Raw genomic sequence first — 57,019 nt, 5'->3', positions numbered from 1 at the left:
TCGAGTTTTCCCCCGGGGGCGACCACCCGCCCCTGGCCGAGTCCGCGACGCTTTTCCCCGAGCAAAACCTCATCCCCGCGGGGTGTGGAACGGATCAAATAACACACACAGACTTCTGGGAGTTCCATCTAATCAGGCTATCGTGCCGCACGCGGGCCGATCATTGCGTACCCTTGTTCGGGGACATCCGCAAAAGGAGCACTCATGCGAACCACCGCCAACGACCTGATCAGACTACGCCGCGACGCCACTCTCGAGCGCGCGGTGCTGATCGAGGCGCACGCACGCGCCGGCGAGGACCCGCACGACTTCATCCCCACCCTTCCCACCATCGATGAGCTGGTGGTCACCGAGCTGCGCAACTCCGAGATCGATGATCGCGGGCTGACCGCTCAGTACATTCTTGCGCGCATGGCCGGTTCCAGCTCACGCCCCGAGGCGGCGCTCCATGCCGCCGATGCCGATCGGGTGGAGCGGGAGATCCTGCGTGAGATCGGCCTGATCCACCCCGAGCTGGCCCGCACCGTGTGGAGCATGCTCGGCCGCCTCGAAGCCGCATGATGTTCCAGAGCCCACGCCGCGAGCCCCACACCCCCGGTATCAGCCCGGAGAACCGCGGGTTCCCGGCGGTGCGGCGCACCGCCGATGCTCAGCCTCAGCCCGTAGAATCAATTGTTATGTCGTGCGCCCTGTGGCACGCCTGAGACTGCCTATGACACGATTTCGCCCCCTGACGCGCACCCGCACCGCACTCATCGCCGCACTGACGGCCATGGGGTTGTTGAGCATGCCGCTGGCTGCCCAGGCCGTGAACATCCCCGCTCTCCAGCCCGCGACCGCCTCCGTGCGTCAGGAACCCACCGCGGCCCCCACCGAGGGTGCCGCGGTTTCGCTTGCTCAGTCCTCCCCGACGATCGCGCCGGATGGGTCGATCACCTTCACCACCACGATCACCAATTCCACCGGAACAGCGCTGGCCGCCGGAAAGGCGACGCTGAGCTCGGGCCCGCTTCCGCTGTCGACCCTTGAGCAGTTCACCGGCTGGTATGACCACTCCATCGATGTGCGTCTGCCCTATGCCCTGGCCTCCGTCTCGGTGCCCGCGCTGGCGCCGGGGGAGAGCTACACCACCGACCCGGTGACCCTCACCGCGGAGCAGATGGAACTACATTCCGTTTACGGAAACTATGCGGTTCGTGCCTATTTTGTGACCGGTCCCGAAATCTCCGAGGCTCGCACCAGCGTGCTGTTTGATCCCGGCACCGGTGCCACGACCGGCGGGATGGCCATCGCCGTGCCGATCACGGCGCCGCCCAGCAGTGCGGGCCTGATCCCGGTGGAATCGCTGACCGAGTGGACGGCCCCCGGTGGCATCCTCAGCCGCGAACTGGATGCCGTACTTGATCGCCCGGTTACCCTGGCAATCGACCCGATGATCCTCGCCTCGATCCGCAGCCTGGGCACCTCTGCCCCCGAATCTGCCACTAACTGGATCAACAGGTTACAGGCCGCGTCGAACCCGAGTTTTCTGCTGCAGTATGCCGACGCCGACGCCGCCCTTCAGGCCCAGGCCGGCGCCTCGACACTGCTGACACCCACCTCGCTGGCCTACGGGGTCCAGCCCGCGAATTTCCCGCCTCAGCACTCGAGTACGCAGGGTTCCAGCGCAACCCCCGAGGCTCCCGAGCTTCCGACGCTGGACCAGCTCACCGCGTGGCCGGCCACCGAACAGGGGATCGTCTGGCCCGGCTCGGACACGGTGAAGTCCTCGGATCTGAAGGTCATCGGTGCCTCGGGAAACCACACGACGCTGCTTGATGGCGCCGCCCTGGATCCCGAGAAGGATTCCACCCCCGGCGCCCACCGCACGGTGGATGGTACCGATGTTTTGGCCGCGGAGCCCACGCTGACCAAGCTGATCCAGGACTTGGTACACCCGGGGCTGGACGGTCAACCCGGTGCCGATTTAACGCACATTCGCGCCGCCTTTGCGGCGCTGGCAACCGAGCGCGGCGCCAACCAGCGCTCCTACCTGGTGACACTCCCGCGTGGATGGGCCGACACCGCCGTCAATCTCGACGCGGCCATTGCCCAGCTTTCGACCATCCCCGAAACCCACATCGTCTCACTGGATACCCTCCGAGCCCAGCCTGCGATTGAGGGAACCCTCGCCGAGCGCGAGGTCCCGAACGATCGGGTGAAGGCCGCGCGTCTGCTCCTGGAGCGCGAGCAGGACCTGAACAGATTCGCCGGTGCCCTCGAGGATCCGGCCCTGCTCACCGGTCGGGAACGGGCTCAGCTCCTCTCCCTGTTTGCCGTGGCCTGGCGCGACCAGGGCTCGGCCTGGAACGGCGCGGTTACCGAACACGATGAGCAAACCACGGCCACGCTGGGCGGCATTACCCTGGCGCCCACCACGCAATTCAACATGGTGAGCTGGCAGTCGAACCTGGGCTTCTCGGTGCGCAATGATCTGCCCTATGCGGTCAAGGTCACCCTGGATGTGGAGTCCGACAACCTGCGCCTGGCGATCGATTCCTCGGTCACCCGCGAGATTAAGCCGTTTGCCACCGAGAAGTTCACGGTGCCGGTCCGCGCCCGAATTGGTAACGGGCAGAGCACCCTCTCGCTGAGCCTGCATGCGCCCGATGGGACTCAGCTGGGCGCCGCCAGCTCGGTCCGGGTCAACGTGCGGGCCGACTGGGAAATCATCGGCTCGGTCGCGCTGGGCAGCCTGGTATTCCTGCTGCTGGCCGGGGGTCTCTTCCGCACCATTCGTAAGCGACGCCGGGGAGCGGTAGACCCGGTGACCACGGGTGAAACCAGCGATTCGGCCCCGGATTCGCAGGCAGACCCAGACGCTCAGGTCGCCTCGAACACCGACACCGCGCCAGACGCTGCGACACGTTCAGACACCCAGGTCGACCCGGATGCCGGCCCCGATTCACTCCCCGAAAAGGCCCCCACACATGGCTAAACCCGCTTCCATCGCGGGGATCGGTCGCGCAAGCGCCTTCCTCGCCTCCGGCACCATGGTGTCCCGTGTGCTGGGATTCATCAAGGCGATCCTGATTGCCCGCACCATCGGCCAGGTGGGTGTCAGCGGTGACGCCTTCGCGACCGCGAATATCCTGCCCAACACGATCTTCACGATCATCGCCGGCGGGGTGCTCTCGGCCATCCTGGTACCCCAGATTGTGAAGGCCACCGTACACGCCGACCGCGGCGCCGCCTACATCAATAAGCTGCTCACCATCACGCTCAGCGTCCTGGCCGCCACCACCCTGGTGGCGATGGCCGCGGCACCGCTGCTGATTAAAGTATGGGCACCCAATTATGGTCCCGATCAGGCGGCGCTGGCGACGGTGTTTGCGCTGTGGTGCCTGCCGCAGCTGTTCTTCTACGGGCTGTATTCGATGCTCGGCGAGATCCTCAACGCCCACAAGATTTTTGGGCCGTTCACCTGGTCTCCGGCGCTGAATAACGTGGTGGCGATCGCCGGACTGTTCGTGTTCATCGGGATGTTTGGTGCCGACTCCCAGGGGCTGCGCACGGCCTCCGAGTGGTCCCCGATGATGGTTGCCGTGCTCGCCGGGAGCGCAACCCTCGGTGTCGCGGCCCAGGCCCTGATCCTGTTCCGCTACTGGAAGGTGCTCGGTCTGCGCTTCCGCCCCGACTTCGCCTGGCGCGGGGTGGGACTGGCCGAGACCGGAAAGCTCGCCGGTTGGTCGTTTGCGATGATCCTGGTCACCACCGCGGCCGGTATCGTCCAGTCCAGTGTGGTCTCGGCGGCCTCGGGACCGAATAACCCGTCAATCTTCGCCCTGCAGAACGCCTGGCTGATCTTTATGCTGCCGCACTCGGTGCTGGCCGTCTCGCTGACCACCGCGTACTTCACCCGGATGGCCGAGCATGCGCGCGCCCTCGACTACGACAAGCTCAAACTCGACGTCTCCGCCGCGCTGCGTAACGTCAGCCTGATGATCGTGGCTTCGGCCGCCATTCTGTTCACCGTGGCCTTCCCGTTTGGATTCCTGTTCACAGGATCCCCGAGCCAGGCCATCGGCATCGGTTTTGTGATCATCGCGTTTGTGGTGGGACTCGTGCCGTTCTGCTTCCTGTTTGTGCTGCAGCGCACGTTCTACGCGCTGGGGGACACCCGGACCCCGTTCTTCTTCACGGTGTTCCAGGCCGTCCTGTTCAGCATTCTGGCGGCCGGATGTCTGCTGTTGGATAAGTCGGTGATCGGCTTTGGTGTCGCCCTGGCCACCAGTCTTGCCGGAACCGCCCAGGCGTTCGTGGCGTTCTTCCTGCTGCGTCGGCGCCTCCGGGGCCTGGACGTCCAGCAGATCGTCAACAGCATGGCGATCTTCACCTTCTCGGCGATCCCGGCAACCATCGTCGGTGTGGTGAGCATGCTCCTGATGGGCGGCCTGAACACCGGAGGATGGGCCTTTAGCAGCCCGGTCACCGCGATCATTTCGATGATCATCGCTAGCGGAGTCACCGGCGGGGTTTATCTGCTGTTCCTCTGGGTGCTGCGCGCCCGCGAGCTGGCCACAATCACGGCGCCGTTTGCCAAGATTATCGGCCGCCTGCGCCGGTCCTAGCCCGTTCTCACGCCGTTTTCTGGGCGTCCATCTCCCTCGGGAATGCATGCCACGTACAATGTGTTCTACCCTCCAACAGGACATTCTCAAGGGAGTCTAATTGCGTAACGTCATCATCATCGGATCCGGCCCGGCCGGCTACACCGCCGCCATCTATGCGGCGCGTGCGAACCTCAATCCGCTCCTGATCGCCTCGAGCGTTCAGGCCGGTGGCGAGCTCATGAACACCACCGAGGTCGAGAACTTCCCCGGGTTCCCGGAGGGTATCCAGGGTCCCGAGCTCATGGCCAAGATGCAGGAGCAGGCCGAGAAGTTTGGTACCGAGGTCCTGCTGGACGATGTCACCGAGCTGGACCTGTCCGGCGACATCAAGCGCGTGGTTACCGGCTACTCGGGCGAGTTTGAGGCCGAGTCGGTCATTTTCGCCACCGGTAGCGCCTACCGCAAGATCGGCCTGGCCGATGAGGAGCGCCTGTCCGGCCGCGGCATCTCCTGGTGCGCGACCTGCGACGGTTTCTTCTTCAAGGAAAAGACCATCGCCGTCGTGGGTGGTGGAGACTCCGCCATGGAGGAGGCCACCTTCCTGACCAAGTTCGCCAGCAAGGTCTACGTGATCCACCGTCGTGACACCCTGCGTGCCTCGAAGATCATGCAGGAGCGTGCCCACGCGAACGAGAAGATCGAGTTCATTTGGAACGCCGAGGTCACCGGCATCAGCGGCGAGAACGCCCTGAGTGGTGTCACCCTGACCGACACCGTCACGGGGGAGGAGCGCGAGCTCGCCCTGGACGGCCTGTTTGTCGCGATCGGTAACGACCCGCGCACCCACCTGGTGCACGGCAAGCTGGATCTGACCGAGGAGGGCACCATCGCCGTCTCGGGCCGTTCCTCCAAGACCAACGTCGCCGGCGTCTTTGCCGCGGGTGATGTGATTGACCCCACCTACCGTCAGGCGGCCACTGCGGCTGCTTCCGGTGTCGTGGCAGCCCTGGATGCCGAACACTATCTCGCAGCGCGGGAGAGCGGCGTACAGGACCCCGCAGGCATCGATCTCGCACCCGCTAACTAAGAACATAAGGAGTACATCATGAGTGCACGTGCAGTATCCGAAGCAACGTTCCAGGCCGAGGTCCTCGACTCCGAGAAGCCGGTTCTGGTTGATTTCTGGGCCGAGTGGTGTGGCCCGTGCCGCATGGTCTCGCCGATTCTCGACCAGATCGCAGCCGAGAACACCGACAAGCTCGACATCGTCAAGGTGAACGTGGACGAGAACCCGCAGCTGGCTGCGCAGTTCCAGATCACCTCGATCCCGGCGATGAAGGTCTTCAAGGCCGGTGAGGTGGCCAAGACCATCATCGGTGCCAAGCCCAAGGCCGCCCTCGAGGCAGACCTGGCCGCTTTCCTCTAGGTCAGCACCAACACAAAAACCCCGGTTCTTCCGGGGTTTTTGTGTTTAACTCGGTTCTGATTTGCCTACTTGGGGTCGATACTCTGACCGAGTTCGCCCAGGATTCGGTTCAAATCACCCACGGTGGCGAAGTCGATGGTGACCGAACCTTTTCGAGCCCCCAGGGTGACCTTCACGCGGGTGTTGAGGCGATCGGCAAGCGTTTCCGCTACCTCGTCCAGGTATCCGCGCTTATTGCCCGCCACGGGCTTGCTGGAGCGCGGGGGAGCGGACTTGGTGGCGGCGGACTCGGCCGCGCGCACCGACAGGTCCTCGTTAATGATCTTGTCCGCCAGGTGGTGCATCTTCTCCAGGTCGTTGACCGAGAGGATTGCTCGAGCATGACCGGCACTCAGCACGCCGGCGGCAACCTTCTTCTGCACCGAAGCGGGGAGCTTCAGCAGACGTAGGGTGTTGCTGATCTGCGGGCGGGATCTTCCGATCCGCTCGGCCAGCTGTTCCTGGGTGATCCCGAAATCGCTGAGGAGCTGCTGGTAGGCGGATGCCTCTTCCAGCGGGTTCAGCTGCGAGCGGTGCAGGTTCTCCAGCAGGGCATCGCGCAGCATGTCCTCATCGGCGGTCTCCTTGACCACCGCGGGGATGCGCTCGAGGCCCACCTCGCGGCTGGCACGCAGCCGGCGCTCACCCATGATCAGCTCGTATTTGCCGACCCGAGTGGGGTGGGTGCGCACCACGATGGGCTGGAGTACACCAACCTCACGAATGCTCACCACGAGCTCGGCCAGCGCCTCGGGCTCGAAGTAGGTGCGCGGCTGGACCGCGTTGGGGATGACGTCCGCCGGGTTGATGTCGATCAGTCTCGCGCCCGGAACGGACACCAGCTGAGGTTCCTCGGCGGTGTTCGCTGATTTAGCCGAGTTTTTTGCCGCCGCGGGCTGCTCGGAGGCGGGGAAGAAGACGTCGACCGGTCGGGAGGCCGCAGGATTATCGCTGGTGGGGATCAGGGCGCCGATTCCCCGGCCGAGGCCCGTGCGTTTTGTTGCCATGATTAGGCGTCCTTTCGGGTGGTCGACTGACGCTGTTCAAATTTGCGACCCCATACGGCGATCTCCGCCGCAGCCTCCAGGTAGGAGACGGCTCCGAGGGAGCTCGGGTCATAGCTGATGACCGTCTGCCCGAAGCTCGGGGCCTCGGAGATACGCACCGTACGTGGGATGACCGTGTGCAGCACCTGGTCGGGGAAGTGGGTGCGAACATCCTCGGCGACCTGGTTGGACAGGTTGGTGCGCCCGTCAAACATGGTCAGCAGGATGGTCGACAGTCGGAGACCCGGGTTGAGGTGTTCTCCGATGAGCTGAATGCTGCTCAGAAGCTGGCTCAGACCCTCGAGCGCGTAGTACTCACACTGAATCGGGATCAGTACCTCACGAGCCGCCACGAAGGCGTTGATCGTGAGGAGTCCCAGCGAGGGTGGGCAGTCGATGAAGACGTAGTGGTACTGCCCGGCGACCTCTTCCAGGAGGGAATCCACGGCGTCGCGCAGCAGGTGTTCACGACGATCCTGGGTGACCAGCTCGATTTCGGCGCCGGCCAAATGGATGGTCGAGGGCGCGCAGAACAGGTTTTTGGGGAATTCGGGGCTCGGCATCACCACGTCACTCAGGGAGAACCCGTCGATGAGAACGTCATAGATACTCGGCGTCTCCGCGGTGTGCTCGACACCCAGCGCGGTGGAGGCATTCCCCTGCGGGTCGAGATCGATAACTAGGACACGAGCGCCAGCCTTCGCGAGGGCCGCGGCCAGGTTGACGGTGGTTGTGGTTTTCCCCACGCCGCCCTTCTGGTTGCACACCGCAAGCACCCGAGTTTCGCGGGGGAGTGGCACGGGGAACTGGCCGATTACACGGCGACGCTTACTCAGGTCCGCAATCTCGCGCGCGAGAGGCGTTCCTGCGTCTGGGGTGGCGGTTTCGCCGGTGACCTCGCGGTCAGGCTGTGACTGTTTCACGTGAAACGGACTCCGATCTGTGTCTCCTTAACCGTATCGTGATCAGCAGACATTTGGGGTGTCGATTTCCGCGTGCCGAAGCACAATGACGACGCTCACGCTGTCCAAGACTCGGTGCCTCCACCCCGTCTCGGCACACCCCACGGCCGGAACGCTCCCACCACCCGCGCATCGGCCCGATGTCACCCAGTCAATGTTTCACGTGAAACGGACCCGGTTCCCGCCAACGTAAGCACTGCCCGGCTCCCGGCTCCCGGCTCCCGGCTCCCGGCTCCCGGCTCCCGGCTCCCGGCTCCCGGCTCCCGGCTGATCATCATCCGGACCAAGAGGACCACTTGTCAAAGGGCACCAATTGACCGCAGGCTCCTACACACCTGCCCCATCGGGGGACGCATACGCCCAGTCAGCTCATCGAATGACGCAGCAATAGGCGCTACGAATTCGGGTTGACTGTATTCCGGCAACGCATCGAGGTCATAATGTGGTGTGTTCCTCTGCCGCGGCAGTTCCAGCCGGCTCAGCAGTTCCAGTAGCTCCTGCGGTTCCACCAGCCTCAGCAGCATGGGCTAACCAATCTCAAGCACAGCACAACGATCACTTCATACCCACCGCCGAGCGCCAGTGCTTCATAATAGGACGCCCAAACACATGCGACATCACCGCCCTTGAGCATGCGTTTCACGTGAAACGCTCGACGTCCCTCGGCCCGCGCGACCGTAACTGCTCCGTCCGACTCTCACAGTCGAGCTTGACAGTTCACCATGGTGCGTCACGCCCCGCAAGCATTGGCTGCAAGACGGACGTGGAGCATGAGAGCGACAGCGCTTCCCCGCGCACTCCCACGTCAAGGCTGGTGCTTGGGACGCCAAGACCGAAGCATTGAGATTCGATCGTCCGGGGTACGCAGCACGCCCACGAGTGCATGTATAGACCCGGGTTCCGCTGCCTAAGTGAACCACCGACCGCTGACCTATCGTCGGCAGGCCACGACGGCCGAGCTTTCAGTAGGAGGCAAGACACAGAAAAGTATTCACGCAGGATTGTTTCACGTGAAACGCTCCCCTCATCCACGAGACGGAAGTGCCACGATCTGGCACCGCCAGAAGTCCCCATTTTTGCGCGGCCGCGGGGACAGCTTGCCAGCACTGAGTTCGCGTTCACGGCGACAGGATCTCGGGCGCGGGTTTGTCAAACACAGACACATGGGGGAGGGGGAGAGACGCCACAGCGGCCGTCGATCTATGGGCTGTGTGTTCAGGACCTGAGAGACGGAATTCCGGCGCAGAATTTTGCGAGATGCAGGGACGCGGCCTCAGTGCAGGTGAGTGACCGTGGGCAAGAATTCGAGTGTTCAGGACTGTGTAGGGGCAGAAAGAAGCACTAAACAGAGCAGCGACTTCAGCGCAACATCCGACATCTACAAGAGGGAGCGCAGTACACAGGAAGGCATGTTTGAGCATTGGTTCTGGGAATCCCAGGCACCAGATTGCCAGCCCGAATGGGACGCTATGTGCGCGCAAACACTGCAGAGTCGGAGAAGTAGCCCAAACTCAAAACCGCAATTGAACACGTCGTCAGGCCTACGACCCACGCCCGATTCGCAAAGACGGAATCAATGGAGTGCCTCTGGCCCACAACGAGTACACACAGAGCGAATCGCAAGACCTACTACGCCCATGGATGATGAGGAAGACTATGCGGTTGTGAGTCTGCGAATCTCGATCGACGCAGTGCAACACCCCGTGTATTCCAGTACCGAGAGCATCGTCTCGTGCCATCGACCGCTGTGGGAGCGCCGAAACTGGGCGGGGACAAAACAACGCGGTTCTCTCCTAGATTTGGCCACCCCAAGGTACCCTCGATTAACATCAATGGGTTCGCAACAGGGACCCCGCGGGCAGGCCAAACCGGAATAGGTCGCGTGATTTCGCGTGATTTCGCATATCAAGTGAAAGTCCGGGCAGCGGTGACGGTCCTCGCCCAGACCCGGATTTGTAGGTAGTTCCAAAGTGCGATTCACCGAGCAGCACGCCACACTGACGGGTGCGGAGAACTGTACCGTTTACAGGGCCGCTATGAATGCGGCTGGTGCCCCAAGGGAGCAGTATCTGGCGCGCACCACCAGTCGGGCAGCGCGGTGGCGGCGGCCGCAGGGGACGCGGGGCACGGGCAGTGAGAAGCGGGGCACGGGCAGTGAGAAGCGGGGAGCGGGGAGCGGGGAAGTCATCGTAGATCACCCGCGGGGGAGGGGATCGGAACGCGAAGCAGACGTTACGTAGATGGCACTCCAAGGTGAAGGTTGGAGCGTACAGGTCGAAAAGTGTGCCGCCTGAGAGGTCACGTTCGACGGCTGAGAAGGACGCATGTTTCACGTGAAACATCGAAGAGGAGCCACCTCGGACCCGTACACGACCCCACAAACGTGAACGCGATTCCACATCGACCCCGTCAGTAACGGCGCAGGAAGAGGTTCGGAAGGCACCGGCGGAACGTGACGAAGCACCCAACTTCGCCTGCCTGCACCCACGCACCCACGCACCAACGCACCCACCCACGCACCAACGCACCCACCCACGCACCAACGCACCCACCCACGCACGCACCCACGCACGCACGGACGGACGGACGGACGGACGGACGGACGGACGGAAGAGCATATTCGGCAGCGAACGATAGCGCACACCAAGCGCGAGCCAGGGTGGATAGAGACGGAAATGAATCGAGCGAGGTTCCACCCCCACGAGACAACGTGAGGTGAGTCTAGGTGAATTGAGTCGAGACACGGACGTGTGAATTGAGCACAAATGAGGACAGTGCCCACACGGGGAGTCTTCAACTGAGCACCGAAAGGCGTGCATCAAACTCGAACGAACTGCACTCACCCAAGGACATCATCACACCGCGCAAACACGAAAAGAAAAAATGCGCGCCGGACCGACGCCGTGAAGAAATTGAAGACGACTGGTCCGTGAAATGGGTAAAACGGGCGGCCAGGCGGCGCGACCTCAACAAACCTGGCCGATCGGTCAGTCAAAAAACTACCTGACCTGGCATTTAGATTGGCAGAATCGGAAAAACGATTCTTAGGAACGAGGAATGCGAAAACCCGGCCGGCAAAATGAGATTTCTCGGGAGAATCGATCTGGACACACCACTTTTTGACACAAATTGGATGAAAGAGGCCAAAACCGAGCTCGAGAGTGCCGTCCAGCGCGAGTCAACGAGTCTTACGAAAATACGAAAACGCCCCCATCAACAAATGTGATGAGGGCGATCGGAAATCGACGCGGACTAAAAACTAGGCGCGAACGAAACCTCGCACCACGCGGGTGACCTCGGAGGTGACACCTTCGCCCAGGACGTCCACCCGAATATCGGAAACCTTGAACCGACGGATCTCCTTCGCCGCGGCGGCAACTTCGGCTTCGGCGTTAATACCCTTCATCAACACCAGCTCGCCACCATCGCGGAGCAGGGGAGCGGTCAGCGGGAGCAGCTTGCGGAACGCACTAACGGCGCGAGCGGTGACCTGGTCGAGCGGCTCATCGAGCGAGACCTCTTCGGCACGAGCCCGAAGCACGGTGGTGTTCGTGAGTCCCAGTTCCTCAACCTGATTGTTGAGCCAGGCAACCCGGCGCTCCATCGGCTCGATCAAGACAAAGTTCACATCGGGGCGCGCGATGGCCAGGACGAGGCCGGGGAGACCAGCCCCGGTACCAATATCGCCGACGCGGCCCGGGCGCAGAAGCGGAGCAACCAGCGCCGAATTCAGGATGTGTCGGCTCCACAGGCGGGGAAGTTCGAGCGGGCCGATAAGCCCCAGCTCCTCCCCACGGCGAGCAAGGTTCTCGGTGAAGGCACGGGCTACGGTGAGCTGATCGCCCAGAATGACGGCGGCTTCGGCCGGCTCGGCCTCGAGGTTTTCGATGGTCATGATGTCCCTTTGATGGTTAAAAGGCCCCGTGTTTCACGTGAAACACGGGGCCCGAAAAGGTTGTGCGGACGGCCCCAAAAAGGTGCCGAAAACGCTAGGAGCGAGTGATGACCGTGTGCCGGTCGCGACCCTCGCCGGAGGAGTTGGAAACGAATCCCCGAGCGGCCACAAGGTCGTGAACAAGCTTGCGCTCATAGCTCGACATCGGGGGCAGCGCGGCGGAAGTTGCGCCGGCCTCAAGCTGCTCGGCGGCGCGATCCACCAGGCGAGAAAGCTCCGCCTCGCGAGCCGCGCGGGAACCACCGATATCCAGAATCAGACGGGAGAAGGCCCCGGTCTTACTCTGCACTGCCAAGCGAGTGAGTTCCTGAAGGGCATTGACGGTTTCGGTGTGAGACAGGACCGAAAGGTTGGAATCTGCCTCGTCGCTCTCGGTCACCGCGAGGTAGGCGCGGCCGTTGCGTACGTCGATATTAATGTCACCATCAACATCGGCGATATCGAGGAATTCTTCGATGTAATCAGCGGCAATTTCACCCTCCTCTTCGAGCTCGGCCAGGGTGGGTTCCTGATCACGAGCCTCGCGAGCGACGGGGGAGTGGGACAGTTCGGTCATCTCGGTCACTTCCTCGGAGTGTTGTTCGACGCGCCGGAGCCGTCGTCATTCTTCTTGGGCTGCTGTGCGGTACCACCCGGCTGCTGCGGGGTGCCGCCGGCCTTCTTGGCCCGGTTCTTTCCCATCGGCTGCTGACGCTGTACGGGCTTACGCTCCTCCACAACGATCGTGGCGGAATCGGACTTGGGCTCCAGCTTGCCCTTACGAGCCAGGCGAGCCTCGCGCTCACGCGCGGCCTCGGAGCCCGGCATCGGCATGTTGCGGATGATGATGAACTGCTGAACCATGGTCCAGATGTTCGTGGTCAGCCAGTAGAACATCACGCCCAGCGGGAAGGCGAAACCGGAGAACAGGAAGACGAACGGCAGGATGTAAAGCAGGATTCGCTGCTGCTTGAACATCGGGGAGGCCTTGGTCTCGTCCGACATGTTCTTCGAGACGATCTGCAGCTGGGTGATGAACTGCGATGCGGTCATGACCACAACCATGATCGCGGCGATAATCATCACCAGGACCTGGGGGCCTGCCGGGTCGTTCATGGCCGACTGGAAGCTCGAGTGCAGCGGTGCACCACCGAACAGACGGGCCTCACCAAACTCCTTGGCGAGGGTCGCGTTCAGCGGTCCCACACCGGCCTTGGAGTTCTGCGCACCATTCAGCACAGAGAACAGCGAGAAGAAGATCGGCATCTGCACAAGCAGCGGAAGGCAGGAACCCAGCGGGTTCGTTCCGGTGTTCTTGTACAGGGCCATGGTCTCGCGGCTCATCGCCTCACGAGAGAGCTGGTCGCGCTTGCCCTTGTACTTGTCCTGAATCTTCTTCAGCTGAGGAGCGACCTCCATCATCCGACGCTGATTCTTGATCTGCTTCACAAACAGCGGGATCAGGGCGGTACGGACCACGAGCACGAGGCCCACGATCGACAGTACCCACGTGATACCGGCGGCAGAGTCCATGCCGAAGAAGGTCAGCAGCCAGTGCCAGGAGACCAGCAGGAGCTCGACCACCCATTTCAGTGGCCACAGAATAGTTCCTAGGAAGTCCATCGCTTGGGTCAGCCCTTTCTCTGGGTCGAAGCTACGACAAAGCCGCGCGTCGTAGTGGTGTAGCGGAAATGTTTCTTCGGCGGGACATCATCGATGCCGCCGGCGGCCCAGGGGTTGCACCGCAGAATTCGAATACCCCCACGCAGGGACCCGAGAAGCAGGCCACGCTGCTGGATCGAGCCCAGGGTGTAGGCCGAGCACGAGGGGTAGTACCGGCAGACATCCCCATACAGAGGGGAGATCCACCGTCGGTAAAGCATCAGGATCGCCAAGCCGATATTGCGTGGGACCAGGAGGAGCGTGTCAAGCACAATCATTTCGGCGCGAGCCTGGATGAGGATGATTCGACATCGGAACGGAACGCATCAAACTCGGCGGTGGCCGCCGAGGGGAACGCCCGATAGACAATCTCGGCGCCGGGTGGAAAGCTCTCGCGGAGCTCAAAACTCGCGGCCTTGAGGCGCCGCCGCACCCGATTTCGGGTGACGGCGTTGCCCACGTTCTTTGCAACAATGAACCCGAATCGCGGAGGACCGCCATTCGGGTTCATGTGCATATATGCAACAGTCACCGCGCCAACGTTCCGACGTCCCCGACGCACCAGACGCTTGTAATCGGCGCCCGTGGTGATACGGAGTTCGGAGGCTAGCACGGTGATGTGCGTTTCGCTTGGGGCTTCGGCGCTATTAGGCCGAGAGCTCGGTGCGCCCCTTGCGGCGGCGCGCCGACAGGATTGCGCGACCCGCACGGGTGCGCATACGCAGACGGAAGCCGTGCACCTTGGCGCGACGACGGTTGTTCGGCTGGAAAGTTCTCTTGCTCATAATCACTCACTCTTGGGTAGGACATTCACTGCCCGGTTCGTAAAGGCAGAGAAAAACTGGGTGCCCGAAGGCTACGTCAACCAATTAAAACTACGGCCTAACACGCGCGGGGTCAAACCGAAGTTGCTCAAAACATCAATTATCCACAGATACACAGCTTCGCGCCAGACTAACGCGGGGGTGATTTTTCCGCTAGATTTGGCCGATCGGTGCATAAGCGGTTAGCGTGAGTGAGTCAGTTATCCCCAGATACGGGGGCCTGAATCCCGGTAGATACGCCACTTCGACGCTTTCCGTGGATAAGCCTGTGAATAACTTTTGGGGAGATATGTCCAATCAGCTCGACGAGACCCAGCAATCCTGGCAGCTTGTGCTCGACGCAATGTCGCAGGATTCCCGCGTCACTCCGCCGCTGCACGGCTTCCTCAACCTGGTGATTCCCAAGGGTGTCATGGCCGGAACCTTCTATCTGGAGGTCCCCAACGAGTTCACCGCCGGGCAGCTCAACACCCGGATGAAGGCGCCGCTGATCCAGGCGCTCGGTCAGACCGAACAGACTCACGGTGCCAAAACCTTCGCGGTGGTGGTCAATCCCGAGATGATCGATGACGAACCCGAGGTGGAACTGCCGGCCACCGATCCCGAAGCCGGGATCTACACTCCGGAGACTGCGGCGCCGATCGCGAGTCCGGTGGGGGAGCAGATTCACCCCGCCCGACAGAACGACACCCGGCTGAACCCCAAGTACTCGTTTGACAACTTCGTGATCGGGCAGTCCAACCGCTTTGCCCACGCGGCAACGGTGGCCGTGGCCGAGGCACCGGCCAAGGCGTACAACCCGCTGTTTGTCTACGGGGAATCCGGTCTGGGTAAGACCCACCTGATGCACGCGATCGGGCACTATGCGATGAGCCTGTACCCGGGCATCCGTGTCCGCTATGTCTCCAGCGAAGAATTCACCAACGACTTCATCAACTCGATCGCCAACAACCGCGGCTCCGCCTTCCAGGCGCGCTACCGTGATATCGACATCCTGATGATCGACGATATTCAGTTCCTGCAGGGCAAGGCGGAAACGCAGGAGGCGTTCTTCCACACCTTCAACACCCTGCACGATCACAACAAGCAGGTGGTGATCACCTCCGATCTGCCGCCCAAGGCTCTCACCGGCTTCGAGGATCGGATGCGCTCGCGCTTCGAGTGGGGTCTGATCACCGACGTTCAGGCACCCGACCTGGAAACGCGAATCGCGATTCTGCGGAAGAAGGCACTCAGCGAGAAGCTCCTGATCCCGGATGAGGTGCTGGAGTTCATCGCGTCCAAGGTCTCCTCGAACATTCGCGAGCTGGAGGGCACCCTGATTCGGGTGACCGCGTTCGCGAGCCTGAACCGCACCCCGGTGGATATGAACCTGGTGCAGACGGTGCTGAAGGATGTCATCACCCTCGACGAGGACAACGTGATCTCCCCGGTGGACATCATCAACACCACCGCCGCGTACTTCAAGCTGAGCGTCGACGACCTGTACGGCTCCAGCCGGTCGCAAGCCATCGCCACCTCACGCCAGATCGCCATGTATCTGTGCCGCGAGCTCACCAACCTCTCGCTCCCCAAGATCGGCCAGCTCTTCGGCGGACGGGATCACACCACCGTGATGTACGCGAATAAGAAGATCGGAGACCTGATGCAGGAGCGTCGTTCGATCTATAACCAGGTCACGGAGCTCACCAGCAGAATCAAGCAGGGACACCGTTTTAACGGCTAAATCCATTTTTTGACCCTCGAAACGGATCCCAACCGGATCCGTTTCGAGGGTTTTTGCGAAAAAACAGCCTCTGAGAACGTTTTTAAGCGCACCCAAAACATTGCGCTTGGACGATCTTCGAGGCTGTTTTGCGATGTGACGCGCCCAAAATGCGCCCGCACGAGGCGTCCGGTTAAGAATTTTTTGTCCCCGGAGAGGGGCGCTCTCGCGCCACTTATCCACAGATTTCGGGGGATCGTCCCCAAGTGCACAATGTGGATAACTGTGTGGAAACCTGTGGACAGATTCGGGGAAACCTGTTCACTTAACGAGGCGCCTTGTGAAAAATCCCTTAAATCACGCGGTTGGCGATCACGGGTCTCACAGCGAATCACACAAACCGCACACAGGCTCGGCGCCCCGCTTCGCCAACGGATTCCCGGGATTAACAGACTTATCCACAGTTTCCACAACGGTTAACACGATTAAAGATTCTTAAATGAAATTACTGGCCCAACAACCTTTGCGGCTTGGCCGGGCTCAAATCGACCGCGTCTCACCACGGGTAGCTACCCGTGAAACACAAAAACTCAGCAAGCACGGCTAACATGGTGTTTCCAGAGCTTCTAAACGACAGGGGAACTCAAAGTGCGATTTAGCGTCAATCGCGATGTCTTCAGCGAAGCCGTCTCATTCGCGGTGAAACTGCTCCCGCAGCGCACCACGCTGCCGATCCTGAGCGGTGTGCTGATTGAAACCAACGACACCGGGCTTACTCTCTCGAGTTTTGACTACGAGGTATCCGCGCAGACGAAGATCGTTGCCGAAATCGAAGAATCAGGGTCGATTCTTGTTTCCGGTCGTCTGCTCGCGGATATCGCCAGCCGTTTGCCCAACGCTCCGGTGCAGTTTGCCACCGAGGACAACCGCATTCTGGTGACCTGTGGCTCGGCCAGCTTCACGCTGCTCTCGATGCCGGTGGAGGAATACCCCAGCATTCCCGAAATCTCGGGTCAGTCGGGGCTCGTACCCGCCGATGAGTTCTCGGCTGCCGTGGCACAGGTTGCCGTGGCCGCTTCGCGAGACGATGTCACCCCGGTCATCACCGGCGTGCAGCTCGAGGTTGCCGAAAACCACCTCGGCCTCGTGGCCACCGATCGCTACCGCGTTGCGGTCCGTGAAATCGACTGGGATTCCGGTGAAATCGGTGGTGGCGAACCCATCACCGCCCTGGTTCCCGCGCGAACCCTCCAGGAGGTCGGAAAGACCTTCGGTCACTCGGGAAACATCTCGGTGGCGTTCACCAGCAAGGACGACCGCGAGCTGATCGCGTTCTCCGCGGACAACAAGACCGTGACCTCGCTGCTGATCAAGGGCACCTTCCCCCCGGTGCGTCGCCTCTTCCCCGAGACCACCGAGAACTACGCGGTGATCAACACCGGAGAACTCATCGAAGCCGTCCGACGTGTGTCGCTGGTTCTGGAGCGCGAAGCGGCGCTGCGGTTCACGTTCACGATCGACGGTCTCGTGATGGAGGCAGTAGGTTCCGAGCAGGCACAGGCATCCGAGAAGATCGATGCGCTGCTGACCGGCGAGGACATCGTGCTGTCGCTGAAGCCCGCGTTCCTGATCGACGGCTTGAACGCCGTTCGGAGCGAATTTGTTCGGTTCTCGTTCACCAAGTCCGAGAACACGAACAAGCCGGGACCGATGCTCATCACCGCGCAGTCCTCCAAGGACCAGCCCGGTGCTGACAGCTACAAGTACCTGCTGCAGCCCAACCTGCTGCTGCGCTAACCCGAGTCCTCCCCCGAGACTCACAGATGGAAGAAGAAGAAATGCACATTGGACTGATCGGCCTGGGCAAAATGGGTGGCAACATGCGCACCCGCCTGCGTGCTGGAGGCATCGAGGTAACCGGTTACGACCGCAATCCCGAGGTTTCCGACGCTGCTTCGGTGGCCGAGATGGTCGCGGCTCTGCCCGCCCCTCGCACCGTGTGGGTCATGGTTCCCGCCGGCAAGATCACCGACTCGGTCATCACCGAGCTGGGTGGCCTGCTCGAGCCCGGTGACCTGGTCATCGATGGTGGTAACAGCCGCTTCTCCGATGACTTCGAGCACGCCAAGGAGCTCGGCGAAAAGGGCATCGACTACGTGGACGCCGGTGTTTCCGGTGGAGTCTGGGGTGTCGAGAACGGTTATGGACTGATGGTTGGTGGATCCGCTGAGCAGGTTGCTCGCGTGATGCCGGTCTTCGACGCTCTGCGTCCCGAGGGTCCCCGCGAAGAGGGCTTCGTGCACGTGGGCGAAATCGGTGCCGGTCACTACGCCAAGATGGTTCACAACGGTATCGAGTACGCCATGATGCAGGCATTCGCCGAGGGTTTCGAGCTGCTTGAGGCTCGCAAGGACCTGATCAAGGACGTTCCCGGAACCTTCGAGGCATGGCAGCGCGGCACCGTTGTGCGCTCGTGGCTGCTGGACCTGCTGGTTCTGGCACTCAAGGAAGACCCGACCCTGGCCGAGATCGAGGGCTATGTGGAGGACTCCGGCGAGGGCCGTTGGACCATCGAAGAGGCCATCAACAACGCCGTCGCCGTGCCGACCATTGCCGCCTCGATCTTCGCGCGCTTCGTGTCGCGTCAGGATGACTCCCCCGCGATGAAGGCCGTCGCCGCACTGCGCAACCAGTTCGGTGGACACTCGGTCAAGTCCGCGGAGTAATAACCCGCGGCACGACTCGTGCCGCCACGCCACTAACGGGGTGATGACATGATCGTGACGCATCTGAATCTCGCGGATTTTCGTAATTACGCGAGTGCGGATGTCGCCGTGAGCCCGGGTGCGAACCTGTTTGTGGGCAAGAATGGCCAGGGTAAAACCAATTTGGTTGAGGCTCTGGGCTATCTGTCCACACTCGGTTCGCACCGGGTCTCCGGGGACGCGCCGATGATCCGTGCGGGTCAAAATTCGGCGGTTATCCGCGCAAAACTGCACCACAATGGCCGTGATCTGTTGGCCGAAGTACAGATCAACCGGGGCGCCTCCAATCGGGCGCAGATCAACCGCGGCCAGATTAAGCCGCGTGAGTTGCCGCGCTACTTCTCGAGTGTGCTGTTCGCCCCCGAAGACCTCGGCATTATCCGGGGCGATCCTTCCGCGCGGCGCCGCTTCCTGGATCAGCTGCTCGTGCTGCGCACCCCGCGGCTGGCCGGAGTGCTGGCCGACTACGAGCGGGTGCTGCGTCAGCGCAATACGCTGCTGAAATCCGCACGTGCCACCGGCGTCAAGGAGTCCCAGCTGACCACCCTGGAAATCTGGGATGACAAGCTGGTTGCGCTGGGTAGCGAGATTATTGCCGAGCGGCTCGCGCTGATTTCGGACCTGCAAGTGCCCATTCGCACCGCGTACTCCGAGGTTGTGGGCGCCGATCACCGGCCCGGCCTGGTGCCCGTGCTGTCGATTCTGGGCAACGATACCGAGACCGATGATCCCGAAAACGTGGTCTGGGATCCCTCCGGCGGCGCCGACCGCGGGCAGATTATCGCGACCTTCCGGGCCGCCCTGGTCGAAAAACGGCGCTCTGAGCTTGATCGTGGCGTGACCCTGGTCGGTGCACACCGCGATGATGTGCGCTTTGATCTCAACGGTCTGCCGGTGAAGGGCTATGCGAGCCACGGCGAATCCTGGTCGTTTGCGCTGGCGCTGAAGATCGCCTCGGCCGAGATTCTGCGTCGGGATTCGCTGCTGGGAGACCCGGTGCTGATCCTCGACGACGTGTTTGCCGAGCTGGATCAGCGGCGCCGCGCCCGCCTGGCGACCATCATCTCGCGCTATGAGCAGGTGTTTATTACCGCCGCGGTCCTCGAGGATATCCCCGAGGAGCTCACCGCTCACATCGTGCATATCCGCTCGGGCACGGTGGTGGATCCGGAGGTGATCGATGCCTTCGCCGAAGGATAATCGCCCGGCCGAGGCGATGGCGGTGTACGAACACTTCAAGTTTTTGTTCACCGGAACCCGGCCCAGATCGCGCAAAAAGCGCCAGGATCCGCGGGATTCCGGGCAAAGCTTGCCGTTTAGCCCGGGGCGGGAGCCGCGCGGCCTCGGCGACGTGATGAGTGCGCTGACGGTTCAGCTGGGATGGGACTCGAACCTGTCCCAGGCCGAGCTGATGGCGAACTGGATCGCGCTGGCGGGGGAGGAGACCGCCAAGCACTCGAGCCCGATCGCCGTGGAGAACGGCACGCTCAGCGTGCAGTGTGAGTCCACGGCCTGGGCCACCCAGCTGCGTTTGATGCGGTTGGAGATCCTCAAGCAGATTGCCCTGCGCTATCCCGAGGCGGGCATCGAGGGCATCCGCTTTGTCGGACCGAACGTCCCTTCCTTCAAACGTGGTCCACGATCCGTTCAGGGCCGTGGTGTGCGCGACACCTACGGGTAACCCAACAAAAGTGGTCGACCAGCCAAAAAACCCGCCGTAGAAGCCAAAATAGCCGCCCAAATGCGGCAATTCTTGGTAGACTGGGAAGGTCGAATTCACGACGGTTTGGAGCCCAATTTCATATGTCATCAGAACCGAATATGTCGGCACAGTCAGGCGACTACGGCGCAAGTCAGATTCAGGTTCTTGAGGGTCTCGAGGCGGTCCGCAAGCGGCCCGGTATGTACATCGGATCCACAGGACCTCGCGGTCTGCACCACCTCGTCTACGAGATTGTTGACAACTCGGTAGATGAGGCATTGGCCGGCTACTGCGACAACATCATCGTTACCATCCTCGAGGACGGCGCCGTGCGCGTTGTCGACAACGGCCGCGGAATCCCGGTGGATATCCACCCGGTAGAGGGCAAGTCCACCGTCGAGGTGGTGCTCACCATCCTGCACGCCGGTGGTAAGTTCGGCGGCGGCGGATACGCCGTTTCCGGTGGTCTGCACGGTGTGGGTAGCTCGGTTGTGAACGCGCTCTCGACCCGACTGGACGTCGAGGTGAAGCGTCAGGGCAATGCCTACCGCGCGACCTTCCACAACGGTGTCGCCGATGCGCCGCTGTCCAAGGATGAGGCCACCGACGAGACCGGAACCACCATCACGTTCTGGCCCAACGCCGAGATCTTCGAAACCGTCGAGTTCGACTACGACACCCTGCGTACCCGCTTCCAGCAGATGGCGTTCCTGAACAAGGGACTGCGCATCGAGCTCATCGATGAGCGTGTGGACGAGATCGAGGAGCCCGCCGAGGGCGAAGAGGCCACCGTTCCCACCAAGAAGCACAACGTGTTCCACTACGAGCGTGGCCTGGTGGACTACGTGGAGCACCTCAACCGTGCCAAGCGCTCCGAACTGGTCAACGACGAGATCATCTCGTTTGAGCAGGAGGACACCGAGCGCAAGATCGCGCTGGAAATCGCGATGCAGTGGACCACCTCGTACTCCGAGAGCGTCCACACCTACGCCAACACCATCAACACCCATGAGGGTGGAACCCACGAGGAGGGCTTCCGCGCCGCGCTGACCACCCTGGTCAACCGCTACGCCCGCGAGAAGAACATCCTCAAGGACAAGGACGACAACCTCTCCGGTGACGACGTGCGTGAGGGCTTGACCGCCGTCATCTCGATCAAGCTGGGTGAGCCGCAGTTCGAGGGCCAGACCAAAACCAAGCTGGGTAACACCGAGGCCAAGGCCTTCGTGCAGAAGGTTGTGGGCGATCAGCTCTCCGACTGGTTCGAGCGCAACCCGATCATCGCCAAGGCGATCATTACCAAGGCGCTGTCCGCAGCAACCGCACGTCTGGCAGCCCGAAAGGCCCGCGAAACCGCGCGCCGTAAGGGTCTGCTCGAGGGTGGCGGAATGCCCGGAAAGCTCAAGGACTGCCAGTCCAAGGACCCCTCGGTCTCCGAGATCTTCATCGTCGAGGGTGACTCCGCCGGCGGTAGCGCCGTGCAGGGTCGTAACCCCGAGACCCAGGCGATCCTCCCGCTGCGTGGCAAGATCCTGAACGTGGAAAAGGCCCGCCTGGACCGCGCCCTGGGTAACGCCGAGGTGCAGGCCATGATCACCGCATTCGGTGCGGGCATCGGCGAGGACTTCAACCCCGAGAAGGCTCGATACCACAAGATCGTGCTGATGGCCGATGCCGATGTGGACGGCCAGCACATCACCACCCTGCTGCTGACCCTGCTGTTCCGATACATGCGTCCGCTGATCGACCAGGGCTACGTATACCTGGCGATGCCCCCGCTGTACCGCCTGAAGTGGTCAAACTCCGCCCACGAGTACGTCTTCTCGGATGAGGAGCGCGACGACCTGCTGGCCAAGGGTGTGGCCGCCGGAAAGCGGATCCCCAAGGACAACGGCATCCAGCGCTATAAGGGTCTGGGTGAGATGGACTACCGCGAGCTGTGGGAAACCACGATGGCACCCGAGACCCGCACCCTGCGTCAGGTCACCATGGATGACGGCGCCGCCGCGGATGAGATCTTCTCGACCCTGATGGGGGAGGACGTCGAGGCTCGACGCACCTTCATCCAGCAGAACGCCAAGGACGTGCGCTTCCTTGACATCTAGCGTGAGTGCGGCCCAGCCGCAGCCCGATTTTCACTTCCGGAACCCGGCCGGTTCCCGCGCCGAGAGGTAACGAAGGACAAAATGAGCGACGAAACTAACTCCGAAGAAAACGCCGAGCAGATCGACCACGGCGTGCACGGCAAGATCGACCAGGTTGATCTGCGCCTGGAGATGCAGCGCAGCTACCTCGACTACGCGATGAGCGTGATCGTGGGTCGTGCGCTGCCCGAGGTGCGTGACGGCCTGAAGCCCGTGCACCGCCGCGTGATCTACGCGATGTATGACGGTGGTTACCGCCCCGAGAAGGCGTTCTCCAAGTGCGCCCGCGTGGTCGGCGACGTGATGGGGCAGTTCCACCCGCACGGTGACTCGGCGATCTACGACGCCCTGGTTCGTCTGGTGCAGCCCTGGTCGCTGCGCTACCCGCTGGCCCTCGGCCAGGGAAACTTCGGTTCCCCCGGTAACGACGGCGCCGCGGCCCCGCGATACACCGAAACCAAGATGGCCCCGCTTGCCATGGAGATGGTCCGCGACATCGACGAGGACACCGTCGACTTCCAGGACAACTACGACGGTCGCACCCAGGAGCCCGCGGTTCTGCCGGCCCGATTCCCGAACCTGCTGGTCAACGGCTCGGTCGGTATCGCCGTGGGTATGGCCACCAACATCCCCCCGCACAACCTGCGTGAGGTGGCCGCCGGTGCCCTGTGGCACCTGGCGAACCCCGAGGCGCCGCGTGAAGAGGTCCTCGAGGCGCTGATGGAGCGCATCAAGGGACCGGACTTCCCGACCGGTGCGCAGATCCTCGGTGTCAACGGCATCAAGGACGCCTACCGCACCGGCCGTGGCTCGATCACGATGCGCGCGGTTGTCAACGTCGAGGAGATTCAGGGTCGTACCTGCCTCGTGGTTACCGAGCTGCCCTATCAGGTCAACCCGGATAACCTGGCCATCCGCATCGCCGACCTGGTCAAGGACGGCAAGCTCGCGGGCATCGCCGACATTCGCGATGAGACCTCGGGTCGTACCGGTCAGCGTCTGGTCATCGTGCTCAAGCGCGATGCCGTGGCCAAGGTCGTGCTGAACAACCTGTACAAGCACACCCAGCTGCAGGAAAACTTCGGCGCCAACATGCTGGCGATCGTGGACGGCGTGCCGCGCACCCTGTCTCTGGACGGCTTCATCACCGCCTGGACCACGCACCAGGTCGACGTGATCGTGCGCCGCACCCAGTTCCGTCTGCGCAAGGCCGAGGCCGACGCGCACATCCAGCGTGGTTACCTGGCCGCCCTGGACGCCCTGGACGAGGTGATCGCGCTGATTCGTCGCTCCCCGGATGTGGACAAGGCCCGCACCGGCCTGATGGAGCTGCTGAAGGTTGACCAGCTGCAGGCCGACGCGATCCTGGCGATGCAGCTGCGTCGTCTGGCCGCCCTGGAGCGCCAGAAGATCATCGACCGGGCCGCCGAGCTCGAGCGTGAGATCGCCGAATACAAGGCGATCCTGGACAGCCCGGTGCGTCAGCGCGAGATCGTCAGCGAGGAGCTGACCGAGATCGTGGACCGCTACGGCGATGACCGTCGCACCGAGATCATGTACGGCTTCGACGGCGATATGAACATCGAGGACCTGATCCCCGAGGAGGAGATGGTCCTGACCGTCACCCGCGGCGGATACATCAAGCGCACCCGCAGCGACAACTACCGCTCGCAGCACCGCGGCGGCAAGGGCGTTAAGGGTGCCCAGCTGCGCGCCGATGACGTGGTGGAGCACTTCTTTGTGACCACCACCCACCACTGGCTGCTGTTCTTCACCAACACCGGACGCGTGTACCGCGCCAAGGCCTATGAGGTCATCGAGGCCGGTCGTGACGCCAAGGGTCAGCACGTGGCCAACCTGCTCGCGCTGCAGCCGGGGGAGGAGATCGCTCAGATCCTCGATATCCCCGACTATGCTGCCGCCGAGTTCCTGGTGCTGGCTACCCGTGGCGGATTGGTCAAGAAGACCTCGCTGTCCGAATACGACACCAACCGCACCGGCGGTATCATCGCGATCAACCTGCGCGAGGGCGACGAACTGGTTTCGGCGATGCTCGTGGAACAGGACAGCGACCTGATGCTGGTGTCCCGCCAGGGAATGTCTATTAGATTCACAGCGGATAATGAGGCGCTGCGTCCGATGGGTCGATCGACCTCGGGTGTGACCGGCATGAAGTTCCGCGGAGACGACAACCTGCTCTCGGCCTCGGTGCTTCCGCCGGCCGGCGAAGAGGGCTTTGTTTTCGTGGTGACCGAGGGCGGTTTCGCCAAGCGCACCGACGTGGAACAGTACCGTGTTCAGGGCCGTGGCGGCCTGGGAATCAAGGTTGCCAAGCTCAGCGAGGACCGCGGCGAACTCGCCGGTGCCCTGGTGGTCGGTCACGAGGACGAGGTTCTCGTGGTCCTGGCCAGCGGCAAGGTGGTAAGGTCTGCCGTGGCCGAAGTTCCGGCCAAGGGTCGCGACACCATGGGTGTTGTCTTCGCCCGGTTCGCAGATAATGACCGTATTATTGCGCTTGCGCGTAATAGCGACCGCAATCTTGACGGACAAAACGGGGAAGACGAGACCGACGCACCGACGGTAACGGAATCGTCCGAGAAGGAAGAATAAGCATGAGTACTAGCGTTGCCGAAAAGCTCGCAAAGAAATCGAATAAGCGTCAGAACACCAAGCAGGTGCGACTGAAGCTGGTCTACATCGACTTCTGGTCGGCCCTGAAGCTCTCCTTCCTGGCGGCCGTGGCGATTGCCATCATCACCGTCGTCTTCTTCTTCCTGGTGTACACGGTGCTCCAGCAGACCGGCGTCTTTGAACAGATCAACAACCTGTTCAAGACCGTCGCGGGTAAGGAAGCGCAGGACGGCAACGACCTGACCTCGATCTTGGACCTGGGCCGGATCATGGGCTTCGCCGCAGTGCTGGCGATCCTGAACCTCGTGGTGGTGACCGCGCTGGGAGCCATCTCGGCCGCGCTGTACAACCTCGCCGTGAAGGTCACCGGCGGTGTGCTGGTGGGCTTCACCAACAACTAGTCATTTCCTCGGTGTCGCTGCCTCGTCAGGAGGCAGTGACACCGGTGTTTAACCGGGCAATCTCACCCGCGTCAAGGCCCGGAATTGCGCGGAACACGCCGCCCGGCGGGCTCGATTTGAGAATTCATTCATACCTCCGGTATTCTGATTGATGTCCACAGGGGGCTATAGCTCAGGCGGTTAGAGCGCTTCGCTGATAACGAAGAGGTCCCAGGTTCAAGTCCTGGTAGCCCCACTCTGAGGAAGTTCCACTTCCTTCGAAAATTGGGGCCTTAGCTCAATTGGTAGAGCGCCTGCTTTGCAAGCAGGAGGTCAGGAGTTCGATTCTCCTAGGCTCCACAGGACAAAAACCGCCTCGTCGAAAGACGGGGCGGTTTTGTTTTGCCCGGAAACTGCGACGAACGTGCATCCGGTTTACTGTTGCCCGCCACCACACGGCTGTAGTTTGGGGGAATGGATATCCGCGTCGCCGCGTACGGCATCATCACCGATGGCTCACAGATTTTGCTTGCGCACTGGAACGAGCGGGGGCATTCGGGCTGGACGCTGCCCGGGGGCGGCATCGACCCGGGGGAGGACCCTGCGGACGCCGTGATCCGGGAGATTTTCGAGGAGACCGGGTTTCACGCCGAGGTGACCGGACTGATCGGCATCGACTCGCTGGTCACGCCCACCCATCGTCGTCTGGATCCCAGCAAGCGGGTGCCGCTGCACAACCTGCGCATCGTCTATCGGGCAAAGATCACCGGCGGAGAGCTGCGCTACGAGGAGAACGGGTCCACCGACTGGGCGGCCTGGCATGAACTCGCCGAGGTAGAGAACCTGGGCACGGTGAGCCTGGTTCCCGCCGCTCTGGCGCTCTGGCGGGCGCAGGAGGCCGGATAAGACCCGTGGTGTGGTCCTTGTCCGCGGCGGCGGATCCGGCCACATAAACGAACGAGGGGCCCCGAGCGTTGTGCTCGGGGCCCCTCGGCGTCTCGGGGACGATTTAGCTGTCGGACTGTGCCGGCTCGTCTTCGGAGACCCAGAGCTCATCGTCGGCCCGGAAGGTCTGCCACAGTGCATAGGCCACACCGGCGGCGGCGAGAACGCCGGCACCGATCGCCAGCACGCTGCCCACGCCGCGCTTCTTCTTCTGCGGGGCGGCAACAACCAGGGCACGCTTGGCGGCGGCCTTGGGGTTGACGCGGGCGAGGGCGCTCTGCACGCGCTTATCGCGTGCCACATCACCGATGGACAGCACCGTACCCACGGCGGCACCGAGGGCGGGGACTACCTTGTGATCGATGCCGTGCTTGGCGGCATCCACCACATCACGGGTGATCGAGACGCCGCGGTCAACCACCGGCTGAACGTGGCTCTCATAGGACTGAACCACCGAGGGCACAACCTGCTCGCGCCCATAATTGCCGACCTGACGGCCGGCCTCACGTGCTACCCCGTTTGCGTGCTCCAGCAGTTCCTGCTGGGCGGCCCAGAGGGCACTGGCATCTCCCTTGAGGCGCTTGATTTCTTTCTTGCGCTGACGCGACAGATTCACTCTGGACCTCCATTGCTCGTTTTGGACGTGTCGGTTAACCATCTTGCCACCGAATCCTTGGAACGGGACGGTGATTGACAAAACAAGTATGCGAGAATTGACCCATGTCAAAGCACACCGCTGTCGCAACCATCCACACCAACTACGGTGACATCATCGTGAACCTCTACGGCAACCACGCGCCGAAGACGGTAAACAACTTCGTAGGTCTCGCCACCGGCGAGCAGGAGTGGGCCGATGAGCGCACCGGTGAAAAGCGCAACACCCCCCTCTACAAGGGCACCGTTTTCCACCGCATCATCCCCGGCTTCATGATCCAGGGCGGCGACCCGCTCGGTAACGGAACCGGCGGCCCCGGCTACAAGTTCGACGACGAGATCGTTGATGACCTGACCTTCGACTCGCCCTACATCCTGGCCATGGCCAACGCGGGCAAGATCGGTGGCCGTGGCACCAACGGTTCGCAGTTCTTCATCACCGTCGCCCCCACCACCTGGCTGCACGGCAAGCACACCATCTTCGGCGCCGTCGAGGATGAGGCCAGCCGCGCAATCGTCGACAAGCTGGCAGCGGTTCCGACCGACGCCCGTGACCGTCCGATCGATGACGTGGTCATCGAGGGCATCGACATCGCCGCAGTCTAGTCTGCGCGCCCGGGTCACAATATGAGTTCAAATTTTGGGGCCCGGGCCAGCGATGTCTGCTATCGCCACCCCGACCGGCAGAGCTTTGTGCTCTGCCAGCGCTGCGGCCGCACGATCTGTGGAGAATGCCAGACGCCGGCCGCGGTGGGTGTGATCTGCCCCGAGTGTCTGCGCGAGCAGCGCGGGGCCATGTCCACCGCCCAGAAGCGCGCCTCACGCTGGGGTGCCCGCGGGGGAGTCGCCCCGCGCTTTGCCAGCGTCACCAACGTGATCATTGCGGTCACCGTGGTCGCCTTCATCCTGCAGTGGATCATCCCCGGTTTCACCGAGACCTTCTACTACGCCCCCCTCTTCTCCGAACCGCAGCTGTTTGAGCCGTGGCGGATGCTGACGGCGGTGTTCCTGCACTCCACCGCGTTCATCCTGCACATCCTGCTGAACATGTACACGCTGTGGATCTTCGGCCGGGCCCTCGAGCAGCAGCTGGGCCGCGGAAGATTCCTCACCCTGTACCTGATGGCCGGGTTTGCCGGTTCGCTCGGTGTGATGTTCCTCGCTCCGATCAACCAGGCGGTGGTGGGGGCCTCCGGCGCGATCTTCGGTCTGATGGGCGCCTTCATGGTCATTCAGCGGCGCCTCGGCAACGAGATGCGCAGCCTGTTGGTCCTGGTGGGACTCAACCTGGTGATCGGGTTCATCCCCGGGGCCGGGATTTCCTGGCAGGCTCACCTGGGTGGCCTGATCGGCGGCGCCATCTTCGGCTGGATCTGCTACGAGTGCCGCGGCCAGGGCAAGAACCGAAGGTTCTGGCTTCTGGTGGGGGCGCTGGGAGCGGTCATGATCCTGCTTGCGCTATTCCGCCTGTTTGTGCCCACCTACGCCTAGCGTTCGGGAACGCAAAAACGCCGGTCCGGCATCCTCACGGGGATGCCGGACCGGCGTTTTGTCTGAGCATTGTGGGCGTGTGGTGGGTTATCCACGTGCTTGTCCACACGGATTCACAGGGTTACCCACAGAGTTATCCACAGCCTGGGGATAGTTACATCGGTGTAATTGTCCACACTGTGGAGGACCCTGTGGATGGAATTACCAGCGTGTAATTATCGCCACTGGGTGGTCATCAGGAACCCGATGAACGCGATTCCGAAGCCCACCAGAATGTTCCACGAACCCAGTGCGGGGACCGGGAGCACACCCTGGCTCACATAGAAGACGATGATCCAGACGAGTCCGAGGAGCATGAAGCCGAACATCACCGGCTTGAACCAGACCGCGTTGGGTACCGGCTCGCCGCTGGTTTCGGTGCCCTGCGCGGGCTGAGTTTTCTTGGATTTTGCACGTGCCATGTCCCCGATTGTAGCCGAGCCACGACAACCATCGCAGGCTCTGCGACGAATGCCAGCCGAAACTTCACCCTCTGCGGATAGAATTACGCCCATGTCTTCCGATTCCGACGGCTCGATTCCGCCCACCCGCGCTGCGCGTCGCGCCGCCGAACGGGCCGCCGAACAATCGGCCGAGCGTGATGCGCTTGCGGCCCGCCAGCCCGCCGTGCCTTCCGCGACGCCCCCCGAAGAGCCCGAGATTTCAGAGATTCCGGAGGAGGGCGATTCCTCCACCACGGACTCGCCCGCCCAAACGCGGCGCTCATCCGATCCCGAGCCCGCGGTGCTCCGGGGTACCGGCCCGGAGGCGCCTCCGGGAGTTCCCGCGGCCGCCGAGGTCGCTCCGGCTGAAAACCCGGCGGTGCCCGAGGAATCGGCACCCACGATCGAGACCCTGTTCGGCCTGAATGAGCCGGCCACCGCGCCGCAGCCGATTCCGGCACCGGATGAATCCGGGCGTCTTCCCGAACCCCACACCGTGGCCATGGCCGCGGCACCCGCCACTTCGGCTTCGACTGGCACCGGCAAGCGTCGGCGCAAGCGTCCGTTTGAGGGGTTCAGCGTGATCGGGGCGTTCGGCGAGATTCTGCTGACCGCCGGCGTACTGATGCTGCTCTATCTGGTGTGGCAGCTCTGGTACAACGACATGGTCGAGCGCGGTCAGCAGGACGGCGCCGCGGCCTCGCTCTCGCAGCAGTGGGATAAGGACGCCAAGAACAACCCCGCGCCCGCCTTCGACGGTGCGGCGCCGGTGATCCCCACCCCGGTAGACGGCGAGACCTTCGCCAGCCTGCGCATTCCGCGTTTTGGCGAGTCTTACGGTGCCCCGCTGGCCGGCGGCGTCTCCAAGGCCAAGACCCTGGATAAGGCGGGTATCGGTCACTACTCCGACACTCAGCTGCCGGGTCAGCCCGGAAACTTTGCGCTGGCCGGTCACCGCAATACCCACGGTGCCCCGCTCAACCAGGTTGCCAACCTTCGTGTGGGCGACGCGATCGTCATCGAGACGCCCGAGGGCTGGTTCACCTACCGGTACCGCAACTCCGAGTATGTACCGCCCACCGCGGTGGACGTGCTCAACGCGGTGCCGCGCGAGGACTCGGTAGCCGCGACCCAGTCGGTGATCACCCTGACCAGCTGTAATCCGATCATGTCGACGGCCGAGCGAATCATCGCGTACGGACTGTTTGAATCCTTTACCCCGCGCGCCGATGGGGCGCCCAAATCGCTGAACCCCGTGGAGGGCTAACATGTACGCAGCACTCTGGCGCATCCTGCCCGGCCCGGTCTGGCTCCGGCTGATCCTCCTCCTGATTCTGATCGGCGCCGCCGTCTACGCGCTGATTACCTGGGGCTTTCCCTGGGTCCAGTCGATCGTGGATAATCAAGAAGTCACCATTGAACAGTAAGTGAAGGCCATGACCCGCGTTTTAGTCATCGATAACTACGACAGCTTTGTGTACACCCTCAATGGCTACCTGCAGCAGCTGGGGGCCGAGACCGAGGTTGTTCGCAACGATGCGTTTGACGCGTCCGAGGCCGACCGGCTGGTGAACGAGTACGACGCTATTCTGGTTTCTCCCGGCCCGGGAACCCCCGGAGACGCCGGAGTGTCCATCGCGATGGTTCGGGCCGCTCACGCCCACCAGGTGCCGCTGATCGGGGTGTGCCTGGGACACCAGGCCATCGCCGAGGCCTTTGGGGCCACGGTGACCGTGGCCGAGGAACTCATGCACGGCAAGACCTCGGCCGTGACCCACGATGAGAGCATCTTCTATCGCGGCGTCCCGCAGCCCTTTACCGCGACCCGCTACCACTCCCTCGCGGTGGTGGATGACACGGTTCCCGATGAGCTCGTGGTGACCTCGCGCACCGCCGGTGGGGTCATCATGGGACTGCGCCACGCAACCTCCCCGATCTTCGGTGTGCAGTTCCACCCGGAGAGCGTGCTCACCGAAGGTGGTTACCAGATGATCGCCAACTGGCTCGAGGTGGCCGGCCTGGCCGAGGCGCCCGAGCGCGCGCGCACCCTGAGCCCGCTCCTGGCGACCACGCCCAGCGGCCGCTAACCCGGACCAGACAACACAGCCTCCCGCACACTCGGTGTGCGGGAGGCTGATTTTTGTGGAGGCGACTAGCCGCCGGCCGGCGGGGTAGAGGGATCGGTGCTCGGCGGCGCCGTGGTTCCGGTGCAGTACCCCAGCTGAACCTCGGTGCCCTGCGGTGCCGAGCCGGGGGCCACGGACTGCGAGTTGACGATCGAATCCTGCTGGGCGGGGCAGGTGGGATCCGGGCGCGGAACCACGCTCAGTCCCAGCGCCTCGAGCATCGAGGTGGCAACATCCAGCTTGTTTCCGCGGACATCGCTCACCTGAACGGTGCCGTCGGAGACGGTCAGATCGATGCGCGAACCCGGGGAGACCGCGGCGCCCGCGGCCGGGGTGCTGGAGATGACGGTGTCCTTGGCCACCGTGGGGGAGCTCTGAGAGTTGATCGTGCCCACCTCCAGGCCCGCCTCGGCAAGCTTTGTTGTGGCATCGGCCTGGCTGAGGTTCTGCACCTCGGGAACCGCCACCGTCTTGGCACCCAGCGAGACATACACCTTCACCACACTGCCGGGGGCAACCTCGCTGCCGGCCTCGGGATCCGTGCGAATCACGATTCCGACGGCGACGGTGTCGCTGTTTTCCTCGAAGACGCTGTCCACCAGGTTGAGGCCGTGCAGGGTGTCCACGGCGTTCTGCTGGCTCATCGATGCCAGATCGGGGAGGGTCTGCTTATTGTTTGTGTCCGCGGTGTTAGAGAGCGAGAGCACCCACACCAGGATCGCGATCAGGATGACCGCCACCACCGCGGCACCGGCCCAGATCCATACCACCGGGGGGCGACGCTGGGTCTTGGTCTGTACCGAGGCGTCGGTGAGCTGGCGCAGCGCCTGCTCGGCGTTGGAGGTTGTGGTCCCCATCGTGCCAAACAGCATGGTTGCAGACTCGGGTTCGGGACGCGTGGCGGGGGTCTGGCCCCGACCGGCAGCCAGGAGCTCCTCGCGGAACTCTGAGGCCGACTGGTAGCGGTCATCGCGGTTCTTGCTGAGCGCGCGGGCGACCACCATATCCAGGGCCGTCGAGACGCCGGGGTTGAGTTCGGAGGGGCGCATCGGCGCCTCGCTCACGTGCTGATAGGCCACCGCCACCGCGGTTTCCCCGCGGAAGGGCGCGCGGCCGGTGAGCATCTCAAACAGCACCACGCCGGTCGAGTACAGGTCGGTGCGAGCATCCACGGTCTCGCCCTTGGCCTGCTCCGGGGAGAAGTAGGATGCGGTGCCGAGAATGGCGGTGGTCTGCGCGACGGTAGCCGAGGTATCAGAGACGGCCCGGGCGATACCAAAGTCCATGACCTTCACCGCGTCATCGGCACCCAGCATGATGTTTCCGGGCTTGATGTCGCGGTGAACCACGCCGGCCCGGTGCGAGTACTCCAGGGCGGTCAGGATCTTACTGGCGATGTGCACCGCACGCTCGGGCGAGAGCGCACCGTGATCGGCGATCACCTGGCGCAGCGTGCGGCCGGGGACGTACTCCATCACGATAAAGGGCTGCAGGATGCGGTGGCCCGAGGCATCGATGCTCTCGTCCTCGCCGGCATCGTAGACACGAACGATCGTGGGGTCGGCCATCCGCGAGGCGGCCTGGGCTTCCTGGCGGAACCGCAGCCTAAACGCCGGGTCGCTGGCCAGGTCGGCCTTGAGGATCTTGAGCGCGACCGTACGGCCGAGCTTGGTGTCGGTTGCCTGGTAAACGTCGGCCATGCCGCCGCGTCCAATCAGCGCTCCGACGATATATCGGTCGGCTAACCGACGCTCTTGCTCAGCCACCACATTCTCCAGATTCCCCGTGCGACACTATCGCTTCTATCATGGCACGGCCCCCGACGTTTACGCCGAGGGCCGTGCTGTTGGCGGCGATTTACGCCACCCGTTGGTACTAGTTGCCGCCCGTGGTGGCAGTCGGCGTGCTGGACGGCACGCTCACCTGAACGATCGGCACCGAGGTGGTGGGCGACGCGGGCGACTCGTTGTTCTCCCCGCACAGGGCCACATACGAGATCGTTGCCGGTCCGGGGAACCCACCCAGGGTGATCTCCACCGAGGTCTGATCGCGCGGCACGGTACCCGAGCCCCCCAGCGAGGCACCGTTCACGGTGATCCGGTATCCCTCGATCTGCAGACCGGCCGGGCACTGGTTGTAGCGCGCCCAGGTCACGGTGGCCTTGGAGTTTTCCACGCAGCCGTTGGGGCCACAGGCCACGGCGGGGGCGCTACCCGGGGCGGGGATCGTGGCCTGCGGGCCATAGACGGTCACCACGATGTCGCTACCCACCGGAACGTTGCCGCTCTTGGAGAGTTTGATCACGGTGTTGACCTGGGCCGCCGAGGTGGCCGCGTTGCCGGTGGCGAGCGTGGGCTTCAGGCCCAGTCCCGACAGGGCGCTGACTACGTCATCGCCGTTCTTTCCCACGTACGCGTTGGGGTCCACCAGAACCGTGGTTTCGGTGGGCGAGGGCGTCGTGGAGGGGGTGTCCGAGGGCTCGGAGCTCACGGTGTCGGAGGGCGAGTTGGTCGCCTGGTTTCCGCCGTCCCCGGGCTTGACCAGCGCAAAGATCGTGAAGCCCAGCACGATGGCCAGGATGGTGATCAGTGCGATCAGCGGCCAGGTCCACGGGCTACGCTTCTTCTTTTCCTCCTCCACGGTGCCCTCGACGGCACCCGCCTCGGGCTCCAGTCCAAACAGCTGCTGGCGCTGGGTGGCCGAGGTGTTGAGCAGGGTCGTGGCGGCCTCGGAGGAACCGATCAGCTGGGTCGCCCCGGTGATCGCCACACCATCGGCGATCGAGGGCACCGCGGCGGTGGCCGCGGCCACGTCTCCGCGGCGCAGCGCCTGGGCGGCACGCGCCACGTGCACCGAGGATGCGGGACGGTCGGCCGGGTTCTTCGCGAGCATCGAGAAGACAAGGTTACGCACCGGCTCGGCCACGGTTGCCGGCAGCTCCGGCGGGGCCTCGTTGATCTGTGCCATCGCGATGGCCACCTGGGACTCACCGGTGAACGGACGCTTGCCCGCGAGTGCCTCATAGGCGACGATGCCCAGCGAGTAGATGTCGGTGGAGGGCGATGCCGGGTGACCGGACGCCTGCTCCGGGGAGAGATACTGCACGGTCCCCATGACCTGACCGGTGGCCGTCAGCGGCACCTGGTCGGCGATCCGGGCGATGCCGAAGTCGGTGATCTTGACCCGGTGATCCGGGGTGATCAGCAGGTTGCCGGGCTTGATATCGCGGTGCACCAGGCCGGCCGAGTGGGCCGCCTGGAGGGCCAGGGCGGTCTGCGCGACGATGTCGAGCACACGATCCGAGGGGAGCACACGCTCGCGCTCGAGCACCGTGGAGAGCGCCTCGCCGGGCACCAGCTCCATGACGAGGAACGCGCTGCCCTCCTCCTCGCCGTAGTCATAGACGTTGGCGATGCCCTCATGGTTCACCAGGGCCGCGTGGCGTGCCTCGGAGCGGAACCGCTCGAGGAAGCTCGGGTCGCCGAGGTACTCGTCCTTGAGGATCTTGATCGCGACGGTACGTCCGATCACCGAGTCGGTCGCCTGCCAGACCTCGCCCATACCGCCGATAGCGATCCGCGAAACCAGCTCGTAGCGTCCCCCGAAGGTCAGTCCTGCCGTGGGTCTCATTTATTCAGCACCGCCTCTATAACTTTCTTTGCAATCGGAGAAGAAACAATATTTCCCGAGGAATGGTGTCCCAGGTCACCGTCGTTTTCCACCACGACCGCTACCGCAACTTCGGGGTTCTGCGCGGGCGCAAACCCGGTAAACCAGAGCGTATACGGATCATCGACACCGTTTTGAGCGGTGCCCGTTTTTCCGGCCACGTCGACCCCCTCTATTCTTGCATTATTGGACTGCCCGGTAGCGACCGCGGCGATCATCATTTTGGTCAGTTCCGAGGCCTGATCCGGGGTGACCACGGTCCGCAGTTTCTCGGGGTCGAATGATTTGACCACGTCGAGGTTGGGGGCGATCACCCGATTGACCAGATTGGGCTTCATCATGACGCCCCCGTTACCGATTCCCGCCGAAACCATCGCCATCTGCATCGGCGAGGCGCGTACATCCCACTGCCCGAAGGCCGAGAGCGCGGTGCTGGGCACATCGCCCCCCTTGGGGTAGACGCTCGGCTCGACCCGCAGCGGGACATCCAGCGGGGTGTTGAACCCAAACTTCTCGGCCTGCTCGCGGATCTTATCGGCGCCCAGGCGGATTCCCAGTTCGGCCATCGGCACGTTACAGCTCTGCCTAATCGCCTCGGCCAGCGTTACCGTTTCGCCCGGGCCGCAGGCCTCACGGGTGAAGTTGTACACCTTGGTGCTGGTGCCGGGCAGCTCGATGAACTGCGGGTTGGGGAACTCGCTCTCGGCGGTGTACTCGCCCGAGGCCAGGGCGGCCGCGGCCACGATGACCTTGAAGCTCGATCCGGGCGGGTTCAGGTTTCCACCGATCGCGCGGTTGATCAGCGGATCGAGCGGATTGGCCAGCAGATCCTTATAGAGCGCGGATACGGCATCGGAGTTGTGTGAGGCCATCCCGTTGGGATCGAAGGTGGGGTTGGTCACCATCGCCAGGATCTTGCCGGTCTTGGGCTCGATGGCCACCACGGCGCCGCGACGATTGCCGAGGGCCTCGGAGGCCGCCTGCTGCACCTTGGACTGGATCGAGAGCTCGACCCGGGCGCCGCGGGCGGGCTGGCCGTTAACGATCCGGGCCAGATCCGTGAGGAACTGATCGCTCGAGGTTCCGGTGAGGTAGTCGTTCATCGCCTGCTCGATACCGGTGGCGCCCTGAATCGGGTTGAAGTACCCGGTTACGCCCGCATAGAGCGGGCCCTGCGGATACTCGCGCTGGTAGCGGAACTCGTCGTTGGAGGGCACCGACTGGGCGATGATCGTGCCGTCGGCGAGCACGATCGGTCCGCGCTCCACCTGGTAACTGTCATAGCGGGTTCGCGTGTTGCGGGGGTCCTTGCCCAGCGCGTCACTCTGCACACCCTGAATCACGGTGGAGGAGACAAACAGTGCCGCAAACATCAGCACCACAACGGCGCCGACCCGGCGGAGTTCCTTATGCACGGGGCGCCTCCTCGAGTTCGGGCTTGGCGCCGTCGCTGAGCTTGAGTAGCAGTGCCACGATGATCCAGTTGGCCACCAGGGCCGAACCGCCGGCCGCCAGGAACGGCGTCGCCAAACCGGTCAGCGGAATCACCCGGGTCACCCCGCCCACCATGATGAACACCTGCAGGGCGATCGTAAACGCCAGGCCGATGGCCAGCAGCTTGCCAAAGTCATCACGCGTGCTGAACCCGATTCGCAGGCCGCGGGCGACCAGGATCAGGAACAGCGCGAGGATCGCAAACAGTCCGGCGAGTCCCAGCTCCTCACCGAGACTGGTCACGATGAAGTCGCTCTCGGCCAGCGGGGTGAGGTTCGGTCGTCCCTGGCCCAGCCCGGTTCCGGTGAAACCACCGTGGGCGAGACCGAAGATGCCCTGCACCAGCTGCCAGCTGCCGCCGACCTTGTCGTAGTTTGCCTGTGAGAACGGATCCAGCCAGGCATCAAAACGGCCACTCACATAGGAGAGTCGCTGGCTGGCAAAGTAGGCGCCGCCGAGGAACAGGCCCATGCCCAGCAGGACCCAGCTGAGGCGCCCGGTGGCCACGTAGATCATGATCGTGAACATGCCGAAGTACAGCAGGGCGGTACCCATATCGTGCTGGAACACGATGATGCCCATCGACATCAGCCAGACCACAAAGATGGGTCCGAGATCGCGCAGTCGGGGGAACCGGATGCCCAGGAACTTCTTGCCCACCAGGGCCAGGGTGTCGCGGGTGCGCACCAGATAGCCGGCAAAGAAGATGGCCAGGAAGATCTTGGCGATCTCACCGGGCTGGAAGTTCACCACGTTTCCGATGCCGATCCACACCGTCGCGCCACCCACGGTTCGGCCCAGGCCGGGAACCAGGGGGAGCAGTAGCAGGATGAAGGCGCCGAGACCAAACAGGTAGGTGTAGCGGAAGAGCACGCGGTGGTTACGGATCAGCAGGATCACCAGGATCGCCGCGATGATCGCGATCGAGCTCCACACGATCTGCCGGGTCGATGCGGCCGACCAGCCCGAGACGTTGCGCGCCAGATCGATCCGGTAGATCATCGCCAGGCCCAGCCCGTTGAGCACGGTGGCCACCGGCAGGATGATCGGGTCGGCATCCCGCGCGACAAAGCGCAGGCAGATGTGCAGCCCAAACACCAGCGAGGCCAGGGCGCCACACAGCGCCAAAATCTCGGGTTCGATCTGCCCCAGGGCGCCCAGCTGGACACTCATCAGGGCGCCGGCGTTGACCACGCAGGCAAAAATCAGCAGGGCGAGCTCGCGGTTGCGGTGGGTCTTGGGCATCCGCAGCTTCCGCATCGTGCGGATCACGCCGGTATCGGCCTGCAGGGCGTCGGCGCCGGAAGCGGGCGCACGGGTGTTCAGCGCTTCGGTGCTCACTGGTCGCCCTCCTTGCTGAGCTGACGGAGTCGGTTCACGATCGCGTCGGCATCATCGAGGGAGTCGGCCGGGACGTTCTGTCGGACCAGATTACGGTCGTACTCCGGGAGCTTGCTGAGCTTGATGTCGGTATCGCGATACTCGTGGGAGAGCGAGATGAACCCGAGATCCTGCGGCACACCCTGATAGATCGTGACCGTGCTGCGATCCGGGCTCTGGCCCACAAAGTAGCGCGACTGGGTCCAGGAGTAGCCGATGACCGCGGCCAGCAGCAGCGCCAGCAGCACAACCATGGCCCCCACACCCCAGGTGAGGCGGCGGCGCCGGATACGACGCGCATCCTCCTCGAGGAGCTCGCCATAAAACTCGTCGGATTCCACGCCGGCCGGAACCGGGGGCAGCTGCGCGGCCGCGGTGGCGCGGGTGCCCGGCAGTCGCAGGGCCGGCAGGATGCTGGTGCGGCGCGGCGCCGAGATTTCGAAGGCCAGGGGCTTGGCGGCGGAACCGACGGTCTGGACATCGTTCGCGACGCTCTCGGTGCCCACATCGTAGATCACCACGGTGACGTTATCCGGGGCGCCGCGGTCCAGGGTGTAGCGCACCAGGCGGTCGGCAACCTCGGCGGGGGTGAGGTCGGCCATCAGGGTCGCGCGCAGGAGCTCGGAATCCACCACACCCGAGAGGCCGTCGGAGCACAGCAGCCAGCGGTCCCCGGGCCGGGTTCCCAGCACCAGGGTGTCGACCTCGGGGGACTGATCCACGTCGCCCAGAACACGCATCAGCACCGAGCGGCGCGGGTGTACCAGCGCCTCCTCCTCGGTGATCCGGCCGGCATCCACCAGGCGCTGGACGAAGGTGTGGTCGGTGGTGATCTGGCTGAGCTCGCCATCGCGCAACAGGTAAATGCGGGAGTCGCCGATATGAGCGATCGCAACCTCGTCGCCCACCCGCACCAGGGCATCCACGGTGGTGCCCATGCCGGTGAGTTCGGGGTGTTCAAACACGGCCTCGGTCAGCTGGCCGTTGGCCGCGATGATCGCCGTTTGCAGGGCCGCGGCGGCATCCTGTGCGGTCGGATAATCGATATCCGCCTCGATGATGCGGCGCAGGGCCACGGCGCTGGCCACATCGCCGCCCGCGTGCCCGCCCATGCCGTCGGCGACAACAAAGAGTGAGTTTCCGGCGTATCCGGAATCCTGATTGTTGCTGCGCACCCGCCCCACGTGGGAGAGTGCCGCGCTAGTGCCGCCGACGGTCATTCGATCACCGCAGCTCGAAGGTGGTTGCCCCCACCTTGATGACGTCGCCCAGGTGGATCGGGGTGGGCGCCGAAATGCGCTTGCCATCCAGGAAGGTGCCGTTGGTGGAGTCGAGGTCCTGGAGCATCCAGTCCTCGCCCCAGAGCAGCAGGCGCGCGTGGTGGGTCGAGGTGTAGTCGTCCTTGAGGATCACGTTGGAATCCGAGGAGCGGCCGATGCTGATCGGACCGGTGCCGAGCGGACGGTCCTGGCCGGCGCGCGGTCCCGAGAGAATCACCAGGCGATCACAGGTGTGGGTGTTGGCGCGGGTTCGGTTGGTGGCCGAGGGCACCGGTGCCGCCGGTCGGGGCGCCGGGGTCGGTGCCGGCGGAACGGCGATCGGCGCGGGGGCGGGTGTGGGCGCGGGGGCCGCGGCGGCCACCCGGGGTTTCACCTTGCGGGTCGATCGACCAAACAGGTCGGCCCGCAGCGAATACACGACGCCAAAAACAAAGAGCCAGAGCAGGATCAGGAATCCGAGCCGAAGCACGAGGAGGGTGAGATCACTCATACGGGGTTCCCCCAGAATCCGTCGTTGTTTTTCTCGGCCGGTTTGGGTGCCGACTGAGCCAGCAGTCGGTAGGTGATCTGGGTGCGGCCGATCTGGATGACCGAACCATCCTCGAGTAGGGCCTGGGTGACGCGCTGGCCGTTGAGCTCGGAGCCGTTGGTGGATCCCAGGTCATGAACCTGGGCGCGCTTGCCATCCCAGAGAATTTCCACGTGTTTGCGGGAGGTTCCGGGGTCGGCAATGGTGATATCGGCGTCGGATCCGCGTCCGATCACGGTGCGGGCCCGGGCGAGGGGATAGCGCTGTCCGGCGATATCCAGCGCGGGCAGCCACACCACATCGGTCTGCGGATCCTCGGTGTCCACCCGCATGATGCCCTCGCTGAGACCCGGGTCCGGGCGCAGCGTGACGCTCACGGCCCCGGCAAAGGTGTAGCCCTGGGCTCGGCCATACTTCTTGACGATGGCCACCAGCTCGTCCACCAGGGCGCCGCCCATCTTCGACATGCGTTCGAAGTCGGTGGGGGAGAGGTGCACGGCGAAGGTGTTGGCTGCCAGGATGCGATCTCGGCTCACCACGGCGGCCGTGGTGTCGAGTTCCCGCTTCAGCGCCGAGGAGATTTCCACCGGCTGCAATCCCGAGCGGAAGGTCTTCGCGAACGCACCATTAACGGCGCGCTCGAGACCCTTCTCGAAACTGTCCAGAATGCCCACAGATCTCCCCGGGGTGTTGGTTGAGGTGCCGATCGGCTAGGCCCATGTTAGTCGGCGAGGCTGAACCTGGCATCTCAGAACGCGCGCTCGGTCCTGGAATTTGTCCAAATCTTTTTCCGATCCCGGGGGTTCCCGGGTGGGACCCACCCCCAAAAACTCCGGGTGATTCCGGGGCGACACGCCCATCGGGGCCGAAGAATGCCCCTCGATTAGGGAACCAAATGAGGGCTGTGATAATCTCATGAAGTCCGCACGGAAGTGAGGAACGAATACACGAAAGTGTGTCAATTGCGCGAGTGGCGGAATGGCAGACGCGCTGGCTTCAGGTGCCAGTGCCCGTAAGGGCGTGGGGGTTCAAGTCCCCCCTCGCGCACAATTGATCGAAAGGCTCCCCAGCTGGGGAGCCTTTCGTCGTTTCCGGATACCCTGTGCGCGATACCGTGTGCCCGATACCCTGTGCCCGTCCACCCCGCTCGGACCTCGCGATCGCGGCCCACATCGCCGTCACATAACTAACGTCAAAAATCTTTTGTCAGGATTTCCCCGCTGCGGCGTTAAGTAGGTAGATGCGGGTCTGTGGACCTGAAGGTTTTGCCAGGGGGCGAAACCGGCGGACAGGGGAATCAACGGTGGCAGAGAGCGTGGGATCGATCCTCGGGGTCGGGATGCCCGAAACCGGTGTGCCAGGGGTGACGCGGCGCCTGAACGGTGCCGGCGTTCGTCACGCCCTGTTCACGATGCTGAGCAGCCGGCTGGGATCCACCGTCATCCTGCTGGGAATCGCCGCGCTTTCGGTGGCCACCGCGCACCTCGGCGCCCGGGCCCGCGACATCGGCATCACCGAGGCGTTTTTTGCCGGTGCCTACGGAGACATCCCGAACTACATCATGACCCTGCTGCTCACCCTGGGATACGCCAGCGCGTTCCTGGCTCGGAGCGAGGATGCCGACGGCGGCCTCAAGCTGTACGCGGCCCTGCGTCACGGGAGCTATCGCCGCTGGAGCATGGCGATCCTGGTGCGCGAGATCCCGCATGCCGCCGCGTTCACGATCGGCGTGGGGGTCGTGCTGGTCACCGGTTCGGCGATGCTGGATCATCAGGTGCCCATGTTTGTGGCCGAATCGGCGGTCTTCCACCTGGGCCTACTGGGCCTCTTCGCCTCGCTGCTGGTCTTTTGCACGCTGGCCACGCTGCTGGTCTGGTCCACGCGCAGGGTAGTCCTGGCCTGGAGCATCACGATGCTGGTGGCTGCCGTGGTTGGCTACATCATCCCCGCCGGCATCGGCTGGCTCAACATCGTGGCCCCCTACAGCGCACTGCATGACGGTGCCGCTGTGGGTGCCCCGATCTTTGCTCCGGCCGGCGCCCTGGTCGCCGCGAGCCTCTTCGCCGCCGCGGCCCTGTGGCGCTCCTCCGCCAAGAATGCCGACGGTCTGCTCTAGTGTTTGCGCCGAGCTCGGTCCCCGCACGGCGTCCGGGGACATCGACCCGTCCCGTGATCGCCGTCTCCGAGATGAGCAAGCGGGTGCGCGGAACCACCCTGTATCGCGGGGTGAGTTTTGAGATTCCCGAGGGATCCTTCACCGTGATCACCGGATCGCACTGCACCGGAAAAACGATGCTGCTGCGCATGCTTTCGGGATTCACCACCCCCGACAGCGGAAGCGTGAGCATCGACCCGGCCTACCTCTCCTACGGACGAACCTTCCCCGAACGCTTTGGGATCACCATCGACCGCCCGCGCTTCATCACCCGGCGGACCGGACTGGGAAACCTGCGCACGCTCGCGGCGATCAACGCGGTGGTGAGCGAGGAGCACCTGGCGACCACGATGCGCCGGGTGGGGCTGGATCCGGAGGATCCGCGGCGGGTGCGCGACTTCACCCCCGCCATGATCCAGCAGCTCGCCCTGGCACAGGCGCTGATGGAGGATCCCCGGGTGCTGATCCTGGACGAGCCCTTCGCCGAGCTGAACCCCGAGAACCGGGAGGGTGTGGTGCGGATCCTGCGCGACCTGCACGCGGCGGGGGTCACGATCGTGGTGGCCACCCAGTCCCTGATCCACGTGCAGGAGCTGGTGACCCAGCACCTCATCATCCGCGACGAAACAGTCGAGACTTATTAACCGTTCAAAGATTTTTTCGGGTTGAATGTCAGGAATCCTCCACTGCGTCGATAGACAGGGTGGGAGGCAACAACGCAAGTAAGAAAACTGAGTGGATGACTAGGCAGCAAACGGCGGTGTTCGAGCACGTGTTCCATGCGAACTACGTTCTTGTTCGGCGCTATGCGGAGCGACGCGTGCCAAGCGCGGCGCTCGCCGAAGACATCGCGGCCGAGACGTTTACGGCCGCCTGGGTCCGGTATCAACAGGGAGACTCGATCGAGTTGCCCTGGCTGTACCGGGTCGCATCCAACAAGATCAACGACCACTTCCGATCCGCCGAACGCAAACGAGCAGTCGAAGAGACCCTCGAGCGCGTGCTGTCGGAGCAGGAGGAGGGCGCGGACACGCTGGAGAAGATCGCACTCGGTCGCTCGCTGTTGAAGCTCACGGACAGGGAACGGGAAGCAATCCTGCTGACCTACTGGGAGGGCCTTGGGGCCGCAGAAGTTGCGGTGGCTCTCTCCTGTTCCGTGGCGTCGGCCTGGGCGATTCTCAGCCGGGCACGGAAGAAACTCCGTGCCCTTTTGGGAGAGCCGTTTGTTGCTGGACTGACCGATGGGGGACGCAAATGAATACGGGGAATGACTCGCTCGCGAGGCTCATGTCCGGCATTGACCCGGCCATGACCCCTCCAGACTCCGCACTCGGCGAACGCGAACTCGCGCTCCTCGAGCGTGTTCAGAGCACGAGCGTACACATTCACAACCAGGCGGGTCTTCGACCCCGGGGCACCGATAACGGACGCGCTGCACGCATTCGCCGGTTCCGAGTGCCCTCGTTCGCGGTTGTTGCGTCCCTCATCGCCATCCTGGTCGTGGCGGCCACCTCGATGTCGCTCTGGCCGGGGGAGACCCCGCTGGCCCGGGCGGTCACCCCCAAGCCCCTGGTAGCGGTGCCGATCGGTGATCAGCAACCCGGGTCCCTGCTTCAATCGATGAGTGAATCGCTGGGTGCGAGCAACCAGCCAGCCGCATCACGCGTGCGTTTCCAGAACTGGGCGTTGGCGTTCACCCCCGACGATCCACCGCAGTCGATCATGCCGCAGCGCTTTGACATCACGACCCTGCCCGATGGGTCCACGGTTGCCGAGCGTCGGGCGGCCGGCAATTTTGATCCCGCCGGTCATCAGCTTTCCGGCTTTGACTATCCGTCCCCGGGAACCCTCCTGGATCGACAGACCTACCAGCCCGGCCAGTATGGCTACCTCTTCAGTAGCCCCGATGGGGTCACCGACTGGGGAACCTACCTGCGAACCGGCGGGGGCCTGGGCGCACATCCGAGCACCGGGGACTATTTCACCGCGGTCAAGAACCTCCTGGTTGAGCGATCCCTCAGTTCCACCCAGCATGCGGAAATGCTGGCGTTCCTCTCCACCCAGCCGGATATTCGGATCGACGGAACCGTCACCGACCGGCTCGGCCGCACCGGCATCAGCGTGAGCACCGACTCCCGCGATCCCGGCCGCACCCGCGATGTTTTGGTAGTGACCCCCTCACACGGCGTGATCGCCTACGAGCACGTGTATACGGGCACCGACCGATCTGATCTCCAGGCACCCGCAGTAATCGACTACGACGCCTGGTTCTAGAAAGGGAAACACCACATGAAACTGAGCGCCCGCGTCCTCCCCGCCGCCGCACTCCTGGCCGTCTTGCTGATGGGTGGCGCCACCGCCGCCCAGGCCACCACCCAGTCCGATCAGGTCCAGAACCGGGTCAACCAGGTTTTGGTTGAGTTCCCCGGTGGGGTGCAGACCGGACCGGGTGAGGTCACCTGGAACGGCGGCGAGACCATTTTGAACATCGTGTTAGAGGGCGGATTGTCCACCTTTGCCGTGGGGAACTGTGCCACGGGCAGCATGTGCGCCTACACGTCCACGGGCGGGGCCGGATCCAAGATCTCCTTCACCAGCTGCACCGCCGCGAACTCGGTGGCCCCGCTGGGATCCTCGGTCCGTTCGGTCGCCAACGCCCGTTCGTCGGGAACCGCGTTTGGATATAACGGATCCTCCCCGGTCCTGGTCATTCCCGCCGGCTCGCAGGTGAACACCAGCGCCAACATCACCCGGGTCGGCTGCTAGCTAGCCCGTTCCCCCTCCGCCTCACCGGGTGGAGGGGGATTTTTTTCTGGGTCGGGAGGCCCCCTTTCGGGGGATGTTACCGCCTAGACACCGGGCATTCATTCGGGACCCCTAGCGTCGCAGGCAGCCCTCACGCCGCGGGTGATCTCGCGGGCGTGCACACCTCACCGTCTAGGACATCCGTGATTCCCCTTCGTTCCACCCCCGCACGCCTCGTGCTTGGCGCGGGAGTATTTGCCCTGACCCTCGCGGTCGCCGCCGGTGCCGCCGCCGAGTCCGGCGCACATCTGAGTTCCAAGCAGCCCTATCAAGAGCCCGACGCGGCCACCGTGGCCGGGTACACCCACGCCCCGGCCGGCTATACCCCGCTGCTCACCGAGTCCGTGGCTCGCCACGGATCGCGTGGCCTGTCCGAGTACAAGTACGACGCGCTGCTGACCCGACTCTCGGAGACCGCGCTCGCCGAAAACGGGTTTCTGAGTCCCGAGATCGGCCAGCGGTTCCTGGCGGATCTGCGGGGGATCACCGCCGCCAACGTGCAGAACGGCTACGGCCAGCTGACCGGTCAGGGTGCCGCCCAGCACCGGGGACTCGGGGAGCGGGCGGTCGCCCGAAACGCGGCCCTGTTTGCCCGGGCCGAAAAGGACGGCGACCGGATCATCGCCGAAACTTCGGGGGAAGCCCGCGCCACCGAGTCGGGCACCAACTTTCTGGCGGGGGTGACGAAGGCCGGTGCCGGCGTGCTGACCCGGGGGATCACCCCGGAACCGCGCCCCGATCTGCTCTACTTCCATAAGTCGCAAAACCCCGACGGCACCACCAAGCCCGCCGGCTCGCCCGAGCTTGCGCGCGCCCAGGCCTATGAGGCCTATGTGGCCGCGCAGACGGCCCCGGGCGGGACCATTTCCGCGGCCCTCGACTACATCAACGCTCTGCCGCGTTCGGTAAGCGCCGCCGACGACGTGCTCTCGGGCATCTTCACTCCGGACTTCATCGCCAAGATCGGGACTCCTGGTCACGTCTGGTACAACACCGTGGACGGCACCAAGAAGGGTGCGGTCAGCTGCGCACCCGGCGCCGATCCGGCCCAGGATAAGTCGGCCTGCGGGAGCCCCAAGAAGGTCATCGCGACCCCGGTGGATGCGGCCATGACGCTCTACAACCTCTACATCATCGGTGCGGATATGACCGCCGAGAATACCGGCGATCACACCTTCGATTTCGGTTCCTACCTCAACGGGCGTGATGCCGACCTGGAGTGGTTTGCCTCGCTGCTGGACGCCGAGGACTTCTACGAAAAGGGTCCGGGGCTTTCGGGGCACGACGACACCTATCGGGTGGCTCAGCCGCTGCTGGATGACTTCTTCACAACCATCGATGACCGCGTGGCCGGGGACAACGTGGCCGCAACCTTCCGCTTCGCCCATGCCGAGACGATCATCCCGTTTGCCGCCCTGCTCAAGCTCCCGGGATCCACTCGGCAGGCCCCGGATAACGCGCACCCGCAGTCGCTGAACGACGTGTTTGACTACACCAACAACCCGTGGCGCGGGGAATCCGTGACCCCGATGGCCGCCAACGTGCAGTGGGACGTATCCGGACGGATTGGCACCGATCCGTCCACCGGCCGCGCGTTTACCCCGCTGGTGCGGATGCTCTATAACGAGCGGGAGATCGGCTTCACCGACGCGTGTGTTCCGGTGGCCGCGGGCTCGACCTGGTACAAGTCCTCGGAGCTCAAGCACTGCCTGAACGGGGCCGAGCGGATCGAGGACCCGCGGATCGCCGCCGCGCCGGTGGACCCGACCGCGAGCCCGTCCCCGACCGCGAGCCCGGATCCGACCGCGAGCCCGTCCCCGACCGCATCTCCGGCACCGACCAGCGCGTCGCCGACCGACGCTGCGTCCACCGGTCCGTCCTCCGCGAAGCCTTCGGCCCGCCCGGCGGCCGCGGGTGCGCTGGTGTCCACCGGTCTCGAGGCCGAGAACCTGATGCCGCTCGCCCTCCTGGCCAGCAGCGCCCTGCTCCTCGGCGCGCTCGCCGTGGGATGGTTTGTCCTGCGTCGTCGTCGCCTCGAGGAATCCGAAACCGAACTCTAGCTCCACCCACGGCAACGGCCCCGACCGGGATCTCTCCCGGCCGGGGCCGTTTCGCGTGAGGCTAGTCGCGATCCAGGATCGCCCGCACCCGCGGAATCACCTCGGTCCCATACAGCTCGATGCTCGAGAGCAGCTGCTCATGCGGCATGGTTCCGGTGGCGTACTTGAGGTCGAACCGGTCGGTTCCCAGCAGCTTCACGGTCCGGGCGATCTTGGTGGCCACGGTGTCCGGGGAACCCACGTATAGTGAGCCGTGCTCGATCTCGTCCACGTACTCCTGCTCGGTCATCGCCGGCCAGCCGCGCTCGGCACCGATGCGGTTGCGCATCACCAGCTGGTGCGGCCACAGCTCCTCGCGGGCCTGGGCGTCGGTCGCGGCGATGTGTCCGGGGGAGTGCACACCGAGCGGCATGCCGGTGGACCCGACCTGCTCCTGCGCGCGGCGGTAGAGGTCCACATAGGGCACAAAGCGTGCGGGGTCGCCGCCGATGATCGCCAGGGTCATCGGGATGCCGTACTCGACCGAGCGCACCACGGATTCGGGTGAGCCGCCCACGCCGATCCAGGCGGTCACCGCGCCCTTCTCGGTGCGCGGGTACACACGCTGGTCCTTCAGCGGCGGGCGAATGGTGCCCGACCAGGTCACTGGTCCCTCGCTGCGCAGGGTGGCAAACAGGTCCAGCTTCTCGCTGAAGAGGGTCTCGTAGTCGGCGAGGTCGTAGCCGAACAGCGGGAAGGACTCGGTGAACGAACCGCGGCCGAGGATGACCTCGGCGCGCCCGTTGGAGAGGGCGTCGAGGGTTGCGAAGCGCTCATAGACGCGGATCGGGTCGTCGCTGCTGAGCACGGTCACGGCGGTGCCGAGCTTGATCCGCGAGGTCTGACCGGCCAGCGAGGCGAGGATCATGTCGGGGGCGCTGACCGAGAAGTCGTCGCGGTGGTGCTCACCGATGCCAAAGAAGTCCACGCCCACCTTGTCGGCCAGGACACCCTGGGCGACCACGTTGCGGATAACCTCGGCGTCGCTCAGCCGGGTGCCGGTGGCGTCGACGGTGGCATCGCCGAAGGTGTCGAGTCCAAGCTCGAGGGGTGTGGTCATGATGGCTCTCCTAGGGTCGACCGATTTCGATGCATTTGCATACAATAACCGGATCCGGACGAATCTATTCCCACCACACCGAATCGGTTATCCGACCGGCACCACCGGCTCAACCGATTTCAGGGCCGCCAGGCGTGCGCGATCGACGTGCACCCCGCGTGGCAGTCGGGGGAGCGCCTCGGGGAGTGCGCCCAAGTCGCGGTAGCAGTGCTGCAGGGCCGACACCATCGCCCCCACGGCGCCGGAGAAGTCATCCAGTGTTGCCAGTTCCAGGCGCGGCGCGAGCCGGAGGTGGCCGCCCAGCAGTTCCTGATAGCGCGCCAGCTCGGGGGCGAGGGCGCGGGAGAGGCCGCCGCTGAGCACCACCGTATCCGGGTCGCAGGACACCGACACCGCGGTGAGGGCCACCATCAGTCCCTGTTCAAACTGCTGGCGCAGCGCGGCGATGCGCGGGGCCGGATCGCTCACGAAGAGATCGGCCGGGCTCTCCAGGGCAATCCCCGCGAGCTCCGCCTGGCGCAGGATTCCGCCGCCGGTGACCAGGTGTTCAAGCCGGGCACCCATCGGACCGATCGGAAGTTGGCCGAACTCACCCACCAGGCCGCGGGTTCCACGCAAAACCCTGCCGTCCATCGCCAGTGCGCTTCCCAGTCCAAACCCGAGGCTGAGCAGGGCGGCATTGGGGGAGTGGGCGGCGGCACCAAAGTGCAGTTCGCCCAGCAGGGCAAAGTTGGCGTCGTTATCGCAGACGACCGGACAGGGGAGGGACCGGCGCAGCGCGGCCAGGAACTCGGTGCCCTCGATCTGCGGCAGGTTGGGGGCGTGGGAGATGCGCTGCTCGGGGATCTCCAGCGAGCCGGGGACTCCGAGGGCGACCTGGCGCAGGGGGGCGGCGAATCCGGAGGAGAGGTCGAGGATGACGCCGGCGAGCCAGTCGATCAGCGCCGGAAGGTCGAGTGTGCCCGGGGTGGCCAGCTCGCGCACGGCCAGCGGGGTGCCGTGGATATGACCGATCACGATCCTGGTTTTGCTGGCGCCGAGGTCCACCCCGGCCACGATGCCCAGGTCGGCACGCAGGTCGAGCTGCACCGCCCGGCGTCCGCGCTGCTCGGAGACGATCTCCTGGGTCTCGGTAATCAGGTCCTCGCCGATTAGCTGTTCCACGGTGCGGGTCACGGTGGCGGCGGAGATCCCGGCGGCGGTGGCGAGCTTTTTGCGGCTGGCCGGTCGCTCCAGCAGCAGGGTGGTGAGCACGGCGCTGCGATTGAGTTCTCGAGTGTCCTGGACCATGGCGCTCCCTTTTGTGCTCAGCCTGAATCTAAAAGTACCGCATGTTCGGGTTCTGAACGGGCGTATCGCGGTTTTTACGGCCTGGAAACACGCCCGACACATTCGCGAGTTTAGATTTGATTGCTCGATGAAAATAAAACCAGAATCGAGTTCGCGATGGTGGGCAGGTAATTCGGGGGCAAAACCGATCGCGATATCCCAATCAAACAGCAGTCGCACCTGGAAGGTCACCCCATGCACATCACCCGCCCCGGCCGACGCTTCGGCGCCCGCATCGCCATTGCCGGAGCCATCGCGCTCTCGCTCACCCTCAGCGGCTGTGCCGCCACCTCCGGTCCGGCCTCCACGCCGACCAGCAGTGCCACCCAGCCCACCCTGACCTTCGCCGGCCCCAACGGCGAAAAGCCCGACGCCCTCAGCGCGCTCTCGCTCACCGCCGACGAGATCGCCAAGGTTAAGGCCGGTAACTTCACCGCCGCCTTCGTCTGGCACACCTCCTCCGACTTCGTGACCGCCGTGGAAAAGGGTGCCCGCGAGGAGTTCGAAAAGCTCGGCATTAAGGTGGTTGCCAGCACCCAGGCCGGCTTCAACGCGGCAACCCAGGCCAATAACGTCCAGACCGTGCTCGCCCTGCACCCCTCGATCGTGGTGGGTATCGCCGTGGACCCCACCTCCGCCGCCAAGGCCTTCCAGCCGGTGGTGGACTCGGGCACCAAGCTCGTGATCATGACCACCCCGCCTGCCGGATATAAGGCGGGCAAGGACTTCGTCTCGATCGTGACCGAGGACCTCAGCAAGGCCGGCAAGGCCAACGCCGACATCATCGGTAAGGAGATGAAGGGTGAGGGCGAGGTCGGCTACCTCTCCTACAACGCCAACTTCTGGTTCACCAACCAGCGCGACCAGGCCTTCAAGGATTGGCTGGGCTACTCCTACCCGAAGATGCAGATCGTCGACAGCGAGGGTTTCGCCGATGAGACCGCGACCCAGACCATCGCCGCCGCGATGATCGCCAAGCACCCGAACATGAAGGCGATCTACGTCTCCTGGGCCACCGCGGCTCAGGGTGTGGTGGCGGCCATTCGGGCCGCCGGACGCACCGACATCAAGGTCGTCACCAACGACCTCGACACGACCCTGGCCGCGGCCATGGTGGGGAACGGTCCGGTCGCCGGCCTGGTGGGCAACGGCTCGCTGGGAATCGGGCAGGGCCTGGCCCTCGCCGGTGCCTTCGGTGTCCTGAACAAGCCGGCCCCGGCCCTGGTGGCTTCGGACCCGACCTCGGTCACCGGCGACAACCTCAAGGACGCCTGGAAGGCCGACTACGGCTCCGACCTGCCCGCGAGCGTGGGCAAGTAGCACGCCCCACTAGACCGATGGGTGGTCGCGTTCCCCCGCGTGGCCACCCATCATTTCCTCCCCTTCATCCCCTCTCCCCGCACCGTCGGGTGTGATCTAGGAGCACATCATGACCCAGGCAATGACCGTTCTCGGTCCGGTTCCGGTTTCGGAACTGGGGCGGATCATGCCCCACGAGCACCTGCTCTCCCTCACCCCCGGCCCCTGGCAGGTGGGTGGCCCCGGCAGCGATGCGGCCGCCGCGAACGCGGTCGATCTCGCGGTCGACGCCCTCTCCCGGCTCCCCGAACTCGGCTTTTTCACCGTGGTGGACCTCAGCCCCTACGGGGTCGTAGGTCGAGATGCCCAGGGGGACAACGCGGTCCTGCTGCGCGAGGTTTCCCGGCGCAGCGGACTGCACATCATCTCCGGCACCGCGCTGTATCTGGAGTCGTACTCGCCCGGGTGGGCCCGCGAGGCCAGCCTCGGTGAGCTGGTGACCCGGTTGGTGCGCGATGCCACCGAGGGGATCGGATCCTCCGGGGTACGCGCCGGCGTCTTTGGCGAGCAGGCCACCGGACTGGATGTGATCTCGGCTCACGAGGAGAAGTGCCTGCGGGCCATCGCCCGCGCTCACCGGGAGACCGGCCTGTCGATCATGACCCACACAACCCACGGCTCGATGGCGCTGGAGCAGATCGCCCTGCTGCGCGCGGAGGGGGTGGACCTGGACCGGGTGGTCATCGGCCACCTGGATACCCAGCTGGACCCCGACCTGCCTCGCCGGATCCTCGATACCGGCGCCCGGATTGCGATCGACACCATCGGCAAGCAGGACTGGGACTTCTTCCTGGGTCCCGCCCCTGAGGGGGAGCGCGGCGAGGGGGAGTATCCCAAGCGCGCCTTCCACCGCTCCGATCGGGGTCGCGCCGACCAGGTGGCCGCGCTCGCCGCCGAGGGCCTGGCCGGCCGCATCCTGCTGGCCCAGGATCTCACCGGTGCCGAGGTGTGGCTGAACCCCGAAACCCACGGCCAGCACGGCTACTCCTATCTGGGTGAGGTTTTTGTTCCGATGCTGATCGAGCGCGGCGTCTCCGAGGCCAATCTTGAACTCCTGCTGGCCACCGGGCCCGGGGAGGTGATGGGACTGTGAGTGCCACCACTACCCCCGCCGTGGTGGTGGGCATCGACCTGGGCGGCACCAAGGTGCGCGCGGCCCTCGCCGATACCCGGGGCAGACTCCTACACCGGCTCACCGAGCCCACCCGTCCGGGGATCGCGCTGATCGCTCAGCTCACCGATATCGTCACCCGGCTTTCGGCCCTGGCCCCGGATGCACCGGTGGCGGGCACGGCTATCGGCGGTGCCGGGGTTCCGTTGCCCGATGGGAGCGGATTCACCCAGGCACCGAATCTCGGCGAGTTGGGCGAGGTCTCACTGGTCGCCGAGCTGCGGCGTCGGCTGGGTCACCCGGTGGTGATCGAGAACGACGTCAACATCGCCGCCCTCGGCGAGCTGCACGCCGGTGCCGGCCGCGAGAGCGAGAGCTTCGCGTTTGTCTCGGTGGGAACCGGGATCGGCGTGGGACTGGTGCTCGCGGGATCCATCTGGCCCGGGGTCAGCGGCGCCGCCGGGGAGGTCGGATATCTTCCGTTTGGCAGCGATCCCCTCGATCCCCGCAATCAGCGTCGTGGCGCCCTCGAGGAGGTCGTGGCCGGCAACGTGCTGGCCCAGCGTCTCCCGCAGCCCGCCGGGGAACCCCCGCTCACCGCCCGCGAGGTTTTCGCCGCGGCCGAGGCGGGGGATCCACTCGCGGTCCAAGCCCTGGATACCCAGGCTCGCTGGCTCGCTCACACCCTGCTCGCCATCGACGCGGTGGTGGATCCGGGCCTCTACATTCTCGGCGGGGGAATCGGGTCCAGACCCGAACTCCTCGCCCCTCTTGATCACTGGCTGGCGCGTCTGGGACGCCCGGGACTGCGTGTCCGCAGCAGCGAACTGGGCGATGACGCCCCGCTGCACGGTGCCGTCCATCTCGCGCTCGCCGCGGCGATCACCCCCTCCTCCCTCCCCAGAGAAAGTGAAGCATCATGACCGTGACCCAGGCAGACGGAACACTCACCGTCGGCGGTCGTTTCCGCCGGGTGAACTGGCGGCAGTACGTCGTCTACATCGGATTTGTCGTCGTTTTTATCTACTTCGCCGCAACCCAGGGGGCGAACTTTGTGAACCCCACCACCCTGGTGACCATCATCACCCAGGCGACCCCGATCACCGTGATGGCGGTGGGCACGGTGTTCATGCTGAGCCTCGGCGAGATCGACCTGTCGATCGGCTCCACGGTTGCGCTCTCGGCCCTGGTGGCCGCGGTCTCCCTCCAGGCCACCGGACAGTGGTGGCTCGCGGCGCTCGCCGGATTGGCGATCGGCGCGGTGGTGGGTCTGGTCAACGGACTGTTTGTCACCCTGGTGCGCCTGCCCTCCTTCCTGGTCACCCTGGCCACGATGGGGCTGGTCGCCGGGCTCGCCCAGCAGCTCACCAACCTGCAGTCGGTTCCGGTGACCGAGCCGGTCTTCAGCTGGATCTTCGGTGCCGGAGACATCGCCGGAATGCCGATCCTGGTGGTCTGGAGCATCGTGGTGGTGGCCCTGGGCTGGCACGTGCTGCGTCAGCGCCGCTTCGGTGCCCACGTGCTTGCGGTGGGTAACCGCGCGGCCGCCGCCTCGGTCAGCGGGATCCGGGTGAACCGGGTCAAGCTCATCGTGTTTGCCCTGAGCGGGGTGACCGCGGGTCTCGCGGGTCTGCTCTACTCGGGCCGTCTGGCCGGTGCCACCTACACCCTGGGTGGATCGGACCTGATGAGTGTGCTGGCGGCGGTCATCGTCGGCGGTACCGCGCTCACCGGCGGTAAGGCCTCGATGATCGGCGCCCTGGTGGGCAGCCTGTTCATGAGCATGATCAACTACGGCCTGCTGCTCGGCGGCCTCACCGTGGCCCAGCAGATGATCGTGCGTGGCGTGATCATCCTGATCGCCGTCTCCCTCTCCCTCCGCGCCAAGAAGAGCAGTTAGGACCCGTCATGTTTCTTGATCTCCTGCGCCGCCGCAACCCTGAACTCCTGCGGGTTGCCGCCCAGTTCCACCGCGACGGATTGATCCCGCCGAACACCTATGTGATCGACCTGGATGCAGTCACCCGCAATGCCGGTTACATCGCCACCGAGGCCGCCCGCTTCGGGTTCACCCCGTTTGCGATGACCAAGCAGATCGGCCGCAACCCCGATGCTTCGGCCGCGATCCGCGCCGGAGGAATCACCCACGCGGTGGGGGTGGACCTCGAGTGTGCGGTGGCCGCGGCCGCGGGCGGACTGGCCACCGGACACCTGGGTCACCTGGTCCAGATCCCGCGGCACAGCGCGGCGACCGCCGCCGCGCTGAACCCGCTGTACTGGACGGTGTTCTCCGAACAGAAGGCCCGCGAGGCCGGTGCCGCGGCGCTGGAGCTGGGGCGAGAGCAGGACGTGCTCGCCCGCATCTTCGCCCCCGGAGATCGCTTCTACCCGGGCCACGAGGGCGGGTTCGAGGCCGACCAGATTGCCCGGGTGGCCGACCGCCTGGACGCGATCCCCGGAGTGCGTTTCGCCGGGATTACCACCTTCCCGGCGACCCTGTTCGATCCCGAATCCGGCACCGCTAAGCCCACCCCGAACCTGGGGACCCTGACCGAGGCGCTGCACGAGCTGGAGTGGGCGGGCCGGCACAACATCGTGGTGAATGCCCCCGGCACCACCTCGACGGCGATCTTCCCCGCGCTCGCCGAAGCCGGGGCGACCCAGGTGGAGCCCGGACACGGGCTTACCGGGACCACCCCGCTGCACGCGGTCCAGGACCTCGCCGAGGACCCGGCCATCGCCTACGTCTCCGAGGTCTCCCACCTGTGGAACGATCGCGCCTATGTGTTTGGCGGCGGACTCTACGTCGACCCGGTCCTGGGTTCGGCACGCACCGAGGCGCTGGTTCTTGGCGCCCAGGATGACCCGGCCACGGCGGTCCCGCAGCAGGTTGACATGCCCGATGCCTCGGCCATCGACTACTACGCCACCATCCCGGGGGCGGGCGCGCACCGGGCCTGCCCGGGGGATACCGTCATCTTCGGATTCCGCCCCCAGGTGTTTGTCACCCGCGGTTTGACCGCGGGTATCTCCGGCCTCTCCACCGGAAACCCGGTCCTCGCGGGCATCTGGTCCGCCGATGGTTCGGCACCCCTCACCCACGCCGCCGATGGTTTCGCCAGCGGTGCGTCGGGTACCCACACCGCAGCCCACAACGCCGGGAGCAACTCATGAGCACCAGCACCAGTACCGACACCTTTGCCCTCCAGCTGGACGGGATCACCAAGCACTTTGGTGGCATCGTCGCGATCAAGCACTTCGATCTGCAGATCAAACCCGGTGAGATCGTCGCCCTGGTCGGCGATAACGGAGCGGGCAAATCCACCCTGGTCAAGATCATCTCGGGGATGTACCAGCCCACCGCCGGCGAGATCCGCTTGAACGGTGCCCCCACCAACTTCCGCGACCCCTCGGATGCCCGCACCAAGGGCGTCGAGGTGGTCTATCAGGACCTGGCCCTGGTGGATCTGCAGCCCGTCTACATGAACATGTTCCTGGGGCGCGAGCTGCGCAAGAAGCCCTTTGGGACCCTGGACCGTCGCGAGATGGCCGCGCAGACCCAGGCCCTGGTGGATGAGCTGGACGTACGCATCCCCTCGGCCAAGGCTCCGCTAAGCGACCTCTCCGGTGGTCAGCGGCAGGGCATCGCCATCGCCCGGGCCACCAACTGGGCGAGCAGCCTGGTGCTGATGGACGAGCCCACCGCGGCCCTCGGTGTGGCCGAGACCGCCCGGGTGGAGCAGATCATCATGCGCCTGCGCGAGCGTGGGGCCGGGGTCCTGATCGTCAGCCACAACATGGAACAGGTCTTCCGGGTGGCCGATCGGGTGACGGTCCTGCGCCGCGGGACCCAGGTGGCGACCAAGCGCATCGACGAGGTCACCCACAACGAGCTGATCGCGATGATCACCGGGCTCACCTCATGAGTGAAAAAGAATTCCCCACGGCACCCGGCGCAGACTATAGCCTGGGAGCCATGTCGACCGAGAACAACCTGGATGCCCCGAACAAAGACGTGCGTGTGCCCGGTGCGCTGATGCGTGCGGAGATCGCCGAACAACCCGTGCGCTGGCGCGAGCTGGTGCGCGAATCCCGTACACAGATTGATGCGGCGGCCGCGCTTATAACCGAGGGTAAGCCCGAGCTGATCGTCATGGTGGCCCGCGGCTCGAGCGATCACGCCGCCAACTATGCTCAGTACCTGATTCACGCGGTGCTGGGGATCCCGGTTGCCCTGGCCACCCCTGCCAGCGTGCACCCGAATGCCCCGCAGCTGCGCTACCCCAATGCGCTGGCCATCGCGATCTCCCAGTCGGGACGCTCCCCGGACCTGATCGCCACCGTGGAGTCGATCCGCGCGGGCGGTACCCCGGTGCTCAGCCTCACCAATAACGGGGACAGCCCGCTGGCCGAGCTCGCGGACGTCGCGGTGGACCTGTCCGCGGGCCCCGAGCTCTCGGTGGCCGCGACCAAGACCTACACCGCCTCGCTGCTGGCCATCGTGCTGTTGGTGCTGCGGGCGGCGGGGGAGGAGTGGGACGCCATTGTGCCTCGGGTTGACCTGCTCGCCGACAGCGCCGAGGCATTCCTGGCAGACCCTTCGGCGTCGGCCGAGGCGCTTGCCCTGCTCTCGGGGCGCGAGCGCATCGTCGTGGTGGGCCGCGGGGTCTCGATGTCCTCGGCTCGCGAGGGCGCGCTCAAGCTCATGGAGACCAACGCGATCGCCGCCTCGGGATGGAGCGCCGCCGATGCGATCCACGGACCGCTCGGCCAGGTGACCCCGGGAACGGTCGCGGTGGTGCTGACCGGGACCGCACTGGGACGCGACTCGGTGATCGAGTTCGCCGAGAAGGCTCACGCGCTGGGTGCCAACGTGCTGGAGGTGGGACCGGGCGTCATCGAGTTCGCCGATGCGCACATCACCCTGCCGCAGGTTCCGATGGGTGGAATCCCGATCCTGGAGACCATTCCGCTGCAGTCGCTCGCCCTCGAGCTTGCGCTCCAGCGTGGACTTGACCCGGATTCCCCGGCCGGCCTGAACAAGGTCACACTCACGCACTAGTTCGCACCATTTTCGGATCCCCTCGTTTACCCCGCGCACGGGTGAAACGAGGGGATCCGCATGTTTCCGGGGAAGTGCCGTTCCGACACGCCACTATTCGGCCTCGATTTGCCCGTTCTGTGGAACCTGCGTAAAGTAATACTCATCACCCCAAAGGTGCGGCAAGCGAAAAGCGGC

52 protein-coding genes and 3 tRNA genes (1 of these 55 cut by a window edge) are annotated in these 57,019 nt (G+C 64.4%); 35 read left to right on the top strand and 20 right to left on the bottom strand.

All coding sequences use genetic code 11. The features are described 5' to 3' along the window. A protein-coding gene (locus IE92_RS0105935) for an 8-oxo-dGTP diphosphatase (RefSeq protein ID WP_030147590.1) crosses the window boundary here: on the bottom strand, nucleotides 1–128 show its start. 346 nt of this gene lie to the left of the window's left edge; 128 of the gene's 474 nt are visible here — the first part of the coding sequence; it begins with the start codon at nucleotides 126–128; the stop codon falls past the left edge of the window. 76 nt (nucleotides 129–204) lie between these two features. On the opposite strand from IE92_RS0105935, the gene IE92_RS0105930 reads away from it, so the two are divergent. The 5 genes from IE92_RS0105930 (at nucleotide 205) to trxA (ending at nucleotide 6,018) form a co-directional block, all read left to right on the top strand. Next, on the top strand, nucleotides 205–561 hold the full coding sequence (locus IE92_RS0105930) for a hypothetical protein (protein WP_030147589.1): 357 nt from the start codon (nucleotides 205–207) through the stop codon (nucleotides 559–561). A gap of 151 nt (nucleotides 562–712) precedes the next feature. Continuing rightward, complete coding sequence (locus IE92_RS0105925) at nucleotides 713–2,977, top strand: DUF6049 family protein (protein WP_030147588.1); 2,265 nt, start codon at nucleotides 713–715, stop codon at nucleotides 2,975–2,977. Beyond that, on the top strand, nucleotides 2,970–4,610 hold the full coding sequence (gene murJ, locus IE92_RS0105920; protein ID WP_030149771.1) for a murein biosynthesis integral membrane protein MurJ: 1,641 nt from the start codon (nucleotides 2,970–2,972) through the stop codon (nucleotides 4,608–4,610). Before IE92_RS0105925 ends, murJ begins: the two co-directional genes overlap by 8 nt. A gap of 100 nt (nucleotides 4,611–4,710) precedes the next feature. After that, a complete protein-coding gene (gene trxB, locus IE92_RS0105915) occupies nucleotides 4,711–5,679 on the top strand; it encodes a thioredoxin-disulfide reductase (RefSeq protein ID WP_030147586.1) in 969 nt (322 codons plus the stop codon). 18 nt (nucleotides 5,680–5,697) lie between these two features. Beyond that, the gene (gene trxA, locus IE92_RS0105910) at nucleotides 5,698–6,018 is read left to right on the top strand and encodes a thioredoxin (protein WP_030147585.1); all 321 of its coding nucleotides are present in this window, start codon (nucleotides 5,698–5,700) and stop codon (nucleotides 6,016–6,018) included. A 65-nt stretch (nucleotides 6,019–6,083) separates the two neighbouring features. On the opposite strand, the gene IE92_RS0105905 is transcribed toward trxA, so the two are convergent. From IE92_RS0105905 to rpmH, 8 genes are all read right to left on the bottom strand, one after another. After that, nucleotides 6,084–7,064 (bottom strand): ParB/RepB/Spo0J family partition protein, encoded by a 981-nt coding sequence (locus IE92_RS0105905; protein WP_030147584.1) that lies wholly within the window; start codon nucleotides 7,062–7,064, stop codon nucleotides 6,084–6,086. 2 nt (nucleotides 7,065–7,066) lie between these two features. Continuing rightward, entirely contained in the window at nucleotides 7,067–8,026 is a 960-nt protein-coding gene (locus IE92_RS0105900; protein WP_051701760.1) for a ParA family protein, read from the bottom strand. A 3,298-nt stretch (nucleotides 8,027–11,324) separates the two neighbouring features. Then, nucleotides 11,325–11,960, bottom strand: a complete 636-nt coding sequence (rsmG, locus tag IE92_RS0105890) for a 16S rRNA (guanine(527)-N(7))-methyltransferase RsmG (RefSeq protein WP_030147581.1) — start codon at nucleotides 11,958–11,960, stop codon at nucleotides 11,325–11,327. Nucleotides 11,961–12,054: 94 nt separating this feature from the next. Then, nucleotides 12,055–12,576: a Jag family protein gene (locus tag IE92_RS0105885; RefSeq protein WP_030147580.1), complete on the bottom strand. Its 522-nt coding sequence runs from the start codon at nucleotides 12,574–12,576 to the stop codon at nucleotides 12,055–12,057. 5 nt (nucleotides 12,577–12,581) lie between these two features. Further along, a complete protein-coding gene (yidC, locus tag IE92_RS0105880; RefSeq protein ID WP_051701761.1) occupies nucleotides 12,582–13,622 on the bottom strand; it encodes a membrane protein insertase YidC in 1,041 nt (346 codons plus the stop codon). Nucleotides 13,623–13,630: 8 nt separating this feature from the next. Further along, the gene (yidD, locus tag IE92_RS0105875; protein ID WP_030147578.1) at nucleotides 13,631–13,939 is read right to left on the bottom strand and encodes a membrane protein insertion efficiency factor YidD; all 309 of its coding nucleotides are present in this window, start codon (nucleotides 13,937–13,939) and stop codon (nucleotides 13,631–13,633) included. Next, nucleotides 13,936–14,274, bottom strand: a complete 339-nt coding sequence (gene rnpA / locus IE92_RS0105870; RefSeq protein ID WP_030147577.1) for a ribonuclease P protein component — start codon at nucleotides 14,272–14,274, stop codon at nucleotides 13,936–13,938. The genes yidD and rnpA overlap by 4 nt, the downstream gene beginning before the upstream one ends. Before the next feature lie 34 nt (nucleotides 14,275–14,308). Next, nucleotides 14,309–14,446 (bottom strand): 50S ribosomal protein L34, encoded by a 138-nt coding sequence (gene rpmH / locus IE92_RS0105865; protein ID WP_022895130.1) that lies wholly within the window; start codon nucleotides 14,444–14,446, stop codon nucleotides 14,309–14,311. A 328-nt stretch (nucleotides 14,447–14,774) separates the two neighbouring features. Here rpmH and dnaA point away from each other — a divergent pair, with 328 nt between their 5' ends. The 11 genes from dnaA (at nucleotide 14,775) to IE92_RS0105810 (ending at nucleotide 26,718) form a co-directional block, all read left to right on the top strand. Beyond that, a complete protein-coding gene (gene dnaA / locus IE92_RS0105860) occupies nucleotides 14,775–16,211 on the top strand; it encodes a chromosomal replication initiator protein DnaA (protein ID WP_030147576.1) in 1,437 nt (478 codons plus the stop codon). A 627-nt stretch (nucleotides 16,212–16,838) separates the two neighbouring features. Then, nucleotides 16,839–17,987: a DNA polymerase III subunit beta gene (gene dnaN, locus IE92_RS0105855; RefSeq protein ID WP_030147575.1), complete on the top strand. Its 1,149-nt coding sequence runs from the start codon at nucleotides 16,839–16,841 to the stop codon at nucleotides 17,985–17,987. A gap of 26 nt (nucleotides 17,988–18,013) precedes the next feature. Continuing rightward, a complete protein-coding gene (gene gnd, locus IE92_RS0105850; protein ID WP_255505724.1) occupies nucleotides 18,014–18,916 on the top strand; it encodes a phosphogluconate dehydrogenase (NAD(+)-dependent, decarboxylating) in 903 nt (300 codons plus the stop codon). A 48-nt stretch (nucleotides 18,917–18,964) separates the two neighbouring features. Then, nucleotides 18,965–20,155 (top strand): DNA replication/repair protein RecF, encoded by a 1,191-nt coding sequence (gene recF / locus IE92_RS0105845; protein WP_030147573.1) that lies wholly within the window; start codon nucleotides 18,965–18,967, stop codon nucleotides 20,153–20,155. After that, nucleotides 20,136–20,636 (top strand): DciA family protein, encoded by a 501-nt coding sequence (locus IE92_RS0105840; RefSeq protein ID WP_030147572.1) that lies wholly within the window; start codon nucleotides 20,136–20,138, stop codon nucleotides 20,634–20,636. Before recF ends, IE92_RS0105840 begins: the two co-directional genes overlap by 20 nt. 122 nt (nucleotides 20,637–20,758) lie before the next feature. Then, nucleotides 20,759–22,762, top strand: a complete 2,004-nt coding sequence (gyrB, locus tag IE92_RS0105835) for a DNA topoisomerase (ATP-hydrolyzing) subunit B (protein WP_030147571.1) — start codon at nucleotides 20,759–20,761, stop codon at nucleotides 22,760–22,762. Nucleotides 22,763–22,843: 81 nt separating this feature from the next. Beyond that, nucleotides 22,844–25,411: a DNA gyrase subunit A gene (gene gyrA, locus IE92_RS0105830; protein ID WP_030147570.1), complete on the top strand. Its 2,568-nt coding sequence runs from the start codon at nucleotides 22,844–22,846 to the stop codon at nucleotides 25,409–25,411. Between the two features lie 2 nt (nucleotides 25,412–25,413). Beyond that, nucleotides 25,414–25,833 (top strand): DUF3566 domain-containing protein, encoded by a 420-nt coding sequence (locus tag IE92_RS0105825; RefSeq protein WP_030147569.1) that lies wholly within the window; start codon nucleotides 25,414–25,416, stop codon nucleotides 25,831–25,833. Nucleotides 25,834–25,994: 161 nt separating this feature from the next. Beyond that, nucleotides 25,995–26,068 (top strand) — tRNA-Ile (locus tag IE92_RS0105820). Between the two features lie 31 nt (nucleotides 26,069–26,099). Beyond that, a tRNA-Ala gene (locus IE92_RS0105815) sits at nucleotides 26,100–26,172 on the top strand. Between the two features lie 114 nt (nucleotides 26,173–26,286). Next, nucleotides 26,287–26,718: an NUDIX hydrolase gene (locus tag IE92_RS0105810; RefSeq protein WP_030147568.1), complete on the top strand. Its 432-nt coding sequence runs from the start codon at nucleotides 26,287–26,289 to the stop codon at nucleotides 26,716–26,718. Nucleotides 26,719–26,821: 103 nt separating this feature from the next. Here IE92_RS0105810 and IE92_RS0105805 read toward each other — a convergent pair whose 3' ends face one another. Beyond that, nucleotides 26,822–27,373 (bottom strand): hypothetical protein, encoded by a 552-nt coding sequence (locus IE92_RS0105805; RefSeq protein WP_030147567.1) that lies wholly within the window; start codon nucleotides 27,371–27,373, stop codon nucleotides 26,822–26,824. A 104-nt stretch (nucleotides 27,374–27,477) separates the two neighbouring features. Between IE92_RS0105805 and IE92_RS0105800 the strand changes: the two genes are divergently transcribed. Together IE92_RS0105800 and IE92_RS0105795 are read left to right on the top strand one after the other, a co-directional pair. Then, nucleotides 27,478–28,017 (top strand): peptidylprolyl isomerase, encoded by a 540-nt coding sequence (locus IE92_RS0105800; protein WP_030147566.1) that lies wholly within the window; start codon nucleotides 27,478–27,480, stop codon nucleotides 28,015–28,017. Between the two features lie 21 nt (nucleotides 28,018–28,038). After that, nucleotides 28,039–28,902 (top strand): rhomboid family intramembrane serine protease, encoded by an 864-nt coding sequence (locus IE92_RS0105795; protein WP_030147565.1) that lies wholly within the window; start codon nucleotides 28,039–28,041, stop codon nucleotides 28,900–28,902. 215 nt (nucleotides 28,903–29,117) lie between these two features. Here IE92_RS0105795 and IE92_RS0105790 read toward each other — a convergent pair whose 3' ends face one another. Further along, a complete protein-coding gene (locus IE92_RS0105790) occupies nucleotides 29,118–29,363 on the bottom strand; it encodes a cell division protein CrgA (RefSeq protein ID WP_030147564.1) in 246 nt (81 codons plus the stop codon). Between the two features lie 91 nt (nucleotides 29,364–29,454). On the opposite strand from IE92_RS0105790, the gene IE92_RS18880 reads away from it, so the two are divergent. The 3 genes from IE92_RS18880 to IE92_RS0105775 are packed head-to-tail and all read left to right on the top strand — an operon-like array spanning nucleotide 29,455 to nucleotide 31,471. Then, complete coding sequence (locus IE92_RS18880) at nucleotides 29,455–30,651, top strand: class E sortase (protein ID WP_245601229.1); 1,197 nt, start codon at nucleotides 29,455–29,457, stop codon at nucleotides 30,649–30,651. Nucleotide 30,652: 1 nt separating this feature from the next. Beyond that, nucleotides 30,653–30,811 (top strand): hypothetical protein, encoded by a 159-nt coding sequence (locus IE92_RS18635; protein ID WP_043321646.1) that lies wholly within the window; start codon nucleotides 30,653–30,655, stop codon nucleotides 30,809–30,811. A 9-nt stretch (nucleotides 30,812–30,820) separates the two neighbouring features. Next, complete coding sequence (locus IE92_RS0105775) at nucleotides 30,821–31,471, top strand: anthranilate synthase component II (RefSeq protein ID WP_030147562.1); 651 nt, start codon at nucleotides 30,821–30,823, stop codon at nucleotides 31,469–31,471. Nucleotides 31,472–31,536: 65 nt separating this feature from the next. Here IE92_RS0105775 and pknB read toward each other — a convergent pair whose 3' ends face one another. The 7 genes from pknB to IE92_RS0105740 form a co-directional block, all read right to left on the bottom strand. Then, nucleotides 31,537–33,276 carry a Stk1 family PASTA domain-containing Ser/Thr kinase gene (gene pknB, locus IE92_RS0105770; protein ID WP_043321647.1) on the bottom strand — a complete coding sequence of 580 codons (1,740 nt, stop codon included), beginning with the start codon at nucleotides 33,274–33,276 and terminating at the stop codon, nucleotides 31,537–31,539. A gap of 109 nt (nucleotides 33,277–33,385) precedes the next feature. Further along, nucleotides 33,386–35,140 (bottom strand): protein kinase domain-containing protein, encoded by a 1,755-nt coding sequence (locus IE92_RS0105765; RefSeq protein WP_030147560.1) that lies wholly within the window; start codon nucleotides 35,138–35,140, stop codon nucleotides 33,386–33,388. Continuing rightward, nucleotides 35,137–36,594 carry a peptidoglycan D,D-transpeptidase FtsI family protein gene (locus IE92_RS0105760; protein WP_030147559.1) on the bottom strand — a complete coding sequence of 486 codons (1,458 nt, stop codon included), beginning with the start codon at nucleotides 36,592–36,594 and terminating at the stop codon, nucleotides 35,137–35,139. The genes IE92_RS0105765 and IE92_RS0105760 overlap by 4 nt, the downstream gene beginning before the upstream one ends. Beyond that, a complete protein-coding gene (locus IE92_RS0105755) occupies nucleotides 36,587–37,933 on the bottom strand; it encodes an FtsW/RodA/SpoVE family cell cycle protein (RefSeq protein WP_051701805.1) in 1,347 nt (448 codons plus the stop codon). Before IE92_RS0105755 ends, IE92_RS0105760 begins: the two co-directional genes overlap by 8 nt. 77 nt (nucleotides 37,934–38,010) lie before the next feature. After that, nucleotides 38,011–39,273 (bottom strand): PP2C family protein-serine/threonine phosphatase, encoded by a 1,263-nt coding sequence (locus IE92_RS0105750; RefSeq protein ID WP_030147557.1) that lies wholly within the window; start codon nucleotides 39,271–39,273, stop codon nucleotides 38,011–38,013. Nucleotides 39,274–39,277: 4 nt separating this feature from the next. After that, nucleotides 39,278–39,823 carry an FHA domain-containing protein FhaB/FipA gene (locus IE92_RS0105745; RefSeq protein WP_030147556.1) on the bottom strand — a complete coding sequence of 182 codons (546 nt, stop codon included), beginning with the start codon at nucleotides 39,821–39,823 and terminating at the stop codon, nucleotides 39,278–39,280. Then, the gene (locus IE92_RS0105740) at nucleotides 39,820–40,536 is read right to left on the bottom strand and encodes an FHA domain-containing protein (RefSeq protein ID WP_030147555.1); all 717 of its coding nucleotides are present in this window, start codon (nucleotides 40,534–40,536) and stop codon (nucleotides 39,820–39,822) included. Before IE92_RS0105740 ends, IE92_RS0105745 begins: the two co-directional genes overlap by 4 nt. 290 nt (nucleotides 40,537–40,826) lie before the next feature. On the opposite strand from IE92_RS0105740, the gene IE92_RS0105735 reads away from it, so the two are divergent. From IE92_RS0105735 to IE92_RS16480, 7 genes are all read left to right on the top strand, one after another. After that, nucleotides 40,827–40,909, top strand: a tRNA-Leu gene (locus IE92_RS0105735). A 256-nt stretch (nucleotides 40,910–41,165) separates the two neighbouring features. Continuing rightward, nucleotides 41,166–41,978: a hypothetical protein gene (locus tag IE92_RS0105730; RefSeq protein ID WP_030149775.1), complete on the top strand. Its 813-nt coding sequence runs from the start codon at nucleotides 41,166–41,168 to the stop codon at nucleotides 41,976–41,978. Nucleotides 41,979–42,031: 53 nt separating this feature from the next. Further along, entirely contained in the window at nucleotides 42,032–42,661 is a 630-nt protein-coding gene (locus IE92_RS0105725; RefSeq protein WP_156027427.1) for an ATP-binding cassette domain-containing protein, read from the top strand. 95 nt (nucleotides 42,662–42,756) lie between these two features. Continuing rightward, a complete protein-coding gene (locus IE92_RS0105720) occupies nucleotides 42,757–43,275 on the top strand; it encodes an RNA polymerase sigma factor (protein WP_051701764.1) in 519 nt (172 codons plus the stop codon). Between the two features lie 29 nt (nucleotides 43,276–43,304). Continuing rightward, nucleotides 43,305–44,291, top strand: a complete 987-nt coding sequence (locus IE92_RS0105715) for a hypothetical protein (RefSeq protein WP_030147551.1) — start codon at nucleotides 43,305–43,307, stop codon at nucleotides 44,289–44,291. 15 nt (nucleotides 44,292–44,306) lie between these two features. Continuing rightward, nucleotides 44,307–44,783, top strand: a complete 477-nt coding sequence (locus IE92_RS0105710; RefSeq protein WP_030147550.1) for a hypothetical protein — start codon at nucleotides 44,307–44,309, stop codon at nucleotides 44,781–44,783. 182 nt (nucleotides 44,784–44,965) lie between these two features. Beyond that, on the top strand, nucleotides 44,966–46,882 hold the full coding sequence (locus tag IE92_RS16480) for a histidine phosphatase family protein (protein ID WP_156027426.1): 1,917 nt from the start codon (nucleotides 44,966–44,968) through the stop codon (nucleotides 46,880–46,882). 61 nt (nucleotides 46,883–46,943) lie between these two features. Here the strand turns inward: IE92_RS16480 and IE92_RS0105700 are convergent, their stop codons facing one another. Next, nucleotides 46,944–47,981: an LLM class flavin-dependent oxidoreductase gene (locus IE92_RS0105700; protein WP_030147548.1), complete on the bottom strand. Its 1,038-nt coding sequence runs from the start codon at nucleotides 47,979–47,981 to the stop codon at nucleotides 46,944–46,946. An 87-nt stretch (nucleotides 47,982–48,068) separates the two neighbouring features. Further along, on the bottom strand, nucleotides 48,069–49,271 hold the full coding sequence (locus IE92_RS0105695; RefSeq protein WP_051701765.1) for an ROK family transcriptional regulator: 1,203 nt from the start codon (nucleotides 49,269–49,271) through the stop codon (nucleotides 48,069–48,071). A gap of 234 nt (nucleotides 49,272–49,505) precedes the next feature. Between IE92_RS0105695 and IE92_RS0105690 the strand changes: the two genes are divergently transcribed. The 7 genes from IE92_RS0105690 (at nucleotide 49,506) to IE92_RS0105660 (ending at nucleotide 56,842) form a co-directional block, all read left to right on the top strand. After that, nucleotides 49,506–50,630: a substrate-binding domain-containing protein gene (locus IE92_RS0105690; RefSeq protein ID WP_030147546.1), complete on the top strand. Its 1,125-nt coding sequence runs from the start codon at nucleotides 49,506–49,508 to the stop codon at nucleotides 50,628–50,630. Nucleotides 50,631–50,739: 109 nt separating this feature from the next. Next, nucleotides 50,740–51,762, top strand: coding sequence for a phosphotriesterase family protein (locus IE92_RS0105685; protein WP_030147545.1), 1,023 nt, complete (start codon nucleotides 50,740–50,742; stop codon nucleotides 51,760–51,762). Then, complete coding sequence (locus IE92_RS0105680) at nucleotides 51,759–52,703, top strand: ROK family protein (RefSeq protein WP_051701766.1); 945 nt, start codon at nucleotides 51,759–51,761, stop codon at nucleotides 52,701–52,703. Before IE92_RS0105685 ends, IE92_RS0105680 begins: the two co-directional genes overlap by 4 nt. Further along, nucleotides 52,700–53,680: an ABC transporter permease gene (locus IE92_RS0105675; RefSeq protein WP_030147543.1), complete on the top strand. Its 981-nt coding sequence runs from the start codon at nucleotides 52,700–52,702 to the stop codon at nucleotides 53,678–53,680. Before IE92_RS0105680 ends, IE92_RS0105675 begins: the two co-directional genes overlap by 4 nt. Before the next feature lie 8 nt (nucleotides 53,681–53,688). Then, nucleotides 53,689–54,954 carry an alanine racemase gene (locus tag IE92_RS0105670; protein WP_030147542.1) on the top strand — a complete coding sequence of 422 codons (1,266 nt, stop codon included), beginning with the start codon at nucleotides 53,689–53,691 and terminating at the stop codon, nucleotides 54,952–54,954. Next, nucleotides 54,951–55,706, top strand: a complete 756-nt coding sequence (locus IE92_RS0105665) for an ATP-binding cassette domain-containing protein (protein ID WP_030147541.1) — start codon at nucleotides 54,951–54,953, stop codon at nucleotides 55,704–55,706. The genes IE92_RS0105670 and IE92_RS0105665 overlap by 4 nt, the downstream gene beginning before the upstream one ends. After that, entirely contained in the window at nucleotides 55,703–56,842 is a 1,140-nt protein-coding gene (locus IE92_RS0105660; RefSeq protein WP_081863995.1) for an SIS domain-containing protein, read from the top strand. The genes IE92_RS0105665 and IE92_RS0105660 overlap by 4 nt, the downstream gene beginning before the upstream one ends. Nucleotides 56,843–57,019: the final 177 nt, after the last annotated feature.

The organism is Mycetocola saprophilus (genome assembly GCF_000718085.1).
In the GTDB taxonomy this organism is placed as follows: Bacteria; Actinomycetota; Actinomycetes; order Actinomycetales; family Microbacteriaceae; genus Mycetocola; species Mycetocola saprophilus.
This window is presented reverse-complemented; position numbering and strand designations above follow the sequence as displayed.

What these genes read in the sequence shown, in the direction of transcription:
- IE92_RS0105790 (WP_030147564.1), bottom strand. Translation starts at nt 29,363, where the DNA reads ATGGCACGTGCAAAATCCAAGAAAACTCAGCCCGCGCAGGGCACCGAA.
- IE92_RS0105690 (WP_030147546.1), top strand. Translation starts at nt 49,506, where the DNA reads ATGCACATCACCCGCCCCGGCCGACGCTTCGGCGCCCGCATCGCCATT.
- IE92_RS18880 (WP_245601229.1), top strand. Translation starts at nt 29,455, where the DNA reads ATGTCTTCCGATTCCGACGGCTCGATTCCGCCCACCCGCGCTGCGCGT.
- rsmG (WP_030147581.1), bottom strand. Translation starts at nt 11,960, where the DNA reads ATGACCATCGAAAACCTCGAGGCCGAGCCGGCCGAAGCCGCCGTCATT.
- recF (WP_030147573.1), top strand. Translation starts at nt 18,965, where the DNA reads ATGATCGTGACGCATCTGAATCTCGCGGATTTTCGTAATTACGCGAGT.
- IE92_RS0105840 (WP_030147572.1), top strand. Translation starts at nt 20,136, where the DNA reads ATGCCTTCGCCGAAGGATAATCGCCCGGCCGAGGCGATGGCGGTGTAC.
- IE92_RS0105700 (WP_030147548.1), bottom strand. Translation starts at nt 47,981, where the DNA reads ATGACCACACCCCTCGAGCTTGGACTCGACACCTTCGGCGATGCCACC.
- IE92_RS0105710 (WP_030147550.1), top strand. Translation starts at nt 44,307, where the DNA reads ATGAAACTGAGCGCCCGCGTCCTCCCCGCCGCCGCACTCCTGGCCGTC.
- IE92_RS0105670 (WP_030147542.1), top strand. Translation starts at nt 53,689, where the DNA reads ATGTTTCTTGATCTCCTGCGCCGCCGCAACCCTGAACTCCTGCGGGTT.
- IE92_RS0105720 (WP_051701764.1), top strand. Translation starts at nt 42,757, where the DNA reads ATGACTAGGCAGCAAACGGCGGTGTTCGAGCACGTGTTCCATGCGAAC.
- IE92_RS0105685 (WP_030147545.1), top strand. Translation starts at nt 50,740, where the DNA reads ATGACCCAGGCAATGACCGTTCTCGGTCCGGTTCCGGTTTCGGAACTG.
- IE92_RS0105930 (WP_030147589.1), top strand. Translation starts at nt 205, where the DNA reads ATGCGAACCACCGCCAACGACCTGATCAGACTACGCCGCGACGCCACT.
- gyrB (WP_030147571.1), top strand. Translation starts at nt 20,759, where the DNA reads ATGTCATCAGAACCGAATATGTCGGCACAGTCAGGCGACTACGGCGCA.
- trxA (WP_030147585.1), top strand. Translation starts at nt 5,698, where the DNA reads ATGAGTGCACGTGCAGTATCCGAAGCAACGTTCCAGGCCGAGGTCCTC.
- IE92_RS18635 (WP_043321646.1), top strand. Translation starts at nt 30,653, where the DNA reads ATGTACGCAGCACTCTGGCGCATCCTGCCCGGCCCGGTCTGGCTCCGG.
- murJ (WP_030149771.1), top strand. Translation starts at nt 2,970, where the DNA reads ATGGCTAAACCCGCTTCCATCGCGGGGATCGGTCGCGCAAGCGCCTTC.
- IE92_RS0105695 (WP_051701765.1), bottom strand. Translation starts at nt 49,271, where the DNA reads ATGGTCCAGGACACTCGAGAACTCAATCGCAGCGCCGTGCTCACCACC.
- yidC (WP_051701761.1), bottom strand. Translation starts at nt 13,622, where the DNA reads ATGGACTTCCTAGGAACTATTCTGTGGCCACTGAAATGGGTGGTCGAG.
- IE92_RS0105925 (WP_030147588.1), top strand. Translation starts at nt 713, where the DNA reads ATGACACGATTTCGCCCCCTGACGCGCACCCGCACCGCACTCATCGCC.
- IE92_RS0105775 (WP_030147562.1), top strand. Translation starts at nt 30,821, where the DNA reads ATGACCCGCGTTTTAGTCATCGATAACTACGACAGCTTTGTGTACACC.
- yidD (WP_030147578.1), bottom strand. Translation starts at nt 13,939, where the DNA reads ATGATTGTGCTTGACACGCTCCTCCTGGTCCCACGCAATATCGGCTTG.
- dnaA (WP_030147576.1), top strand. Translation starts at nt 14,775, where the DNA reads ATGTCCAATCAGCTCGACGAGACCCAGCAATCCTGGCAGCTTGTGCTC.
- rpmH (WP_022895130.1), bottom strand. Translation starts at nt 14,446, where the DNA reads ATGAGCAAGAGAACTTTCCAGCCGAACAACCGTCGTCGCGCCAAGGTG.
- IE92_RS0105660 (WP_081863995.1), top strand. Translation starts at nt 55,703, where the DNA reads ATGAGTGAAAAAGAATTCCCCACGGCACCCGGCGCAGACTATAGCCTG.
- IE92_RS0105905 (WP_030147584.1), bottom strand. Translation starts at nt 7,064, where the DNA reads ATGGCAACAAAACGCACGGGCCTCGGCCGGGGAATCGGCGCCCTGATC.
- IE92_RS0105675 (WP_030147543.1), top strand. Translation starts at nt 52,700, where the DNA reads ATGACCGTGACCCAGGCAGACGGAACACTCACCGTCGGCGGTCGTTTC.
- IE92_RS0105755 (WP_051701805.1), bottom strand. Translation starts at nt 37,933, where the DNA reads ATGCGGAAGCTGCGGATGCCCAAGACCCACCGCAACCGCGAGCTCGCC.
- IE92_RS0105810 (WP_030147568.1), top strand. Translation starts at nt 26,287, where the DNA reads ATGGATATCCGCGTCGCCGCGTACGGCATCATCACCGATGGCTCACAG.
- IE92_RS0105665 (WP_030147541.1), top strand. Translation starts at nt 54,951, where the DNA reads ATGAGCACCAGCACCAGTACCGACACCTTTGCCCTCCAGCTGGACGGG.
- IE92_RS0105745 (WP_030147556.1), bottom strand. Translation starts at nt 39,823, where the DNA reads ATGAGTGATCTCACCCTCCTCGTGCTTCGGCTCGGATTCCTGATCCTG.
- IE92_RS0105765 (WP_030147560.1), bottom strand. Translation starts at nt 35,140, where the DNA reads ATGAGACCCACGGCAGGACTGACCTTCGGGGGACGCTACGAGCTGGTT.
- IE92_RS0105750 (WP_030147557.1), bottom strand. Translation starts at nt 39,273, where the DNA reads ATGACCGTCGGCGGCACTAGCGCGGCACTCTCCCACGTGGGGCGGGTG.
- IE92_RS0105715 (WP_030147551.1), top strand. Translation starts at nt 43,305, where the DNA reads ATGTCCGGCATTGACCCGGCCATGACCCCTCCAGACTCCGCACTCGGC.
- IE92_RS0105885 (WP_030147580.1), bottom strand. Translation starts at nt 12,576, where the DNA reads ATGACCGAACTGTCCCACTCCCCCGTCGCTCGCGAGGCTCGTGATCAG.
- gnd (WP_255505724.1), top strand. Translation starts at nt 18,014, where the DNA reads ATGGAAGAAGAAGAAATGCACATTGGACTGATCGGCCTGGGCAAAATG.
- IE92_RS0105825 (WP_030147569.1), top strand. Translation starts at nt 25,414, where the DNA reads ATGAGTACTAGCGTTGCCGAAAAGCTCGCAAAGAAATCGAATAAGCGT.
- IE92_RS0105800 (WP_030147566.1), top strand. Translation starts at nt 27,478, where the DNA reads ATGTCAAAGCACACCGCTGTCGCAACCATCCACACCAACTACGGTGAC.
- IE92_RS0105795 (WP_030147565.1), top strand. Translation starts at nt 28,039, where the DNA reads ATGAGTTCAAATTTTGGGGCCCGGGCCAGCGATGTCTGCTATCGCCAC.
- gyrA (WP_030147570.1), top strand. Translation starts at nt 22,844, where the DNA reads ATGAGCGACGAAACTAACTCCGAAGAAAACGCCGAGCAGATCGACCAC.